The sequence below is a fragment of the Streptomyces luteoverticillatus genome (assembly GCF_003970715.1).
In the GTDB taxonomy this organism is placed as follows: domain Bacteria; phylum Actinomycetota; class Actinomycetes; order Streptomycetales; family Streptomycetaceae; genus Streptomyces; species Streptomyces abikoensis.
On record NZ_CP034587.1, the window covers coordinates 57,672 to 113,288 of the forward strand.

General features: G+C 71.5%; 52 protein-coding genes and 3 pseudogenes. 30 read left to right on the forward strand and 25 right to left on the reverse strand.

Translation table 11 applies throughout. From position 1 onward, the window contains the following. Positions 1 to 145: 145 nt before the first annotated feature. The 4 genes and pseudogenes from EKH77_RS34695 to EKH77_RS00285 form a co-directional block, all read right to left on the reverse strand. Positions 146 to 970, reverse strand: a pseudogene (locus EKH77_RS34695) (ABC transporter permease); the annotation flags it as partial. After that, the gene (locus tag EKH77_RS00275; RefSeq protein WP_126912426.1) at positions 967 to 2,043 is read right to left on the reverse strand and encodes an ABC transporter ATP-binding protein; all 1,077 of its coding nucleotides are present in this window, start codon (positions 2,041 to 2,043) and stop codon (positions 967 to 969) included. The pseudogene EKH77_RS34695 and the gene EKH77_RS00275, both read right to left, overlap by 4 nt. Beyond that, positions 2,043 to 2,492 (reverse strand): lasso peptide biosynthesis B2 protein, encoded by a 450-nt coding sequence (locus tag EKH77_RS00280; RefSeq protein ID WP_126912427.1) that lies wholly within the window; start codon positions 2,490 to 2,492, stop codon positions 2,043 to 2,045. Before EKH77_RS00280 ends, EKH77_RS00275 begins: the two co-directional genes overlap by 1 nt. Continuing rightward, positions 2,489 to 2,743, reverse strand: coding sequence for a lasso peptide biosynthesis PqqD family chaperone (locus EKH77_RS00285; protein ID WP_126912428.1), 255 nt, complete (start codon positions 2,741 to 2,743; stop codon positions 2,489 to 2,491). Before EKH77_RS00285 ends, EKH77_RS00280 begins: the two co-directional genes overlap by 4 nt. Before the next feature lie 439 nt (positions 2,744 to 3,182). On the opposite strand from EKH77_RS00285, the gene EKH77_RS00290 reads away from it, so the two are divergent. The 6 genes and pseudogenes from EKH77_RS00290 to EKH77_RS00315 all read left to right on the forward strand — a co-directional run. Further along, the gene (locus EKH77_RS00290; RefSeq protein WP_126912429.1) at positions 3,183 to 3,314 is read left to right on the forward strand and encodes a lasso RiPP family leader peptide-containing protein; all 132 of its coding nucleotides are present in this window, start codon (positions 3,183 to 3,185) and stop codon (positions 3,312 to 3,314) included. A gap of 31 nt (positions 3,315 to 3,345) precedes the next feature. Continuing rightward, positions 3,346 to 5,145, forward strand: a complete 1,800-nt coding sequence (locus EKH77_RS00295; RefSeq protein ID WP_126912430.1) for an asparagine synthase-related protein — start codon at positions 3,346 to 3,348, stop codon at positions 5,143 to 5,145. A gap of 365 nt (positions 5,146 to 5,510) precedes the next feature. Then, positions 5,511 to 5,864, forward strand: a complete 354-nt coding sequence (locus tag EKH77_RS00300; RefSeq protein WP_126912431.1) for a beta/gamma crystallin domain-containing protein — start codon at positions 5,511 to 5,513, stop codon at positions 5,862 to 5,864. Between the two features lie 698 nt (positions 5,865 to 6,562). Further along, positions 6,563 to 7,423: a leishmanolysin-related zinc metalloendopeptidase gene (locus EKH77_RS00305; RefSeq protein ID WP_126912432.1), complete on the forward strand. Its 861-nt coding sequence runs from the start codon at positions 6,563 to 6,565 to the stop codon at positions 7,421 to 7,423. Positions 7,424 to 7,573: 150 nt separating this feature from the next. Continuing rightward, entirely contained in the window at positions 7,574 to 7,801 is a 228-nt protein-coding gene (locus EKH77_RS00310) for a hypothetical protein (protein WP_126912433.1), read from the forward strand. Between the two features lie 309 nt (positions 7,802 to 8,110). Next, a pseudogene (locus EKH77_RS00315) lies at positions 8,111 to 8,257 on the forward strand (ABC transporter permease); the annotation flags it as partial. A gap of 260 nt (positions 8,258 to 8,517) precedes the next feature. Here the strand turns inward: EKH77_RS00315 and infA are convergent. Beyond that, positions 8,518 to 8,742, reverse strand: a complete 225-nt coding sequence (gene infA / locus EKH77_RS00320; RefSeq protein ID WP_126912434.1) for a translation initiation factor IF-1 — start codon at positions 8,740 to 8,742, stop codon at positions 8,518 to 8,520. 55 nt (positions 8,743 to 8,797) lie between these two features. After that, entirely contained in the window at positions 8,798 to 9,595 is a 798-nt protein-coding gene (locus tag EKH77_RS00325; RefSeq protein ID WP_126912435.1) for a GNAT family N-acetyltransferase, read from the reverse strand. 264 nt (positions 9,596 to 9,859) lie between these two features. On the opposite strand from EKH77_RS00325, the gene EKH77_RS00330 reads away from it, so the two are divergent. Together EKH77_RS00330 and EKH77_RS00335 are read left to right on the forward strand one after the other, a co-directional pair. After that, on the forward strand, positions 9,860 to 11,206 hold the full coding sequence (locus tag EKH77_RS00330) for a xylan 1,4-beta-xylosidase (RefSeq protein ID WP_126912436.1): 1,347 nt from the start codon (positions 9,860 to 9,862) through the stop codon (positions 11,204 to 11,206). A gap of 35 nt (positions 11,207 to 11,241) precedes the next feature. Beyond that, positions 11,242 to 12,348, forward strand: coding sequence for an alpha/beta hydrolase (locus tag EKH77_RS00335; protein ID WP_126912437.1), 1,107 nt, complete (start codon positions 11,242 to 11,244; stop codon positions 12,346 to 12,348). 22 nt (positions 12,349 to 12,370) lie between these two features. Here EKH77_RS00335 and EKH77_RS00340 read toward each other — a convergent pair. Both EKH77_RS00340 and EKH77_RS00345 read right to left on the reverse strand, forming a co-directional pair. Next, a pseudogene (locus EKH77_RS00340) lies at positions 12,371 to 12,556 on the reverse strand (hypothetical protein); the annotation flags it as partial. Between the two features lie 50 nt (positions 12,557 to 12,606). After that, a complete protein-coding gene (locus EKH77_RS00345) occupies positions 12,607 to 14,187 on the reverse strand; it encodes an MFS transporter (RefSeq protein WP_126912438.1) in 1,581 nt (526 codons plus the stop codon). A gap of 134 nt (positions 14,188 to 14,321) precedes the next feature. Between EKH77_RS00345 and EKH77_RS00350 the strand changes: the two genes are divergently transcribed. Both EKH77_RS00350 and EKH77_RS00355 read left to right on the forward strand, forming a co-directional pair. After that, positions 14,322 to 15,344: an Lrp/AsnC family transcriptional regulator gene (locus tag EKH77_RS00350; protein WP_276319212.1), complete on the forward strand. Its 1,023-nt coding sequence runs from the start codon at positions 14,322 to 14,324 to the stop codon at positions 15,342 to 15,344. A 132-nt stretch (positions 15,345 to 15,476) separates the two neighbouring features. Further along, positions 15,477 to 16,550: an alpha/beta hydrolase gene (locus EKH77_RS00355; protein WP_126912439.1), complete on the forward strand. Its 1,074-nt coding sequence runs from the start codon at positions 15,477 to 15,479 to the stop codon at positions 16,548 to 16,550. Positions 16,551 to 16,558: 8 nt separating this feature from the next. Here the strand turns inward: EKH77_RS00355 and EKH77_RS00360 are convergent, their stop codons facing one another. Then, positions 16,559 to 16,780: a hypothetical protein gene (locus EKH77_RS00360; protein WP_126912440.1), complete on the reverse strand. Its 222-nt coding sequence runs from the start codon at positions 16,778 to 16,780 to the stop codon at positions 16,559 to 16,561. A 126-nt stretch (positions 16,781 to 16,906) separates the two neighbouring features. Here EKH77_RS00360 and EKH77_RS00365 point away from each other — a divergent pair, with 126 nt between their 5' ends. Then, complete coding sequence (locus EKH77_RS00365; protein ID WP_126912441.1) at positions 16,907 to 17,692, forward strand: TetR/AcrR family transcriptional regulator; 786 nt, start codon at positions 16,907 to 16,909, stop codon at positions 17,690 to 17,692. Positions 17,693 to 17,883: 191 nt separating this feature from the next. Then, complete coding sequence (locus EKH77_RS00370) at positions 17,884 to 20,067, forward strand: AfsR family transcriptional regulator (protein ID WP_126912442.1); 2,184 nt, start codon at positions 17,884 to 17,886, stop codon at positions 20,065 to 20,067. Positions 20,068 to 20,125: 58 nt separating this feature from the next. Here EKH77_RS00370 and EKH77_RS00375 read toward each other — a convergent pair whose 3' ends face one another. From EKH77_RS00375 to EKH77_RS00385, 3 genes are read right to left on the reverse strand one after another with little or no spacing between them, the layout of a single operon-like run. Next, positions 20,126 to 20,770 (reverse strand): dihydrofolate reductase family protein, encoded by a 645-nt coding sequence (locus tag EKH77_RS00375; protein ID WP_126912443.1) that lies wholly within the window; start codon positions 20,768 to 20,770, stop codon positions 20,126 to 20,128. Positions 20,771 to 20,810: 40 nt separating this feature from the next. Next, positions 20,811 to 21,782 carry a GNAT family N-acetyltransferase gene (locus EKH77_RS00380; RefSeq protein ID WP_126912444.1) on the reverse strand — a complete coding sequence of 324 codons (972 nt, stop codon included), beginning with the start codon at positions 21,780 to 21,782 and terminating at the stop codon, positions 20,811 to 20,813. A 43-nt stretch (positions 21,783 to 21,825) separates the two neighbouring features. After that, complete coding sequence (locus EKH77_RS00385; RefSeq protein ID WP_126912445.1) at positions 21,826 to 22,677, reverse strand: chitosanase; 852 nt, start codon at positions 22,675 to 22,677, stop codon at positions 21,826 to 21,828. 277 nt (positions 22,678 to 22,954) lie between these two features. Here EKH77_RS00385 and EKH77_RS00390 point away from each other — a divergent pair, with 277 nt between their 5' ends. The 5 genes from EKH77_RS00390 (at position 22,955) to EKH77_RS00410 (ending at position 27,275) form a co-directional block, all read left to right on the forward strand. Next, positions 22,955 to 23,722, forward strand: coding sequence for an SDR family NAD(P)-dependent oxidoreductase (locus tag EKH77_RS00390; protein ID WP_126912446.1), 768 nt, complete (start codon positions 22,955 to 22,957; stop codon positions 23,720 to 23,722). Between the two features lie 173 nt (positions 23,723 to 23,895). Further along, positions 23,896 to 25,320 (forward strand): DHA2 family efflux MFS transporter permease subunit, encoded by a 1,425-nt coding sequence (locus EKH77_RS00395; protein ID WP_206279783.1) that lies wholly within the window; start codon positions 23,896 to 23,898, stop codon positions 25,318 to 25,320. Then, on the forward strand, positions 25,317 to 25,754 hold the full coding sequence (locus tag EKH77_RS00400) for a MarR family winged helix-turn-helix transcriptional regulator (protein ID WP_126912447.1): 438 nt from the start codon (positions 25,317 to 25,319) through the stop codon (positions 25,752 to 25,754). Before EKH77_RS00395 ends, EKH77_RS00400 begins: the two co-directional genes overlap by 4 nt. A gap of 54 nt (positions 25,755 to 25,808) precedes the next feature. Continuing rightward, positions 25,809 to 26,372, forward strand: a complete 564-nt coding sequence (locus EKH77_RS00405) for a hypothetical protein (RefSeq protein ID WP_126912448.1) — start codon at positions 25,809 to 25,811, stop codon at positions 26,370 to 26,372. 66 nt (positions 26,373 to 26,438) lie between these two features. Next, the gene (locus EKH77_RS00410) at positions 26,439 to 27,275 is read left to right on the forward strand and encodes a DUF4097 family beta strand repeat-containing protein (RefSeq protein ID WP_126912449.1); all 837 of its coding nucleotides are present in this window, start codon (positions 26,439 to 26,441) and stop codon (positions 27,273 to 27,275) included. Positions 27,276 to 27,296: 21 nt separating this feature from the next. Here EKH77_RS00410 and EKH77_RS00415 read toward each other — a convergent pair whose 3' ends face one another. From EKH77_RS00415 to lanL, 6 genes are all read right to left on the reverse strand, one after another. Beyond that, the gene (locus tag EKH77_RS00415; RefSeq protein ID WP_126912450.1) at positions 27,297 to 27,959 is read right to left on the reverse strand and encodes an HAD-IA family hydrolase; all 663 of its coding nucleotides are present in this window, start codon (positions 27,957 to 27,959) and stop codon (positions 27,297 to 27,299) included. A gap of 66 nt (positions 27,960 to 28,025) precedes the next feature. Continuing rightward, a complete protein-coding gene (locus tag EKH77_RS00420) occupies positions 28,026 to 30,749 on the reverse strand; it encodes an NACHT domain-containing protein (protein WP_126912451.1) in 2,724 nt (907 codons plus the stop codon). A 137-nt stretch (positions 30,750 to 30,886) separates the two neighbouring features. After that, entirely contained in the window at positions 30,887 to 32,206 is a 1,320-nt protein-coding gene (locus tag EKH77_RS00425) for a diacylglycerol/lipid kinase family protein (RefSeq protein ID WP_126912452.1), read from the reverse strand. Between the two features lie 150 nt (positions 32,207 to 32,356). After that, complete coding sequence (locus tag EKH77_RS00430; RefSeq protein WP_126912453.1) at positions 32,357 to 33,451, reverse strand: lanthionine synthetase LanC family protein; 1,095 nt, start codon at positions 33,449 to 33,451, stop codon at positions 32,357 to 32,359. Positions 33,452 to 33,539: 88 nt separating this feature from the next. Next, positions 33,540 to 33,671, reverse strand: coding sequence for a hypothetical protein (locus tag EKH77_RS34240; RefSeq protein ID WP_268248359.1), 132 nt, complete (start codon positions 33,669 to 33,671; stop codon positions 33,540 to 33,542). 5 nt (positions 33,672 to 33,676) lie between these two features. Further along, the gene (gene lanL, locus EKH77_RS00435; RefSeq protein ID WP_240667145.1) at positions 33,677 to 36,376 is read right to left on the reverse strand and encodes a class IV lanthionine synthetase LanL; all 2,700 of its coding nucleotides are present in this window, start codon (positions 36,374 to 36,376) and stop codon (positions 33,677 to 33,679) included. Between the two features lie 275 nt (positions 36,377 to 36,651). Here lanL and EKH77_RS00440 point away from each other — a divergent pair, with 275 nt between their 5' ends. After that, a complete protein-coding gene (locus EKH77_RS00440; protein WP_126917794.1) occupies positions 36,652 to 37,950 on the forward strand; it encodes a phosphatase PAP2 family protein in 1,299 nt (432 codons plus the stop codon). A gap of 75 nt (positions 37,951 to 38,025) precedes the next feature. Here EKH77_RS00440 and EKH77_RS00445 read toward each other — a convergent pair whose 3' ends face one another. Beyond that, positions 38,026 to 38,229 (reverse strand): hypothetical protein, encoded by a 204-nt coding sequence (locus tag EKH77_RS00445; RefSeq protein WP_126912454.1) that lies wholly within the window; start codon positions 38,227 to 38,229, stop codon positions 38,026 to 38,028. Positions 38,230 to 38,358: 129 nt separating this feature from the next. On the opposite strand from EKH77_RS00445, the gene EKH77_RS00450 reads away from it, so the two are divergent. Beyond that, positions 38,359 to 39,510 carry a PP2C family protein-serine/threonine phosphatase gene (locus EKH77_RS00450; protein WP_126912455.1) on the forward strand — a complete coding sequence of 384 codons (1,152 nt, stop codon included), beginning with the start codon at positions 38,359 to 38,361 and terminating at the stop codon, positions 39,508 to 39,510. Positions 39,511 to 39,519: 9 nt separating this feature from the next. Here EKH77_RS00450 and EKH77_RS00455 read toward each other — a convergent pair whose 3' ends face one another. Beyond that, positions 39,520 to 39,840 (reverse strand): tyrosine-protein phosphatase, encoded by a 321-nt coding sequence (locus EKH77_RS00455; protein WP_240667146.1) that lies wholly within the window; start codon positions 39,838 to 39,840, stop codon positions 39,520 to 39,522. A gap of 150 nt (positions 39,841 to 39,990) precedes the next feature. Between EKH77_RS00455 and EKH77_RS00460 the strand changes: the two genes are divergently transcribed. The 6 genes from EKH77_RS00460 to EKH77_RS00485 all read left to right on the forward strand — a co-directional run bounded on the left by EKH77_RS00460 (position 39,991) and on the right by EKH77_RS00485 (position 44,299). Next, a complete protein-coding gene (locus tag EKH77_RS00460; protein WP_126912456.1) occupies positions 39,991 to 40,401 on the forward strand; it encodes a DUF1992 domain-containing protein in 411 nt (136 codons plus the stop codon). 69 nt (positions 40,402 to 40,470) lie between these two features. Then, positions 40,471 to 40,935: a hypothetical protein gene (locus EKH77_RS00465; RefSeq protein WP_126912457.1), complete on the forward strand. Its 465-nt coding sequence runs from the start codon at positions 40,471 to 40,473 to the stop codon at positions 40,933 to 40,935. A 115-nt stretch (positions 40,936 to 41,050) separates the two neighbouring features. Continuing rightward, complete coding sequence (locus tag EKH77_RS00470; protein WP_126912458.1) at positions 41,051 to 41,977, forward strand: pseudouridine-5'-phosphate glycosidase; 927 nt, start codon at positions 41,051 to 41,053, stop codon at positions 41,975 to 41,977. Then, the gene (locus EKH77_RS00475; protein ID WP_126912459.1) at positions 41,974 to 42,906 is read left to right on the forward strand and encodes a carbohydrate kinase family protein; all 933 of its coding nucleotides are present in this window, start codon (positions 41,974 to 41,976) and stop codon (positions 42,904 to 42,906) included. The genes EKH77_RS00470 and EKH77_RS00475 overlap by 4 nt, the downstream gene beginning before the upstream one ends. A gap of 78 nt (positions 42,907 to 42,984) precedes the next feature. Beyond that, positions 42,985 to 43,761: an N-acetyltransferase gene (locus EKH77_RS00480; RefSeq protein ID WP_126912460.1), complete on the forward strand. Its 777-nt coding sequence runs from the start codon at positions 42,985 to 42,987 to the stop codon at positions 43,759 to 43,761. 130 nt (positions 43,762 to 43,891) lie between these two features. Further along, positions 43,892 to 44,299 (forward strand): ATP-binding protein, encoded by a 408-nt coding sequence (locus tag EKH77_RS00485; protein WP_126912461.1) that lies wholly within the window; start codon positions 43,892 to 43,894, stop codon positions 44,297 to 44,299. A gap of 73 nt (positions 44,300 to 44,372) precedes the next feature. On the opposite strand, the gene EKH77_RS00490 is transcribed toward EKH77_RS00485, so the two are convergent. The 4 genes from EKH77_RS00490 to EKH77_RS00505 all read right to left on the reverse strand — a co-directional run bounded on the left by EKH77_RS00490 (position 44,373) and on the right by EKH77_RS00505 (position 47,794). Next, entirely contained in the window at positions 44,373 to 44,582 is a 210-nt protein-coding gene (locus tag EKH77_RS00490; RefSeq protein ID WP_126912462.1) for a hypothetical protein, read from the reverse strand. Between the two features lie 99 nt (positions 44,583 to 44,681). Beyond that, the gene (locus EKH77_RS00495; protein WP_126912463.1) at positions 44,682 to 45,785 is read right to left on the reverse strand and encodes an alpha/beta hydrolase; all 1,104 of its coding nucleotides are present in this window, start codon (positions 45,783 to 45,785) and stop codon (positions 44,682 to 44,684) included. Positions 45,786 to 46,001: 216 nt separating this feature from the next. Beyond that, positions 46,002 to 46,517, reverse strand: coding sequence for a GNAT family N-acetyltransferase (locus tag EKH77_RS00500; RefSeq protein WP_126912464.1), 516 nt, complete (start codon positions 46,515 to 46,517; stop codon positions 46,002 to 46,004). A gap of 110 nt (positions 46,518 to 46,627) precedes the next feature. Continuing rightward, a complete protein-coding gene (locus EKH77_RS00505; RefSeq protein WP_164737678.1) occupies positions 46,628 to 47,794 on the reverse strand; it encodes a DUF3443 family protein in 1,167 nt (388 codons plus the stop codon). A 188-nt stretch (positions 47,795 to 47,982) separates the two neighbouring features. On the opposite strand from EKH77_RS00505, the gene EKH77_RS00510 reads away from it, so the two are divergent. Further along, complete coding sequence (locus EKH77_RS00510) at positions 47,983 to 49,302, forward strand: cytochrome P450 (RefSeq protein WP_126917795.1); 1,320 nt, start codon at positions 47,983 to 47,985, stop codon at positions 49,300 to 49,302. A 19-nt stretch (positions 49,303 to 49,321) separates the two neighbouring features. Here EKH77_RS00510 and EKH77_RS00515 read toward each other — a convergent pair whose 3' ends face one another. Beyond that, on the reverse strand, positions 49,322 to 50,356 hold the full coding sequence (locus EKH77_RS00515) for a zinc-binding dehydrogenase (protein WP_126912466.1): 1,035 nt from the start codon (positions 50,354 to 50,356) through the stop codon (positions 49,322 to 49,324). 648 nt (positions 50,357 to 51,004) lie between these two features. Between EKH77_RS00515 and EKH77_RS00520 the strand changes: the two genes are divergently transcribed. The 4 genes from EKH77_RS00520 to EKH77_RS32810 are packed head-to-tail and all read left to right on the forward strand — an operon-like array spanning position 51,005 to position 54,590. Next, on the forward strand, positions 51,005 to 52,324 hold the full coding sequence (locus EKH77_RS00520; RefSeq protein WP_126912467.1) for a Vgb family protein: 1,320 nt from the start codon (positions 51,005 to 51,007) through the stop codon (positions 52,322 to 52,324). 51 nt (positions 52,325 to 52,375) lie between these two features. Next, positions 52,376 to 53,935 (forward strand): Vgb family protein, encoded by a 1,560-nt coding sequence (locus EKH77_RS00525; protein WP_126912468.1) that lies wholly within the window; start codon positions 52,376 to 52,378, stop codon positions 53,933 to 53,935. Next, on the forward strand, positions 53,932 to 54,435 hold the full coding sequence (locus EKH77_RS00530) for a hypothetical protein (RefSeq protein WP_397614409.1): 504 nt from the start codon (positions 53,932 to 53,934) through the stop codon (positions 54,433 to 54,435). The genes EKH77_RS00525 and EKH77_RS00530 overlap by 4 nt, the downstream gene beginning before the upstream one ends. Next, a complete protein-coding gene (locus EKH77_RS32810; RefSeq protein ID WP_164737679.1) occupies positions 54,432 to 54,590 on the forward strand; it encodes a DUF6760 family protein in 159 nt (52 codons plus the stop codon). Before EKH77_RS00530 ends, EKH77_RS32810 begins: the two co-directional genes overlap by 4 nt. The last annotated feature ends 1,027 nt before the right edge of the window (positions 54,591 to 55,617 follow it).

Consider the following 55,617-nt stretch of genomic DNA (forward strand, 5'->3'; position numbering starts at 1 on the left):
GATCGACGACACCGTGTGTCGTCCTACCGGTGACCACGTCCCCCATCGTCCGCCCTCCCCCCACCCACCGCATCCGCACGCGACTCGGACGCGACGCCCACCGGCGATCAGCGGGGCGAGAGAAGCGACGGGCGGCAAGGGTAAGTGCTGCCAAGCCGATCGTGACGGTGATCGCGAGTTCCACGGCGGTGGACGGCTGCCAACCCGTCGGCCAGGTGATCGCTCCGGCGGCTGTCGGCCCTGAAACATGCGCCGCGACAGCGTGGCGGAGGAGGTCGACTGTGTAGGTCATGGGGTTGACCAGGCAGAGTGCCGCAAGCCAGGCAGGCAGGTCGGCCAAGGGGAACATGGCTCCGGAGAGGAAGACCATCGGTGTCAGGGCGAAGCTCATCACGGCCTGGAAGGTCTGTATGCGGGTGATACAGACGGCAGCAAGGCTACCGAGGGCTGTCAACGTCAGTGCAGTGACGGCCAGCTCGCCGATGAGGGTGGCGATCAGAGCCGGCCTGTAGGGCACGTGAGCGGTCCAGGCGAGGCTGAGGACGACGAGGCCCTGGCAGCTCGCCACGGTTGCTCCGCCCAGGCATTTGCCCAGGAGCAGGCTGCTGCGCCGGACGGGGGCGACGAGCATTTCGCGCAGGAAGCCGGTCTCGCAGTCCCAGATGATGGATGCGCCGGCGGCGACGGCGGGCATCTGCACGGTCATCACCAGCACGCCGGGGAAGAGGTATGCGCGGTAGTCACCCGTCCCGGTGGGGGTGGCGACGAGGGCGTTGAGGCCTGTCCCGAGTACCAGCAACGTGAGGGCCGGTTGCAGCAGGTTCATGGCCATCAGGCTCCGGTTGCGCAAGAAACGGATCATTTCGCGCTGCCAGACGACCTTTACGGCGCGCAGCTCTCCGGAGAGTCTCCGCTTGGCCGGGGGTGGCTCCGAGGTGGTGATGTGGGGAGCGTGAGCGGTCGTGGTCATGGTGCTTGGCTCCGTGTTTTTCGTGCTTTTCGTCGTCTCCAAGGTCTCCCTGGATGTCGTGACAGCCGGGTGCCGGGGGTGTCTGTCGACCGGGGTGCCGGGGGTGTCTGTCGACCGGAGCGCTTTTCGGCGTCGTGGATGGTGCGTCCGGTGTATCGCAGAAATACGTCGTCGAGGCTGGGGCTGGTCACAGTGATCGACAGGACCGGCACGCCGAGGTGGGCGCACAGTGCCGGTACGAAGGCCGCGCCGTCGGGCGCTTGGGTGCACAGTCCGTCGGGTCCGGCAGTGGCGTTGAGGCCGAATTGCCGGCGCAAAGCGGTCGCCGCCGCTCGGTCATCAGTGGTGTGGAGACGGATTCGGTCCGTGCCGATCGCGGCTTTGAGCGCGGCTGGTGTTCCCTCGGTGACGATACGGCCGTCGTCCATGATGGCGATCCTGTCGCAGTGCTCGGCCTCGTCCAGGTAATGGGTGGTCAGGAAGAGGGTGACGGCCTGCTCTTTGCGAACGTGGTGCAGGTGTTCCCACAGCTGTGCCCGGGACAGCGGGTCCAGGCCGATGGTGGGTTCGTCCAGGAACAGCACCTGTGGCGAGTGCAGCAGGCCCCGGGCGATCTCCAGTCGTCGTTTCATGCCGCCGGAGAAGGTACGGACAAGACTGTTCCGGCGATCGGCCAGGCCCACCAGATCGAGCATTTCAGTCGTCCTGGCTCGTGCGACGCGTTTCGATAGGCCGTAGAGATCGGCGTGGAACCGCAGGTTTTCGTTCGCTGTGAGCTCTCCGTCGACGGTGAGTTCCTGGAAGACCAGTCCCATGCGGCGGCGTACCGTGCCGGGATCCTCGGTGATGTCCGCTCCTGCCACTCTCGCCTGGCCGGCGGTGGGCCGGGTAAGAGTGCACAGCATGGCGATGGTGGTGGACTTGCCCGCACCGTTGGGACCGAGGAACCCGAAGGTTTCTCCCGGGTACACGGTGAGGTCGACCCCGCGCACCGCTTTCACCCCTGGGTACGACCTGCACAGGCCACGGGCGACAATCGTCGGCTGAGCCGTCGGCAAGGGGGCGGGAGGCATCAGGGGCGCTCCGCCGGGCTCGACGGAGGCGGTTGGCCTCCGGGCGGGACGGTGACCAGTGGCTGCATGTGGGTGGTGGAAAGCGGCTCGTCGACGGGGCGGTTTTCCGCCTCGACCCATGCGTGGGCCCGGAAAGGCATGGTCTGCACTCCCGCGTGCCAGGTAGGCCACGCACCACCGGCCCGGCAGAGCAAGGCGGTCGCGATGGACCTGGGCAGACAGCCCTCTCCGGCGCAGCGCACGCTGACGGCGACCACCCTCGCACGCGCCCTTCTCGCCTCCGCATAACCGGCCGGTCGGGCGCCGCGTGCGCAAACGGTGAGGACGTTGCGGACCGTGCGCGGTGACAGTCCCCCGATCAAGTGGCCCGCGACGACTGCGAGCAGTGGCAGCGGTCGACGGTGGATCGGGATGCGTGGCGGCTTGTCCACGGTGACGGCCACGCTCATGGTGTCATCAGTCCTGCGCCGCAGAGCCGGCGGACGATTCTGCCGATGTCGGCCAACGCCCGGTCTCTCGGGACGTCATAGTGCTCGGTGAGGGCATCAGCGGCTTCCTTCTCGCCACCGCCCTCGATCAGAATGCGGAGAACCAGGGCACCGCTGCCGTTGAGCTGGTAATAGCGGCCACTGCGTTCGTCCAGCAACACCATGCCGTCTTCGACGGTGGCCGCGGAAATATCCTGTCTCAGGCTGGGCATCCGTCCACCTCCTCCTCACCGAGGCTTTCGGGTCGATGCACCGAACCTACGTCTCGCCCCCGAACATCGTCTCCTGAAAGAGGAGAAAAGAAGGGGGCAGGATGGTGGGACAACCGAGAGTTCCCGGGATCAGAGCGTGCGGTTCGTCGAAGATTCTTTAAATAGCGCCGACGGAATGCCACCCGAATGGCTCAGCCTCCAGGTGCGCCGGTGAACTCAGGAGACGCGGGGTCCACGGAACCTGTTTGCGTTGGGAGCTGACGGTCTCAGTCGCATGCCGATCACGAAACAAAGCCCCCATCGGATCTCACCCTTCACATACCCGTAACCCTTTTGAGGGATTCCCAGGGCATGCTATGGCTTTCTCGCAAAAAAGGCGGACAGTGCGCTACAGGCAAGACGAGACAGTCTCGTGACGCCGAACCAGGAGGTGTTTTCCATGGACGAGCGCACCGAGGTTCTGTACGAGCCGCCGGCGCTGACGGAAGCCGGGGATTTCACAGAGAAGACCCGCGGGGGGACCGGCGAACTCCAGGAACCGATTTTCGGTCGTTTCAACCCCCAGCAGTAAGGCTGATCACCTTTTCCCACGTGAGGGCACCGTGCACTGGTTCGTGGTTCTCCCGGATTGCGTCGCGGCCCAGGCCGTTCCCAGGATGCTGAGTGGGGCGGCCTTGCTCGCCTCACACGCCTCCGGTCGTCCGTGGCTGATCGGGCGGATACCGGCGGAGCAGCGCACCGTTCTCACGGCCGGCGATCAACGGCTGGCGGTGCTCGGGCAGAGCCCGGGGACCGCCGGCCACCTCATGCGGCTGGCCCAGCGGGTGAGAGGGCCGAGGGGCTTGAGCTTCCCGACCGACGCGCTGCCGGGAAGTGCGCACCTGGTGCTGTCGGTCAACGGCCATGTGCGCGCCCAGGGCACGGCTTCCGGACTGCGCCGGGTCTACCGCACCACGTGGCAAGGGGTGACGGTGGCCGCCGACCGGGCCGATGTTCTCGCGGAGTTGACGGGAGCCGAACTGGACGATCGCTGGCTCGCGACTACATTGCTCACGTCCGAGCTGCCCCATCCGCTCAACGTCCGCTCCCCTTGGCGGCGGATCGAGGCCGTCCCGCCGGGCAGCGCCCTGCTGATCACACCGGATGGGCGGGCGCGACTACACAGGTGGTGGCAGCCGCCCGCTCCGGTGCGGTCGCTCGCCGAGGGGGCACCGGCGGTGCGAGAAGCTCTGTCGGCGGCCGTCAGCGCGAGGGTGAACACGCTCGGGGCCGGGCAACCACTCGGTTGCGACCTGTCCGGAGGGTTGGACTCCACCTCGCTGTGTTTCCTCGCTCATCGCTTCGGCGCCGCCCGCCTCGTGACGATGACGGTACAGCTGCGCGACCCGAGCAATGACGACGTCCTCTGGGCCGACCGTGCAGCGCTCAGTCTTCCGCTTGCCACCCGGCTCGTCCTCCACTCGCAGGCGCTGCCCGCCCAGTACGCCGCGCTCGAGCAGGCGCCTTCGGTGACCGATGCTCCCTCGCTGCTTCTGCGGAGCCGCGCTGTCCTCGACGTCTGTGCCCAGCGGTACGCCTGTCACCGTGTCACGGTTCACTTGGCCGGTCACGGCGGCGACGAAGTGCTCCAGGCGCCGCCCAGTTACCTCCGAGACCTACTGCGCCGTGATCCGCTGCTGGTTCTGCGGCACTCGCGGGGACACCGCGCCCACTACCGATGGCCGCTGTCCCGAATGCTGCACGGACTGGCCGACCGCCGTTCGTACGCTCGCTGGCTCGCCGACGAGACACATCTCCTCCAGGCGCCTGATACGGCCAGCCCACCTCTCGGCTGGGGTCCTCCGCTGCGCATGGCGCCCTGGGCGACGCCACGGGCGGTGAAGGCAGTCGCCTTCCTCCTGGAGGAAGCCGCTCACCGGGCCGAGCCCCTGGCCCCCGAACGCAGCCGGCATCAGGCACTCCACCGCATCCATACGGCGAGCCAGCTCTACCGTCTGATGCGGCAAGACCTGGCCGAACCGTGGATCGCCCTCCCTTACCTGGACGACCACGTGCTCGAAGCCTGCCTCGCGGTACGGCCGGACGAACGCGGCACGCCATGGCGCTACAAGCCTCTGCTCGCCGCAGCGCTCGACGGCATCGTGCCCACGGCCCTGCTGAACCGCACCACCAAGGCCGGCAGCGGATCCGACTTCTACCGGGGACTGCGTCAGCATCGTCGGCAGCTTCTTGATTTGGTGGACCAGTCCCAGCTCGCGCAACGCGGGCTGATCGACCCTGTCCCGCTGCGGGCAGCGCTGTTGACGCCCTGCTCCCGGACCGTCCAAGCCCTGGAGAACGCTCTGGCCGTCGAGCACTGGCTCGCGTACCTTCCTCCGCGCCCCTGCCCGACCCACGCGTAGGCCTGCGCGGCAGGAACACCCGACCGGCTGTATCGAAGCGAATGGCAGGGTGCTGACGTCGCCGTCCTCGTATCGCGCCGTTCAGCGTCTTGTGGCGACGGTAGTCACGGTCGCCCGACACACAAACATGAACCTGTCAATTCCCGCGTGGGGCCGATCTGGACATTCGGGGAAGAGTTTCAGCCGGGGGTCATGACGATGGTTGCCTCATACAGCAGTCTTCCAGGATCGTCGATTGAGCAAGCGCGAGACGAGGCAACGCGATGGCCGTATCACGCGGCCGTCGAGCTGCTTGTTCAGCACGTCGCGGCCCATAGCGGTTGCGACGTGAACTCCCGGTTCGACATTCGAATTAAGGAGGAATCGTGGTCTCGAAGACGAAGAAGGTCGTGCGTTCCGCTGCCGTGGCGTTCGCCGCAGCAGCCACGATCACCATGACCGTGCCGGCCGGCGATGCTTTCGCCATCGATCATATCCCCTGCCGTGGCGGGGAGAACTTTCTGAAGATCTGGTCGCACAACGGTGGAAGTCAGAGCGTGGACTGCTACGCCAACCGTGGAAGGACCGACTTCGGCGGGTGGTGGGTCGACAAGATCTCCACCGGGAACAACGACTTGATCTACTACGACGCCAATGGCGATTCGGTGAAAATCGAGCGCTGGCACGAGATCACTTTCCCGAACCGCCCGCCCAAGGTCAACTCCATCGAGATCCTGTGACGAGTTGAAGGGCCGGCTCTCCACGGGCCGACTCTCCAGGAATGGCAGACGCGCCAATTTCGCTGATTGTCCATTCTTGGGTACTGCCGTTTTCCGGGCGGGCATCAGGTATTCCGTAGCGTTTTCCGATGTGTGAATCCGCTCGCACCCGGCTCGCCAATGCCGGCCACGCCTCCGGACGTGGCCGGCATTGGCTCGGCTTGGCAGCCTCAGCAGAGACCTCGTCCTGCGGTACCAGCGACGTTACGACGGCCAGTCGCGCTCAGCATCGCCGTACATAGGCTCACACGGAGGACGGCGACCCGGCCTCGCCGAGGCGAGGGCTCGACAGTGTCGGGGCGGTCGGGGGCTCCTCGGAAGGCCTTCGTACCTCACCGTACTGCTCGGTCGGCGAGCCCGTCGTACCTCGTGGACGCGGATTGGCCGACGACCCGAACACGCGTAGCCTGGAAAGTAGTGGAGCACAGGGTCCGCTGCTCGGGCAGCAGACCACCAAGGCGCACACCATCTCAACAGTGCGCGTGGCGCCGGGAGCCCGCCGGACCTGCATGGGCTGACTCGGCTGCCTGGGCGGTTTCCTCGCTCCTTTATGAGCCTTGTGAGCCTGGGGCAGACACTCCGCAGACGGCTTCTCGACACGATCTCCTGTGGTTCTCCGGCGCAGCCGTAAACAACTCCTCCCCGGAGGAGGGAGACCCATGGTCGAGTACGAGACCCACTACGCGAGGGCCGATGCGGGGCGCGCGCGTGAACTCGCCGCCACAACCTCCCCGTACACGATCAAAGTGCAGTTCCTGGGCGGGCTGAACTCGACGCAGAAGGCCGCGTTCACCAAGGCCGCGGACCGCTGGGCGAAGGTCATCGTCGGAGACCTGCCGGATGTGAGCGTCGACGGCGAGGTCATCGACGACCTCCTGATTCTGGCGCAGGGCACATCGATCGACGGGCCCGGGAACATCCTGGGCGAAGCGGGACCGACGGTGCTGAGACCGGCCAACGGTCCCGGTGCGTTCCTGCCCGCGAAGGGCACGATGTCATTCGACACGGACGACTTGGAGGAAATGGCGGCCAACGGGACGTTGGTGGATGTGATCACCCATGAGATGGGGCACGTCTGCGGCATCGGTACCCGTCCTTGGACGGAGAAGAATCTGCTCCAGGGCGCGGGCGGCGACAACCCCGTCTTCCGTGGCACGAGCGCCATGGAGGAGTACGGGAAGCTGGTGGGCGCGGGTCAGCCCAGGCCCGTACCGGTCGAGAACCAGGGCGGGCCGGGGACACGCGACGGACATTGGCGTGAGACGGTGTTCGCCAACGAGCTGATGACCGGATTCGTGGGCGGAGCCCCCAATCCGCTCAGCCGTCTCACGGTGGGCAGCCTGAACGACCTCGGCTACGTCGTGGACATGGCGGCCGCCGACGAGTACGCGCTGCCCAACCACCTGGAGCTGGCCGAACGGGGCGAACTGCGCACCCACGCGGCACCCGTCGGCGCCGGCACGGTGCAGCGCACCATCCCGGTCATACTGCCCGAGGACAGTCTGCTCGCGTCGGCGTGAGGATCAGCGCTCATGAACGGTGAGCGAGAGCACCGGGCCCGGGGCGGGCGCGAAGACGCACGCGGAGCACGCGGAGAGGAGAAGCGTGCCGTCCTGAGGCCCGATACCACCGTCCTCAGATCCGAGGCGGTCATTCCACGGGACAACGTCGTGCGGCCGGCGCCCAACCGGTTCAGTCATGTCCTGGAGGAGATGCACCCGTACTGGTTCGAGCGGTCCGAGCAGGCTCCGCAGCCCGATGGGATGCTGCCCGCCGGGACCCCGGTGCTCCTCCTTCGGGAGGAGGGCGACCACTGCCGTGTGGTCACCGGAACCGGTCTCTACGTCACCGTCGCACGGGTGAACCTGCGGAAGCTGCCGGGCGACGGTGACGGGTGACGGCAGGTGTGATGCCACACCGCTCAACTACGCACCCCGTAGCACGGCGGCGCGGCGCCGACTGCCAGCCGCCAGACGACGCCCGTGGCGTCGCCGGCCCGGCCGCCCGGTCAGCCATGGTGCACGTCAACCGTCCCCGGTCTCCTGCTGCCGCGCCGGATGATTCACGCCCGCTGGTGGCCGGCTGGAACGACGGGGGCCGCTGCGGCCGACAGGGCGCATACGGCAGTAATCGTGACAGCCACGGGGCCCGTCGCGGCGTGCGCGTCCGCTGCCGTCTCTGCCCGGTGATCCTGAGCCGGACAGCCCGCACTCGTCGTCGCCCTGGGCCTTGCCCTCGGCATCGCGCTGGTGATCACGGTCACCTCGGTGTCCGCGGGCATGGCCAAGGCCCAGGACAAGGTGCTGCAGTCGCTGTACGGCCTGGGCACCGACATGACCGTGACGAAGGCCCAGCCGACCGTTCCGGCACCCTGACGAAGAGCCCTGGCAACCGTCCTTGACAGTCCGGAAGCTTAGGTTGGCGCGAGACAGGGTGCCTGGGGTCGAACGCCGCTTGCGCGATTCCGTCAGAAGGGCGCCGGATCGGGGACCCGCTGTCACGGGCTGACCGAGCGCCAGACGTAGAGCCGGCGACGGGCGTCTGCGACGACGGGTCCCAGGACGAGGGCCTCGAGCGGAGGCGGGCAGATCGGCAAGCCGACCGGCCCCTGCCGTCACGCCCTGTATCGGTAGAGGATCCGGCCACGGGTGAGGTCGTAGGGGCTGAGTTCCACGAGCACCCTGTCGTACGGCAGGATCTTGATGTAGTTCTTCCGGATCTTCCCGCTGATGTGGGCGAGCACCGTGTGCCCGTTCTTGAGCTCCACCTTGAAGGTGGCATTGCGCAGGCACTCGGTGACGGTGCCTTCGACTTCTATGCCCTTTGCTGTTTTCGTCATGGTCTCTCAACTCTTCCGTTCTGTGACGGTGAACGCGGTGTGGTGTGGCCGGGTGTCAGCGGCGGACGAGCTCCAGGGTGGCTGCCGCGCGCCGGGCGCCGATGCTCTCGAACAGGGCGGTGGCCGCCGCGTTGGACTCGCTCACCTCGGCCCATGCCGAGGCGGTTCCGGAGCGGTGCAGTGAGCCCAGTGCGTGGGCCAGCAGCGCCCGGGCGATGCCGCGGCGGTGGCTGTCGGTCCGGACGGCGATCAGCCCGATCCGTGGTTGCCGGGGCAGGGGCGCCACTCGGATCAGTCCCACGTACTGGTCGAAGTGCCGCGCCACCGTGTACTTCGACGGGTCGACCACGGTGGTCCCCGCCGGGCGGGGCAGCACCTCGGTCGGCATCGTCCGCCATCCGGCGGCGGCCTCGACCTCGTCGCGGATGACGCGGTCCAGGGCGCGCAGCGGGCCCTCCTCCGCCTCACCGGCGGGGACGATCGTCACGCCCGACGGGAGCCGCGGCGAGCCGAGCCCGGTGACCTGCGGGTCTGTGGGCACGAGATAGCCCCATTCGCGGCGTGCGGCGGCGAAGCCGGCCCGCTCCCAGGCGGACCTCGAGTCGTGGTCGGCTTCGTCGACGACGGTGTACAGCGGTGTCCGCAGGTCCGTCAGCATCGCGTCGGCGATGCGGTCGAAGACCGCGCTGTGCCACGCGTCGATACTGATGAAGAGCCGCCCGTCGGGTCGGCGCGAAGCGTCGCCGCGGCCGACCACCCGGTCGTCCTCCATGGCGTGCCATTGCGTGTCCGAAACCCGCGTGACCGCGACCGTGTGGTCGCCCGTGCCCGAAATGGAATGCGTAATGTTCATTGGTGTTGCCTCTCGGGAGTGCCTTGTGTGAGGCGCTCCCGGCGACACCTGCGTCAATCGCCGACCGTGACGAAAAGGGGGAGCACCCATAGGGATACAGCCTTCATGGGTCTCGCCTCCTCGCGTTCTTTCACGGCTGCCCAGACCGTACCAGCGGGGATCCGTCGGCCCAACCGATTTATCGCAGGGGCCCCGCGGACGGCCTGCCGTTCTCGTGGCCCGTACCCGTGGGAAATCCGGACGATCACGAATACTCTGGTCGTCGTGGGGCCAAACGACGGGGTGTGGAAGTCGGCGCTGTCCGGCTTGGAGCGGTGGGGGCTCGGGGCGCTGTTCGGTGGGCGCGGGGGCGAGCAGGGGCGGTCGTCCGGCGGGCTGGACGATCAGGGCGGGGCGCAGCTGGGCTGGGGGTTCACGCATACCCAGTACAGCGCGGACCACGGTGTTCCGGACGCCACGCGGCGGGCCGGCGCTCTGCTCTCCGGGCAGCCCATGCCGCAGAATCAGCATCTCATGGGCTGGGGCGCGGAGAATCCCGAACCCGCGCCAGGGCGGTACGACTTCGAGGCGCTCGACCAGCGCGTCGAGCTGATGCGGGCCACCGGCGCGGCCCCCGTCCTCACCCTGTGCGGCGCTCCCGACTGGATGAAGGGCGGGCGGAAGGGGCGTACCGACTGGTCGCGGCTGGAGGCGGCTCCCGATCCCCGGCACTTCGCCGACTTCGCGCGGCTGGCGGGCGTGGTCGCGCGCCGGTATCCGGACATCCGGCACTTCCTCGTGTGGAACGAGCTGAAGGGTTTCTACGACGAGGACAAGCGCCGCTGGGACTACGAGGGGTACACCGAGCTGTACAACCTCGTGCACGCCGAGCTGAAGCGGCAGAATCCGGAGTGTCTCGTCGGCGGCCCCTATGTGGTGGTCGACCATGAGCCGCCCGGTGACGAGGACGGTTCACCGGAGGTGCGCGGCGCGTGGGGTGCGCTCGACCGGCGCTCCGTCGATGTCATCCGCTACTGGAACAAGTACAAGGTGGGGGCGGACTTCGTCGTCGTGGACGGGGCCAGTTACACCCGTGAAGGGCATCGGACGATCCCCGACGAGTTCGCCGCCACCGAGAAGTTCACCGATGTCACGCGCTGGCTGAGGAACGTCACCGGGCTTCCGGTGTGGTGGGCCGAGTGGTACGTCGAACCGCCTGCCGAGGACGACCGGGCGGGCGGCCGGGACGGCTGGAGCGAGCAGCACCGCGCCGCCGTGCAGGCCACCGCGATGACGCGACTCGCCCTGGGTGGGGCCGCCACCGCTCTCTACTGGAACCCTCAGCGGATCGAGGGCGACTGTCCTGGTTGTCTGTGGCGGAGCACCCACTTGGACGACGGGGGCGGGGGGTTGCCCATGGCGCGGCTGCTGGGCTGGTTCGCCCGCGAATTCCCGCCGGGGACCGTCTTCCGCCGGGTCGCCGTCTCGGCCGAGGCCGGTGCCCGCATTCACGTCCTCGCCCACGAGAGTGTCGTGCTCGTCGTCAGCACCGAGCGGCGGCAGGTCATGGCGAGCGTGGATGGGCAGGAGCTGACGTTGGCTCCGTACGAGGTGCGCTGGCTGGACGGTTGAGTAAGCGGAGCCGGGCGGGTGGTTGACTACGTCGCATGGATTTCGCACATGCTCTCGCGCGGCGGGAGGAGCTTTCAGAGTCCGAGCCCGGCCCTTTGCCGGTGCCTTCGGGCGCGCCTCCTCTCGACCCCGAACTGGGCGCTGCCCTCGAGGCTTTGGGGCACGTGGTGAGGGAGCCGATCACCCCTGAGAACCTCGCGGCCCGGCAGGAGCGGGACGCCGCGGTCCGGCCGAGGCCGACAGTCCGGGATCTCCGGGACGACGGCCGCTTCGAGGTCGAGGAGCTGCGGGTGCCGGGAGCGTCGGGTGGGCCGGACGTCACGCTCGTGAGCGCGCGGCCCGCCGGGATCGACAGGGCGCGGCCGCTGCCGCTGCTGTACTACATGCACGGCGGCGGAATGATCAGCGGTAACGCGTGGTCCGTGCTTCCCCGGCTGCTTCGCGAATGGGCTTGCGCCCTGGAGTTGGTTGTCGTCTCTGTCGAGTACCGGCTGGCGCCGCAGGCACGGTATCCCGGACCGGTGGAGGATTGTTACGCCGGATTCGTCTGGGTGGCCGCGCACGCGGCCGAGCTGGGCATCGACGCGGGCCGTATCGTCATCGGAGGGAAGAGTGCCGGTGGTGGGCTCGCCGCGGCGCTCGCCCTGCTCGTCCGTGACCGGGGCGGGCCCGCGCCGATCGGGCAACTGCTTCTGTGCCCGATGCTCGACGACCGCAACGACACCTTCTCCAGTCACCAGATGGCAGGCGTCGACGTCTGGGACCGGACCTCCAACGCGACCGCGTGGCAGGCGCTGCTGGGTGACCGGTACGGTGCCGCCGACCTGTCGCCCTACGCGGCTCCCGCTCGGGCCACGGATCTGTCCGACCTACCCCCTGCCTATGTCGAGGTCGGGTCGGCCGAGACCTTCAGGGACGAGGGTGTGGCCTACGCCAACGCGATCTGGCAGGCCGGTGGCCAGGCCGAACTGCACGTATGGCCCGGAGCGTTCCACGGCTTCGACACCTTCGCACCGCAGGCGGCTCTCAGCCAGGACGCTCGCGATGCCCGGTTCCGCTGGCTCCGGCGCGTTCTCACGCAGTCCACGCAATCCACGCCGTCCACACAGTCCGGTGCGAGCAGCGGGCCTGGCAGCGTATGAGTGCCGGCCCATCGGGCTCGCGTCAGCTCACCGCCCGCTTCACGAGCGCGCTGATCCGCGCCTCCACTTCGGCCGTCACCTCGGTCAGGGCGAACCCGGCCGCCCACATCGGCCCGTCGTCCAGCTTCGCCTGGTCGCTGAAACCGAGCGTCGCGTAGCGTGCCTTGAACTTCTCCGCGCTCCGGAAGAAGCAGACGACCTTGCCGTGACGCACCGGGAGGGCGGCAGGGCACGCCCTGCCGCCCTCCCGGTGGACCACTACTGGCCGACGGTTGCCGGTTCCTCGGCCGGTTCGGCGCTTCCCGCAGGCCCCGCGGCTCCCGGCGTGCCCGGAGCGGGGTGCGTCGGCGTGGGGCGGACCAGGGCCAGGACGAGGAGGCCGCCCACGGCCGCTGCCGCCGCCGCGCAGAGGAAGACGTCCTGCATGCCGTCGGCGAACACCCGGTGGATCAGTTCCCGCGCCTCCGCCTGGCTGCCGTGCGGCGCGGCGGCGACGAGGCGCTGCGCCTGGCCGCCGGCCAGGGCGGACGCGGCTTCGTGCGCGTCCGGGACCAGGCCCGAGAGCCGCTTCTGGGCGGTGTGGGTGAACACGGCGCCCAGGACCGCGATGGCCAAGGTCATGCCGAGCTGCCGGAAGGTGTTGACCGCGCCCGCCGCCATGCCCATCCGCTGGGGCGGCACGCTGCCGGTGGCGGCGGAGACCAGGACGGGGGTGGCCAGGCCGACGCCCGCGCCGCTCACGGCGAGCCCGATGGCGAGGGAGGACGCGGTGGCGTCGGCGGACATGGCGTCGTACAGCAGGTACATGCCCGCGGCGATCAGGAGCAGGCCGATGCCGATCGGCAGCCGTGGCGCGAGCCGCTGGATGTGGCGGCCGGCGATCGCCGCGACGAGGAAGGAGACCACGGCCATGGGGGTCAGGGCCAGGCCGCCCTCGACGGGGCCGAGCCCGAGGACGGACTGCAGCCACAGCGAGACGAGCACCAGGCAGCCGAAGGCGCCGCCCTGGAGCAGCAGCGCACCTCCCATGAGCCCGGCGAAGGACGGGCGGCGCAGCAGCGCGAGGTCGAGCATGGGCTGGCCGCCACGGCGTCCCAGGCGGGTCTCCACGAGGACGAACGCGATGAGGGAGGCCGCCGCCACGGCGAACGAGATGATCACCGTCGGTGAGGTCCAGCCCGTCTCGGCGCTCCGGATCAGCCCGTAGGTCACGGCCGCCGCGGCGAGGGTGAAGGCGACGGCGCCCGGGATGTCGACACGGCCGGTCCGGGCCTGGGGCCGCGCGGTCCGGTCGGCGCGTACGACGCGCAGGGTCAGCAGGATGGCGACGGCGGCGATGGGCAGGTTGACGAGGAAGATCGCCTGCCATCCGATGTGCTCGGTGAGCAGTCCGCCCAGGATGGGGCCCGTCGCCGCGGCGGCGCCGTTGACGGCTCCCCAGATGCCGAACGCCGTGCCGCGGTCGCGGCCCTGGTACGTGGCGCCGAGCAGGGCCGCGGACGTGGCGAACATCGCGGCGCCGCCCGCGCCCTGCACCGCCCGCGCGGCCACCAGCACACCGGCGTTCGGGGCGAGGCCGCAGGCCAGGGAGGCCAGGGCGAAGAGTGCGAGCCCGGACACGTAGAGCTTGCGGTGCCCGAAGAGGTCGGCGATCGAGCCGGCGGCGAGGAGCAGCGCGGCCAGCGACAGCGCGTAGGCGTCGACGACCCATTGGAGGGAGGAGAAGGGGGCGTCCAGGGCCTCCGCCATCTGTGGCAGCGCCACATTGACGATGGTGACGTCCACCAGAAGGATGAAGGCGCCCAGGGATACCGCCACCAGGGGCCACCACTTGCGCATCGATGGAACTCCGTTCGATTCGGCCGCGTACTGGTGCGACGCGGTCGTGTCCGCTCAGGATGGGTGCGAGGCGCCCGAGCGCCCCAGCCAGAAGGCGGTCTCGCGCGAAATCCGACACAGCGTAAGCTCATGTGGTGAATCTCGACATCGAGCGCGGTGCCCTTCCGGCACTCGACGCGCAGGATCAGATGCTCGCCCACGCGCTCCAGGTCGACGGGCGTGCGTCGTTCCGCCGGATCGCCGAGGTGCTCGGGGTGTCCGACCAGACCGTCGCCCGCCGCTACACCCGGCTGCGGTCGGCCGGAGTCCTGCGCGTCCTCGGGCTGACCGATCCGCTGCGGCTCGGCGAGGTGCCCTGGTTCGTACGGATCCGCTGCGCGCCGAGCGCCGCCGCCCAGATCGGTGAGGCGCTGGTGCGGCGCAGGGACACCACCTGGGTCCATCTCGCGGGAGGCGGCACGGAGATCTTCTGCCTCGTGCGGGCGCGGGGGCCGCACGGGGACACGCTGCTGGAGAGGCTCCCGGGTACGCCCCGGGTCGTGGACGTCTCCGCGCACTGCCTTCTGCACGTCTTCTTCGGCCAGGACCGGAGCCTGATCACCAAGACGGGACCGTTGACGAGCGCGCAGGTCACCGCCCTGAAGGCGCAGGACGGACAGGACGCGCCCCCGGAGACCACACTCGACGGCCCGGCCCCGGCCTACCCCCTGGAGGAAGCGGACTGCCGGCTGCTGGACGCGCTGGCGCGGGATGGCCGTGCGAGTATCGGCGAGCTCGCCGTGGCGACCGGCTGGTCGCAGACCACGGTCCGCCGCCGGCTGGCGGAGCTGCGGTCGGCCGGGGTGCTCTACTTCGACGTCGAGTACGCCCCTCGGGTCATGGACCGGGACTTCCGCGCCTCGCTGTGGCTGAGCGTGGAGCCGTCCCACCTCGACGCGGTGGGAGAGGCGCTCGCCTCCCACCCGGAAGTGGCCTTCGCGGCCGCCACGACGGGCCCGACGAACGTCTTCGCCAGCATCACCACGCACGATGCCGGGTCCTTCTACCGCTACCTCACCGGCCCCGTCGCCGCTCTGCCCGGCATCCTGGGCACCAGCACGGCCCCCATCCACCGCACCATCAAGACAGCGGGGCCGTTCGTGCCGAGCGCGCCATGAGGTAGGGCGGGCGCTGTCCGTACGCATCGTCACCCGAACGGCCGCTGCATCACGGTAGGTGGCGGGTGTGTCGCATTAGGCTGTTGAGCGGCGGTTCTTCTCGGGATCAGTCGGCCCATCCGGAGCTCTGCGATGACGAATCGATTCGCCGGAACCCGGGCGGGCCGCGCCCGGCGCGGCCTCGTCGTGTTGGTGTCTTCGGTCGCCGTACTTGGGGCGGCCGCCTGGCCGGCGATGCGTTTCTTCGACATCCCGCCGTTCACGGACAAGGGCGAGCCAGTCAGCTACGGCCGGGTCGGCCGCGCGGTGAGCGGCAAGCCGGCGGACACCCGGACGCTGCTGCCCACCGGGCCCGAGGCCGCCTTCACGAACGCCGAGACCCTGGGCGACGGGTCGAAGATCGGCGTCGTGACCCTGGAAGGCGGGAAGTCCGGCTTCACGGGCAAGGTGTGGGTGTGGGCGCCCAAGGAGTACACGGACGACCCGAAGTACGCGAAGAGCGGCTTCCCCGTGCTGATCGCGCTTCCGGGCGGTTCGGGATACGGCAGCAATTACTGGATGGGCCGTCCCGGCGGGTTCTCGCTCCAGGAGAGCGTCTCCGAATGGTTCCACGCGGGTTCGTGCAAGCCGTTCCTGCTGGCCATGCCCGTGCTCAACCCGGGTCCAGGCGACAAGGGGATCTACTGGGACGGCAGTGACATCCCCGGTCAGCCGAAGATGGGTACGTGGCTGACCGAGGACGTCCCGGACCTGATGCGCGCCAACTTCCGTACGCTCAAGTCGCGCGACGGCTGGGCGTTCATGGGCTCCTCGACCGGCGGATTCGCCGGCCTGAAGGCCGTGCTGAAGCACCCGGACAAGTTCAAGGCCGTCATCGCCAACGGCCCCGACGTCGTGCCCGACTCGCCGCTGTGGAACGGCCACGAGAAGGAGAAGGCCGAGAACAACCCCGAGGTCCTGGCCAAGCGCCTGATCGACACCAAGGGACCGGACGTCTACCTCTCCTTCCAGGTCGGCACGAAGGAGAACGCCGCCACCATAAGGAGCGTCAAGGACTTCATGCGTTCCTATGGCAAGGGCCCTGTTCACACCCAGCTTTGGGAAATACCCGGCGGCATGCACAACGGCGCCACCTACGGCGCGAACATGGCCGCTCCCATGAAGTGGATCAGCGACCATCTGGAAGGTCCGCCGCCGTCCCCCTGACATGCGATTCACTCGCGGCGGCCGGCGGCCTTCGCCTGTGCGTAGGACCGGCTCGCGAGCATCACACCGGCGGTGACCAGGGCGGCGTGCGCGAGCAGGACCGGGACGAAGCCGCCGGGCAGCCACCCGAGCAGGCCCCGGTCGTCGGGGTGGATGACGAGCCGGACGAGGCCTTGCGCGAAGACCACCGTCACCGCCGCGCCGATGATCTGCAACACGTCGTACTTCACGCGTTTCCCTCCTCTTGTGCGTGCGGAATACGTTACAAACGTATCAGCCGAGAAACGCGTAAAGCGCCAAAATGCCTGCGTCCTTTTGTATTTCGTCACACTCTTTTCGGCGTTACGATGAAAAGCATGCGTGACGAAAAGGAACAGGCCGTGTGCCCGATATGCGGCACGCGCCTCGTGCTCGCGAAGCGCGGGCGCCCCGCCGTCTACTGCTCGCGAAGCTGCCAGGCCCGTGCGTACCGGCGGCGCAAGCAGCACCTCCCCTCCCCCGGCGCCCCGCCCGCGCCGGTGCCGGCACCGGCGCGGGCGTCCGGCACCCGGGAGCGTCAGCGGCGCCGGATCGCCGAGGCGCTGTGGCACATCGCGGCCGAGCACGGCCTGCACGCCGCCAGCATGCGCCGGATCGCGGACGGGGCCGGGGTCTCGCTGCGCGTGGTCCAGTACCACTTCGACAGCAAGCACGCCCTCCTTGTCGACGCGCTGCGCCTGCTGCACGAGGAGAACGAACGTCTTGCCAGAGCCCGCGTCCCCGCGGACACGACGGATCCGCGCGCGCTGTTGCGAGCTGTACTGCTCGAGTTCCTGCCGCTGGATGAGCAACGCGCCCACGCGCTGAAGGTGTTCGCGGCGTACTACGCGCGCAGCCTGACCGATCCCGCCCTCGCCGCGGTCTTCCTCACCGCCGACCAGCCGCTGGAACGATTCGTCGCCGACATCGTCGAGACGGGCCGGGCGGCCGGGATGACGGCGCAGGGCCTCGACCCGCAGCACGAAGCGGACCTGCTCGTCTCCGGCGTCACCGGCCTGGGCCTCGACGTCGTCCACGAGCGCCGTTCACTGGCGGATGTACGGGCGGTGCTCGACTACCACATCACGCGCGTCTTCCCTCCGAGATCCGTCGCGCCCGCGTGAGACGCCTCCCCGTGTGAGACGCCTCCCCGCGTGAGGTGCCCCCTCGCTCCCCGGCATGCGCCCCCCGCGTGCTCCCGTGCTCCCTTCTCACTCATACGAGCGGGGGCGCACCGGGGCGTGGCCCATGGTTGACTTTCAGCCAACTGCCCGCCAGATGCTGCTGGATACGACCGGCCGGGGAGGGGCTTGCGATGACAGCGGAGACAGGTGACGCCGGGCGTACCGAGAACGCGATGTCGGGTGGCCGGGTGCGCGGTTCGGTGATCCAGGCGAGGAACATCGGGAGGATCTCCTTCGCCGGTCAGCCGAAGGACGACTCCCGGGAGCGGCTGGAGGCCGCCAAGGCCAGGCTGGCGGAAGAGGTCCGGCGGCAGTGGGAGGGTGAGGTGGCCGCCCAGGGGCTGCGGCGCCCGGAGCCCATCCGTCTGCAGTGGGCGAACACGCGCCGGGCGGTGGCTGTACGCACGGCCACCGCGCCCCCGACGCCCGCCGGGCAGGCGGGCCCCACCCGCGCGACGACGAGTTCCGTCCCCTCAGACGCGCTGGGGCGCTGCGGCGATCTGGACGGCCTGGTGCAGGCGTTCCGTACGCTCCCCCAGGGGCATTTGGTGATGCTGGGAGAGCGGGGATCCGGCAAGACCGTCTGGGTGATGCTCCTGACGCTGGGGCTGCTCGGCTCGTACGAGCCGGGTGATCCGGTTCCGGTGCTGCTCACCGCGTCCTCGTGGGAGTCGGGGAACACCTGGGTCCCGGGGGTGGAGCATCTGCGGACCTGGCTGGCCCGCCGGCTGGTCGAGGAGTATCCGTTCCTGGCCGACAAGGAGGCCTACGGTGCCGGTGTCGCGCAGCGGCTGGTAACCGGAGGGCATGTCTTCCTGCTTCTGGACGGCCTGGACGAGATGTCCGAGGCCCTTCACGCGCCCGCCCTCGGCGAACTGGACGACAGCGGGCAGGAGCTGCTGGTCGTCACCTGCCGTGTCGCCGAGTACGAGCGGGCGGTCGAGCGGTCGGGGCGGGTGCTGAGCCGGGCGGTGGTGAAGGAGATGCTGCCGATCGGCGTACGCCAGGCCGAGGGCTTCCTGATCGCCGACAGACCGTGGGAGGACACCCGCTGGCAGTCCCTGCTCGCGGAGCTCCGCGACCGCCCGGACTTCCCGGACCTCCCTCTGTCGCGGGCCCTGACCAGTCCTCTCATGGTGGCGCTCGCCCGGGTGATCTACGCGCCGCCGGCGAAGGACCCGCGCGAGCTGCTGAGCCTCCCCGACCTGGCGAGCGTCGAGCGGCACCTGCTCACGGCCTTCCTCCCGGCCGTCTACCGGCCGCGTCCGGCGCCGCCCGGGGGCTCGGGCAGGGTTCCGGCGAGCTACGGGCTTCCGGAGGCGCGCGGCTGGCTGGGGTTCATCGCCCGCCACATGGCGCGGAACGGCACTCACGACCTGGAGTGGTGGCAGGTGGCGGGTGCCGTCCCGGGGTGGGTGGCGGGGCTGGTCTTCGGGGTCGTGTCGGGGCTGATGTTCGGCTTCATCGGAGCGGCGGCGGGCGGGCCGGTGATCGGGCTGGTCTTCGGCGTCTCCTTCGGCTCGGCCGGTTTCGTCGTCCAGGCCGTGCCGTCCCGGCGGCCGGCACCGGCCCGGGTGGAGATCCGGCTCCGGGGCACGGTCAGGGTGTTCGCCCTGAGATTCACGTTCGGGTGTGTGACGGGCATGGCGCTGGGGTTCGGGTTCGAGCTGCCGAGCTGGGCCCAGCTCGTGCTCGGCGCGCCGTTCGGGCTGGCCGTCGCCCTCCACGCGTGGTTACGGGCCCCGTCGGACGCGACGAAGGTGGCGAGCCCCGGGCTGGCTCTCGAACAGGACCGGGTGTCCACGCTCGTTCTGGGAGTCTCCTTCGCGCTCCCGTTCGGGCTCACGTTCGGGACGGTGTTCGCCTTCACGGATCCCCGGGTCTCCGCCTGGCCGACTCTGGGGCCGGTCGGAGAGCTGACGTTCAACACGGTCTTCGGCCTCGCCGGCGCGCTCGCCGGGTGGACCGTGGGCCATCTGTCGTACGGGAGGGTGGGCCGCTTCGCCTACAGCGCGGTGGGGGCGGTCGTCAGCGGCGTCGTCTTCCCGCCCGCCGACGACCCGGGGTTCGCCTTCGGCACGGGGATCGCCTTCGGGGTGGCGTGCGGTCTGGTGGTGATGCTCGGCCGTCCGTGGGGGGCCTTCGTGTTCGCCCACGCCCTGCTGGCCCTGACCGGGCGTCTGCCCTGGCGGCTGATGCGCTTCCTTCAGGACGCGCACCGGCGAGGCGTGCTGCGCCAGGCCGGCGCGGTGTTCCAGTTCCGGCACGCACGGGTGCGGGACCGCCTCACCTCCCACCGCGACGACGACCTGTAGCGCGCCGGTTCCGCTGATGGGCCCGGCGGGCTCGGTGGGCTGTGGCCTGGGCTACGGGCTACGGGCGGGAGAAGATCATGTGCGTGACTCCGCCGGGGGTGGTGACGGACTCGGTCCGGAAGCGCTCCTCGAGTCCTTCGCAGCCGTCCCACAGTCGCACGCCACGGCCCAGGACGATCGGGACGATGGCGACGTGCAGGTGGTCGATCAGGTCGGCGGCCAGGAACTCGCGGACCGTGCTCGGTCCGCCGCCGATCCGCACGTCCAGGCCCCCCGCGGCCTCGCGCGCCCGGCGCAGGGCCTCGTGCGGCGAGGCGTCGATGAAGTGGAAGGTCGTGCCCCCTTCCATCTCCAGGCTGGGGCGGGGGTGGTGGGTCAGGACGAACACCGGCGTGCGGAACGGCGGCTCGGCGCCCCACCATCCGGTCCACTCGTGGTCCTCCCACGGGCCGCGCTGCGGACCGAACTTGTTGCGGCCCATGATCTCGGCCCCGATGCCGGGGCCCCAGGCCCGCGCGATGGCGTCGTCGACCCCGGTCTCACCACCGGACTCTCCGTGCACGTCGCGGAAGGCGCGCGTCCGGAGGAACCAGTCGAGGAGCCGGGTACCGGCGTGACCGAAGGGCGCGTCGAGGCTCTGCCCTTCGCCGGTGGCGTAGCCGTCGAGGGAGACGGAGAGGTTGTGGACCCTCACACGGGACATGGCGTGGTTTCCAGACTCTCGAAAGGGTGAACGAGGCGGCTCAGTCCAGCGGTTGAGCGTACGTGATGAACTCCCGTTCCGTCACGAAACCCGTCCGCCGGTAGAGCCCCAGCGCTCCCGTGGGGTTGGCGGCGTCGACGACCAGTTCCGCCCGGTCGTAACCCTGGCGTGCGGCCTGGGCCAGCGTGTACGCCAGCAGGGCGCGTGCCGCGCCCCGGCCCCGGTGGGCCGGCCGGGTGCCCAGGTGGCCGATCGCGCAGGCGCGAAGCCCGGTGGCCGCTCCGTCGGCGACGTACTCGTCGGCGAGGAGGTAGGCGGCCACGCGGTCGTCGGCGTCGAGCAGGAGGGCGGAGAGCCCGGAGCGGAAGGAACGGTCGCCCGTGAACCAGGTCTCCCAGTCGGTGCGGTCCGTCTCGGTGAAGCTCCAGTGGTCGCGGAAGGCGTCGTTGTGCGCGTCCCGGGTGGCCTCGTCCAGGGCCTGGTGGAAGGGCACCAGGCGCAGCCCGTCGGGTGTGCCCGGCGTGGGCAGGTCACGCGCGCGCAGCTCGTGTCCCATGCTGAACCAGTAGCGGCAGGGCTTGAACCCGGTGCGCTCAGCCAGGGCGGCGAGCCCCTCGTTCGTGGCCACCCCGTCGATCAGCAGCTCTCCCGGCACGCCGGCGCCCTGGTGGTACTCGGCCCAGATGTCCCGGGCCCGGGTGCGCATCCAGCCGGTGAGGTGCTCGCCGATGCCTCGGCGGCGGCGGGCGGGGTGGACGGCGGCCGCGGTGCCGAAGCGGGCGATGTCCCGTACGTTCTCGGGCTCGTACACCATCGCGTACGCCACCAGCCGCCCGTCCTGCCAGACGCCTGTGGTGTTGCGGGCCAGGTTCAGCTTGGGGTCGGTGAGCTCATGCAGGACGTCCGCCTCGTCCTCGTGCGTGCCGGTCATGTCGACCTGCTCGATCTCTCGCCGCAGCCGCGTGAGGTCACGGGCGTCGGCGGCGCCGAGCGGCTTGAGGGTGACATTCATAGGGGAAAACGTATATAGGGATAAAGCGCGCGTCGAAGGGTTTTCACGTGGCGTGGCGGTTTTCCGGACTCGGCCAGCTCTGAATCTCATAGGGGTCGCCGTAGGTCTTCCAGCGCAGCGGCGGTTGGAGAGTGAAGTTCCGCTCGTTGAGGAAGACGCGCTGCTCGGTGTCGACGCGGCTGGTGTCGCCGTGGACCGTGGCGCGTTTGATGGCGGCCTTGCGGGCGTCGAGGAAGGCGTTGAGGTAGGCCGTCTCGTCCCCGCCCAGGGCCGGCGGCTTCGCCTTGGCCATGGCGTTCTTGCGGATGGAGCCGAAGCCGTTGCGGTCGTCACCACCGCCGTGCATGACGGTGGCGTCGAAGTAGATGAACTGGCCGAGTGTGCGCAGTCCGTCCGCCTTGGCCCGGCGCACCGAGGGGTCGAAGTAGATGTGGTCGCGTTCCTCCTCCTGTGCGGCCTGGAACGCCTTGTCGGTGGCGGCCGTCTTCCATGCCTTGACGAACGGGTCGCCGAGCCCGGCGTGGGAGGAGGTGCCGTTGACCTTGCGCAGGGCGGGGAGGAACGCGGCGAGCGGGTTGGCGGGCTTGTTCCGGGTGTAGAGGGTGACGACCTCGAGCATGTCCCCGGTGCCCGAGCAGAAGCCGATGATGCCGCCGGTGTAGCCCTGTCCGTCGCCGATGTCCTCGATGTACTGGTACTGGCTCCTCCAGTCCAGGGTGGAGTTCTCGGCGCTGGCGACCAGTTCCATCGCCACTTCCTTGGCGGGCGGGCAGTCGAGGCCGGGTTCGGGAGTCCGTGCGGCGCCCACGGTGAGGGCGACCGCCAGGCCGGCGCAGGCGATCCGAAGATTTCTTCGAGCGATCCGAGGGGGTCTTCGGGCTGGCCGGTCACGCATGGGCTTCTCCCGGGGCGGGGCTCAAGGGCCGGAGGGGGCTGTGGTGGTCCTTGGATAACCGTGGGGCGGCAGTGGCCACAAGCGTCCGGGCCGGGCCCCGGACTTTCCGACCCGCTTGGCTGAACGCCCGGCGCCCGGCGCGGACGGGGTGGGGATGCGGGGGTGGGATGCGGATGCGTGCTATCCCCGCGCGGGCACGGGGTACCCGTTACTCATCGGCCATCGCCATTGGTGAGTCATAGGTGAGCCATAGGTGAGTCATGTGTGAGGAGGCAGGGTGAGTGACACGTCCGGCGCGCCGCTGTCGGGGTGCGCCGCGCTGGTGACCGGCGCGTCGAGCGGGATCGGGGCGGCCATCGCTCTCGCCCTGGCCCGGGAGGGCGCGGGAGTCGCCCTCGTGGCCCGGCGCGCCGAGCGGCTGGAGCGGGTGGCCGCCGCGATTCGCCGCGAGGGAGGCACGTGCGCCGTGCTCCCCGCCGACCTGAGCGAGGGTGCGCGGGCACGCGGTGTCGTCGAGGACGGGGTGCGGCACCTGGGCCGGCTGGATGTGGTCGTCAACAGCGCCGGTTACGTGGCCCGGGGCGCGGTCGAGGCGGGCGATCCGGAGGAGTGGCAGCGGATGGTGGACCTCAACTTCACCGCCGTCCTGAACGTCTCGCGGGCGGCCCTGCCCCACCTGGTGGGCGCGGCCATGGACGGGCGGCGCGGGGTCGCCGATCTCGTCACCATCAGCTCGGTGGCCGGCCGTATCGTCCGCAAGAACAACAGCGTCTACTCGGCGACCAAACACGCGGTCGGTGTCTTCAGCGAGGCGCTGCGCCAGGAGTTGACCGGCCGGGCCGTCAGGGTGGGCCTGGTGGAGCCCGGCCTGACCACCACGGAGATGACGGCCGGGGACGGCTGGGAACCGGTCGCGCCCGGCATGCCCCGGGAGGCGTGGCTGCGGGCCGACGACATCGCCCGGGCCGTCGTCTTCATGGTGACCCAGCCGCCGCACGCCGCCGTCAACGAGATCATGGTGCGGCCCACGGCGCAGGAGCCCTGACCGCCGGGGCCGTCCCGGAAAGCGCCGTCGAGGGGCGCGCCCGGAAGGGCGCGCCCCTCGACGGCGTTCTTGCTTCAGTGAGCCCCGGCGGAAAACCAGTGCGCCGGACCCCGCATTGGTTGTACTCTTTAAATGATTGGACTTATTAAACTAACCTGACCCGGGAGGTCGGTGTGACCTCGGAGTTGCCCTCCAGCCGCCGTTGGCTCGTCCTCGGCATCTGCTGCTCGGCCCTGTTGCTGGTCAGCCTGGACAACACGATCCTCAATGTGGCCCTGCCCTCCCTGCGGAAGGATCTGGGTGCCTCGGTCTCGGGGCTCCAGTGGACCATCGACGCCTACGTCGTCGTCCTGGCCTCGCTGTTCATGCTCGCGGGCTCGACGGCCGACCGGTTCGGCCGGCGGCGCGTCTTCGTCACCGGTCTGGCGCTGTTCACCGCCGGATCGGCACTGTGCAGTCTCGCGCCCGGCCTCGGCTGGCTGATCGCCTTCCGGGCCGTTCAGGCCGTCGGCGGCTCCATGCTCAACCCCGTCGCGATGTCGATCATCACCAACGCCTTCACCCGCCCCGCGGAACGGGCCCGGGCCATCGGGGTCTGGGGCGGGGTCGTGGGCATCAGCATGGCGGCCGGGCCCATCATCGGCGGCACCCTGGTGGAGTCGGTCGGCTGGCGCTCGATCTTCTGGATCAACGTGCCCGTCGGGCTGGCGGCGCTGGTGATGACCCTGCGCTACGTACCGGAGTCCCGGGCCCCGCGGCCGCGCCGCTTCGACCCGGCCGGGCAGCTGCTGATGATCGTGCTGCTCGCCTCGCTGACCTACGGGATCATCGAGGGCCGTGCGGCGGGCTGGGGCTCCCCGGAGATCGTCGGGTGCTTCACCCTCTCCGTAGCCGCCCTCGCCGCGCTGATCGTCCATGAGAACCGGCGCTTCGAGCCCCTCATCGAACCCCGCCTCTTCCGCAGCGCGCCGCTGGCGGGAGCCACCGCCACGGCGGTCTGCGCCTTCGCGGCGCTGTCCGGCTTCCTGTTCCTCAACATGCTGCACCTCCAGGAACGGCGCGGTCTGTCCGCTCTGGACGCGGGTGTGCACATGCTGCCCATGGCCGCCATGTGCCTGGTCTTCGCGCCGCTGTCCGGACGGCTGGTGGGGGCGCGCGGACCCCGGCTGCCGCTCGTCCTGGCCGGGGTGACGCTCACCGCCAGCGGCGTGCTCTTCGCGGCGTTCGAGGCGGAGTCGTCGGACCCGCTGCTGTTCACCGCCTATGTGCTCTTCGGGATCGGGTTCGGGCTGGTGAACGCGCCCATCACCAACACCGCGGTCTCCGGCCTCCCGCACTCGCGGGCCGGGGTGGCCGCCGCGCTGGCGTCCACCAGCCGGCAGGTCGGCACGTCGCTCGGTGTCGCGGTCATCGGCGCCACGGCCGCCGCCGGTACCGGGGTCACCGGCTGGTGGATCGTCACGGGGTGCGGACTGGCCGTCCTCACCCTCGGTACGATCACCACCGGCCGCTGGGCCGCTCGGACCGCCGAGCGCGCCGCGACCGGCCTCGACCGCAACAGCCCCGACCGGACCAGGACCTCGGTGACGACCCCATGAGCACGCAGGACGAGACAGCACGACGGGCCTGGGACAACCTCCGGGAGATCGTCCTCGGCGGCAACGAGCGCCGCAAGGAGGTCGTCGAGGCGCTCGGCATGAGCTTCATCCGCATCAAGGCGCTGCGCCGGATCGCCAAACGCCCCATGACGCTGCGGGAGCTGGCGGAGGAGCTGCTGACGGACCGGCCGTACACGACGCTCGTCGTGGACGACCTGGCACGGCAGGGGCTGGTCGAGCGCTCGGAGAACCCCTCGGACCGGCGCTCCAAGATCGTCTCCCTGACGCCGGAAGGGCGCGCCGCCGCGGAACGGGCCGACGCCATCATCGGCAAGCCGCCCGCGGCCCTGCTGGCCCTGCCGGACGAGGACCTGGCGGCGCTGGAACGGATCGCCGGGCGGGTGGCGAAGCTGACGGCCGATCAGCGGCGCTGATCGCCCGACGGGGGGGCTTTGCGCATGGCGCCATCCTGGCGCCATAATGACGTCATGGACTTGACGCCCTATGTCGACGATCTTCATCGCCAGCTCGCGGTCGCCGCGGAAGCGGGTGGTGAGGAAACCCGGGCCCTGGCCGAGCGGCTCACCGCGCCTCTCGAGTCCGCGGCCCGGCTCACGCTGCTGAACGCGCTCTCCGCCGCCATGGACGAGGTCACCCGTGACCTCGCGCCCGGTTCGGTCGACGTACGGCTGCGCGGGCTCGACCCCGAGTTCGTCGTGACACCGCCGCCCGTTCCGGAGGCCTTCGAGGACGGCCTCGCGCGCGGCGGCGACATGGGCGGCGGCCATGGCCCCGCCCCGCTGCCCCCGGCGCCCGCCGCGGCCACGATGTCCGCCGAGGGCGACGAAGGCGGCACCGCCCGTATCAACTTCCGCCTTCCCGCGCCCCTCAAGGCCCGGGTCGAGGACGCCGCCGGCCGGGAGGGCCTGTCGGTCAACGCCTGGCTGGTACGGGCCGTCGCCGCGGCCCTCGAGCCGGCCGGCGGCCATGCCCGCCCCGCCGGGCGGACGCGCCACGGGAACTCGCAGGGCTTCACCGGCTGGGTGCGCTGACCACGCCGCGCCCCGGTCGTTCCCCGTTCTTCCCTCATCCACCACAGCCATGAGGACGGCACAGCCATGCCTGTTTTCGACACTCCCGAACCGATCGCCGTGACCGTCGAGTTCGAGGTCGGCACCACTCGGGTCAGCGCGAGCGAGCGGACGGACACCGTCGTGGAGATCCGGCCGGCCAACAGTGCCAGCGACACCGACGTACGCGCCGCGCAGCAGACCGACGTGACCTACGCCAACGGTAAGCTCTCGGTCAAAGGTCCCCGGAAGCGCTCGCCCTTCGGCCGGCCCGGCTCGCTGGAGGTGAGCATCGAGCTTCCCTCGGGCTCACAGCTGCAGGCCGCCTCTCCCCTGGGCGACTTCCTCTGCGAGGGGCCGCTCGGCGACTGCCGGCTGAAGACCTCGGCGGGCGACATCCGCGTCGAGGAGGCGGCCACCGTCGTCCTCAAGACCTCCCACGGGGACATCCACCTCGGCCGTGCCACGGGGGACGCCGAGATCATCGGGGCCGGGCGCGTCGAGGCCGGCCGGCTCGGCGGCGCCGCGACGGTGAAGAACGTCAACGGCGGGACGACGATCGACGAGGCCGTCGGCCATGTGAAGGCCCACGCCTCCAACGGACGCATCAGCATCGGCGTCGCGCACACGTCGGTCGACGCGCGCTCGGCCAACGGCGCCATCCGGATCGACGAGGTGGTCAGCGGCCGGGTCACCCTGGCGACCTCCGCCGGGGACCTGGAGGTCGGCGTCCGCGAGTCCACCGCCGCCTGGCTCGACGTCAAGACCAACCTCGGCGCGGTGCGCAACGACCTCACCCCCTCCGACAGTCCCGAAGGGGCCGCGGAGACGGTCGAGGTCCGCGCCCGCACCGCCATGGGCGACATCACCATCCGCCGCCCCTGACCACCCGTCGGCCCTTCGCACTCAGACTCGTACGGCGATCTCGACCTCGAGCCGGCCGTCGTGCGTGACATGGGCGGAGAGGGCGGTGAGGTCCTCGACGATCACATCCGCTTCGAGCTCTTCCGCCGTGTGCGTGGTGGTCAGGGCGATGGTCGTCATGCCTGCCGCGCGCCCCGCGGCCAGCCCGGCCGGCGCGTCCTCGACGACGGCGCAGCGGGACGGGTCGACGCCCAGGCGCGCGGCTGCCAGGAGGAAGGGTTCCGGGTGGGGCTTGTGGCGGGTGGTGTCGTCGGAGGTGACGAGCACCTCGGGCAGCATGCCCAGGTGCCCGAGCCGGGCCCGGGCCACGCGGCGGGCGCCGGAGGTCACCACGGCCCAGCGGTGCGCGGGCAGCGAGGCCGTGAGCTCGGGCGCTCCGGGGACCGCGGTGACGTTGCCGGCTCGGGCGTGGGCCACCTCGGCGTCCTCCAGGCGCCGGACCGCCTCGGCCACCTGGTCGGCGGGCAGCAGGTCCGCGATGATCGCCTTGGCAGGACGCCCGTGCACCGGGACCCGTGCCATCACCTCCTCAAGGTTCATGCCGTGGGACTCCGCCCATTGCCTCCATACACTGCGGGCCACCGAGCGCGTGGAGACGACCGTGTCATCGCTGTCGAATAAAAGGGCGTCAATCGGAAATCGCATGATCCGGAGCGTACCGGTGCCGTTCCGGCGCGCAGGACGCGTCAGTCAGGGGCCGGTGAAGAGGATTCAGCTGCCGGACGGGCCGAATTCCTTTTCCCATTGGGTGAAGTCGTTCCTCGTGTCGTCGGCGTTCGTCGCGCGTGGGCGGGGGCCGTCGCCGGGGACGGACGGGAAGGCGGGCGGTACCCAGCGTTCCGCCGCGCAGTCCCGCAGGGCCTCCTCGACCGCCGGGGGCAGGACGGGCCGGCGTCCGATGTCGCAGACGAGGCGCCAGGCGCCCTTGTCCTTCGGGCTGCGGAGGCCGTGCGGCGCGTCGGGGTGGAGGCGGACGTGGATGCCGTACGTGCCGGTCTCCGCGTTTCTGCCGCGGGATCTGCGGACGGTGACTTCCGCGACGTGGGTCCAGTCGAAGCGGACTTCTCGCTTCGGGGGTGTGAGGCAGGAGATCCGGTGGGGTGATATCCGCAGGTCGGCGACGCGGCGGGGCAGGAGCCAGGACAGTCCGGAGAGGATGCCGCCGATGCCGAGGAACAGGGCTGCGGGGGCGCAGAGCCGGGCGGGCTCGCTCGCGCCGTTGCGCAGCGCGACGCTCAGGGTGAACAGGGCCGCCGGTGGCAGAGCCGCCTTGATGGGGGCGAGGGTGCCCCTGCGGACGTTGAGCCGGAAGGCCCAGCCGCCGTCGGATGTGGCGGTGATGCCGTCCTCCGCCAGGAGCCGCTCGTCGTACAGGGAGGTGGAACGGTTCCGGAGGCCGGTGGAGGTGCTGATCGCGAGCCGCTCCTGGAGCCAGGCGTTCCGGAACTGGTAGGTTCCCGCGACCTGGCGCAGGACGCCCTGGCGGTGGGCGTCCTGGAGGAAGCGCATCAGCGCCCAGGGGGCCTGGCCGGTCAGTGCCAGGGTGGTCCGGGCGAGCGCCCAGCGACTCCACGGGCTGATCAGGATCAGCATTCCGGCCGCGCCGAGCCATGTCACCAGCCCGGCCGCGTAGGCCATGGACATGTCGTCCGGCCCGTAGTGGAGCACGCCGGACGCGACGCCGAACAGCGGGCCGATGACGAACAGGGCCCGGGTGACGGCTGCGTGTTCGGCCCGCAGCAGGGCGCGTGGGGTGGTCGCGTTCTCGTCGGCGTCGGAGGGCGCGGTGAAGAGCACGGCGACGGCGAACGCCGCCGCGACGCAGCCGGCGCCCAGCCAGTACAGGCCCGGTGTGGCGGTGTGGAGCACCGGTGCTTCGAAGCCGGCCGCGATGGGGACGGCGAGCAGGGCGGCGGACAGGGCCCGGAGCCGTGTCGTGTGCCGCCAGGCGGAACGCGCCGCCGCCACGGGCCGCCGCAGGCTCACCGTCCGTCTCGGCTCGCCGAAGCGGTGATCGGTGTACCAGGTCCGTACGAGCATTTGTGTCGCCATGCCGGTCACCACGCCCGCGAACAGCGCCGTCGAGAGCTGCATCGACGTCAGGGCCCCCCATGGCCCCGTGCCGCCGCCCGACGCCTCGCGGACGCGCCGTCCGAGGCCGGTGGCCAGGGCGGACAGCACCACCCCGAGGAGCACGAGGGCGGGGAAGGCGGCGAGGCGGGCGGCGGGGGTGCGGTGCAGGCGCCACCAGGCGAGTTCGGTGGTCTCCTGGGCCTGCAAGTGGCGGGCGAGGGCGCCGAGATAGCGTCGCGCGTGGGAGGGGGACCATCGGCGCGGCGGGTCCAGGCGGTCGTCGGAGGGGATCTCCCCCGTGAACACCGACGGGACGAACTGGTCCAGCAGGTGGTCCTCCACGGACCGCCGGGAGGGGAAGCGGACCCGGTCGGTCAGTTCGACGGGCTCCGACCAGGGGCGTGCGTAGACCGTCCGGGCCAGGGACAGCATGAGGGGCGTCGACAGCGCCCCGGCCAGTGGCCCGTCGGGCCGCTCGCGCACCTCCGCGAACACCGGCTCCCAGCGCGGGGACGCGTTGGGGGCGGCGCTGTTGAGGTAGGCGACGGCGGCGGTGGCCGTGACGGGGCGCGCCTCGATGACGGCCGTGTGCCCGAGCACGGTCTCCGGGGAGAGGGCGTCGAACTCGGCGGTGCGGGAGGTGATGATCAGGGGTCTGTCGTACAGGGCGCGGTTCAGTGCCTTCACGGCCGCCGAGCGGCGGGCGCCGGGCATCTCGTCGAGGCCGTCGAGCACGGGCAGCAGCACGGACCCGCTGGTGCTCCACAGCTCGCGGGCGGGGTGCCGGCCGCCGATCCGGGGCAGTCCGGGGTGGTCCTCGGCCAGCCGGCGGGTGAACCACGCGCCGAACTCCTCGCGGTCCGGGTCCCAGGAGGTCAGCGAGAGGAGGACCGGCACGGGGAGGCTCTCGGTGCTCGCGTCGCCGACTCGTCCCGCCAGCCGCCGTCTCAGCAGCTCCATGGTGAGCAGGACGGCGAGCGTGGTCTTGCCGGAACCCGCGGCTCCGAGGAGGGCGAGACGGCGCTTCGGCAGCGCGAGGAACCCGGTGAGCAGGTCCGTGAGTTGGTCGGCCCGGCCTCGTACGTCCCCGCCGGTGTGCGCGGCGTGGTCGGCCCGGCGCCTTCGGGGAGCCCAGCGGACCGCCATCGCCGCCCGGTCCCCGCCCACGTCCCAGGCCTTGGCCTCCTCCCGCCACTGCCGGTAGACGGCCTCGGCGAGGGCGTGCGCCGACTTCTCCGACGGTGTGGCGGACGGCGGCGCGTGGACGTGGATCTCGCCGAAGTTGTCGCGGAACTGGATGACGATGTCGGCGGTGCCCTGGAAGATGTTGTTCACGTCGCCGCCCGGCTGGCCGTCGGCCATGGCTGCCACCTCGAGTCAATGCGGTGCCCGGCGTTGGCCTGAGGGGAGGGGGCCGGGCGAATGCGGTCACTCTACAACTCTCCTGTTCGGACGAAGGGTTGAATAGGTCAACAGCTCGATAGGGCGGAATGGCCTGTTCAGGGTCGTCCTGTCGTCGTGGCCATGGCGTACAGCCGCCGCCAGTCCAGGCGGGGCTTGGCCCGGGGCACGCCCGGGCGTCGGCGCGGCACGCGTACGCGCAGCGCGCCGGGTTCGATCGCGCAGCGTACGGGGGCCGGGAGGGCGAGGGCCTCCCCGTCGACGCCGACGCTCACTTCGGGCGTGTCGGCCTCGATGACCGCCTCGTGGGTGGTGAGGAGCGTGAGGCCCGGCGAGTCGGGGGCGAGGAGCAGGTCGGCGGCCTGCGCGGCGGTGTCGACCTTGACGCCCAGCAGGCCCAGGACTCCGCCGTCGAGCCGGTCGCGCCGTCCGAGGCCCGCGCTGTCGCCGACGCGGTAGGGGTTGTTGCTCACGAGCACGGCCTGCGGGGCGTCGATCGTGTCGCCCCCGGCGTGGACGCGCAGGTGTGGGCCGGTGTGCCGGGACAGGGCGTCCGGCAGCAGCCGGAGAATGGTACGGATCTTGTCGTCGCGGTAGGCGCGGCTGCGGACGATGGTCGCGTAGGCGCCGAACGAGGCGTTGTTGACGAAGGCGCGGTCGCCGACGCGGCCGAGGTCCACGCGCAGTTCGACGCCGTCGGTGAGGGCGTTCAGGCACGCGACGGGGTCGTCGCGGTCGAGGCCGAGGTCGAGGGCGAAGTGGTTGCGGGTTCCGGCCGGGAGGACCATGAACGGCAGGCCGTGCGCCGCCGCGACATCGGCCACGAGTGCCTGGGTGCCGTCGCCGCCGGCCACGCCGAGGAGGTCCGCGCCGTCGGCGGCGGCCCGGCGGGCGAGAGCGGCGACGTCCTGGCCGCCGTCCGGGTCGAGCAGCACGACTCGTGCGCCCAGGGCCTCCGCTTTCTCCCGCAGCCCGAACTCCTCGACCTTTCCGCCGCCCGATCGCGGGTTCATGATGAGGTACGGGCGCGAAGGCGGTGCGGCGGGGTGTTCCCGGGCCGTGGTCGAGGGACTGCCGGCGCCCAGCGCGGTCCAGCCGGCGGAGGCCGCGCCGGCCCACAGCACGAGGCACAACAGGACGAGCCACAGCAGTCCGGCGGCGGTGTAGAGGACGATCGCGGCGACGGGGGCGGCGACGGCCAGCCCGGCGGCCAGGATCCTTACCGGGCCGCGCCGGGCGGCGGTCCACCACAGGCCCATGACGAAGGCGAGGAGCGCGGCGGCCCCGACGCCGAGCAGCAGGAGGCTTCTCGGTCCCGCGATGACGAGCAGCAGGATGCCCGTGCCGGCGGCCGCGATCGCCAGGCGCGCGAAGCGGCGCCGCCTGATGGTCTCGTGGGGGTCCGGAGCACCGTCCATCGTCTCTCCCGTCCACGTCGGTGTCGGTACCACTGTCGGTGTCGTCCAGGGTGTGGGGCCCTGTCGCCATTGGACGACGTCGGCCCTCGCCACGCCAACCACCACGGGGAGCGGGAGCCCGCCGACGGGGGCGTACGGGAGCGGAATGCGCTACGCGAGCAGCAGGGCGCGGTCCCACGTGGGCTCGGTGTCCGTGGCCGCCGCCAGCAGGGCGAGGGCCACACCGGCCGCCCCGTCGAGGAAGCCGGGGTCGTCGGCCCGTGGGAAGCGCGCGGTCGCCAGCCCTTCGACTGCCGTGGTGAGTTCGGGGTCGCCGGTGTCGTGGGCGAAGCGCGCGGTGATGTGGAGCAGGCCGGCCAGGCCGTGGCACAGGCCAGGGTCGACGTCGATACGGCGTGCCGCGGCGGGGCGCCGGTGGACGGCCTTGAGCGCCCGTACCGCGAGCTCGCGCGGGGCCGTGTCGCCGAGTGCCGTCCCCGCCAGCCAGAGGGCGCGGGCGATGCCGGGGCTCCCCCGGCACCACGAGGCGCGTACGGGCGTGCCCGTGGCCGGGCCGGTCCAGTTGGGGCCCCACGGATCGTCGGCGCGCCGTTCGGTGAGCAGCGCGGTGTACCCGGCGACGGCTTCGCGCTGGCCGGGTACGGTGACGCCCTCGCCGAGGGCCAGTGCCAGCAGGGCGAGCGGTCCGGACACTCCGTGGGCGACGCCGCAGTCGGGTGGGGGCCGGCGGCTTGCGGCGGTGGTGAGGGCGGTGAGGACGTCGCGCAGGGCGGCCAGTGAGGCGGGCTCGTGGTGCCGGCCGAGGAGGTGGGCGCCCGCTCCGGTCAGCCCGGAGACGAGGTCGAGGGCGCGCTCCGGAGGGTCGTCGCCGAGCTCCTTGGCCCGTCGGGACGCTTCGGTGACGACGTGGGTGTGCGCGGTCGGCAGGTCGTGTCCGAGCACCCGCGCGGCGAGGGCCAGGCCGGCCGCGCCTCCGAAGAGGCCGGCCGAGGCGCCGGTCCGCTCGTACTCCCGTGCCACCGCGGCCAGGTAGTCCTCGGCGAGCGTCTTCCAGCCCCGGCCGGGCAGGCAGCGGTCCAGCTGGTGGTAGGCGAGGGCCAGGCCGGCGGCGCCGGCGGCGAGGTGGGGTCGTACGCGGCGGGGCACGCGGTGCGGGCGGGCGGCGGACAGGACACGGGCGAGCGTGGTGGCGGCCGTGGCCGGGGACAGCAGGGGGCGCCATGGCCGACCGGGCGCGCCGGTCATGTGCCCTCTCCTCTGCCTGGTCGTCCGGGAGTTCTGTGCGGCCTCCGCCGCCGGTGGGTGGCCGCCGCACAGAACGGTCGGGCGGGCGTCAGCCCTTGCAGCGCGGCCCGATTTCGGTGCACTGGCCGCTCGTGTGGTCGGTGTCGCAGCACATCGCGGGTTCCAGTGCCTGCTCGTCGGTCTCCGGCAGTTCCTGGAGCTCCAGGACCATGTCCTCCATGGGTATCACCTCCTCTCGGGTCGGTCCGGGGCGGGTGACGTGTGGTCGGTCCGGTCGGCCGTCCAGGGCCGGCCGCCGCCGTGTTTGAGGCGCAGCAGGAGGTCCAGGGCTCCGGCCAGGCCGACGTGGTAGCTCACGCAGAAGTCGCGGAGGGTGTCGTCGGGGACGACCAGCCGGCCGTCGCGCCGGGCGGCCCGTGCGTGGAGGCAGTAGGCGGCCTCGGCGGCCCGGGTCCGGTAGGTGTCGTCGCCGGTGGCGTCGGCCAGGTCGAGGAGCAGCTGGGCGTTGCCCGCCACGCCGTGGCAGGTGCCGGTGCCGAGCCGCCAGCGGTCCCGGTGGGCGGCGCGCGCCGCCAGTTCGGCGTGCTCGCGGAAGCGCGGCTCGCCGGTGGCCTGCCACAGCCGGATGAGGGTGGTGCCGATGCCGGAGGCGCCGTTGCACCAGAAGTCGAGGCCCATCCGCTCGGTGCGGCCCGGTCCCTTGGGCCAGACGGCGATGTCGCCCCGGCGCTCGGCGAGCGCGCACAGCGCGTGTCCGCCGCCGATCGCGATGTCGGCGAGTTCCGGGCGGTCGAGCTCACTGCCTGCGGCGAGCAGGAACGCGGCGTGGCCCGCGACACCGTGGCCGAAGCCGTACGAACCGGAGCCCGCGAGTTCGCGGCGGTGCGGCGGGCCGAGCGGCCAGTCCACTCCCCCGCCGGCCCGGTCGGCCTCGGCGGTGAGGCGGATCACGCTGTCCGCGCAGGCGGACGCCCGTTCGGCGAAGCGCTCGTCGCCCGTGGTGCGCCACAGGCGCAGCTGGGCGAGCCCGGCGCCGGAGAGGCCGTGGCAGACGTCCGGGTCGGCACGGTCCAGGGGGATGTCGAGGGCGTACTGCCGGGCGCGGGCCGCGAGGCCGGGGTCGTCGAGGGTGCGTGCCGCGTCGTGCAGCGCCCAGACGGTGCCGGAGCGGCCGAAGTAGAGCCCGGGCAGGGTCCGGCCGGGCAGGGCGAGTCGTGCGTCGATCCAGTGGGTGGCCGTGCGGAGCAGGGGGGCGAGGGCGGGGGCCTCACCCGTGCGGACGGCTCTGTCGAGTACGGCGAGGACGCCCGCCGCTCCTTGCTGGAGGTTGCAGGGGTCGCCCTCGGGCAGGGAGGCGGGCCTGGGCCACAGGTGCTCGGCGGTCGGGTCGGGGTCGACGGTCGCGGCGATGTGGGCGAGGCCGTCGCCGAGCAGGCGGTCGAGGTCGGGGCCGGTGAGGGCGGGCGACGGGGTGGGCGGCGGGGTGGCCGGTTCGGCTCGTAGGAAGGTGGCCGCCGCCTCCAGTGGCCGGCGGGCCGGTGGGTCGGCGATGAGGCCGAGGACGAGTGGCGCCAGGGCGCGGAGGGCGGGGCAGTCCGGGGCGGCGGCCGCCACGAGCGTCGCGAGGCGTTCGCCGGGCGGGCGCGCGGGCGGTGTGTCCGGGGCGAGGACGGGGTTGATGCCGGCGGTGGCGTGCAGCAGGGTGACGCCCAGGCTGTAGCAGTCGGCTTCGGGGCCCGGTGCGGGACCGGCCTCCGTCCGGGAGAGGTATTCGGGCGCGGTGAAGCCCTGCGTGCCCAGTACGGGGGCCGTGTCCCCGGTGCGCACGGCCCCTTCCAGGTCGACGAGGACGGGCGTGCCGTCGGGCCGCACGAGGACGTTGGTCGGTTTGAGGTCGCGGAGTACGAATCCGGCCGCGTGCACCACGCCGATCAGGCGGGTGAGGTCGCGCGCGAGCCGCCGGGCGTCCGCGACCGGTAGCCGGCCGCCATGGCGCGAGGCCCTGTCGGCCGACCACTGCTGGAGGTTCTCGCCGTCGATCAGGTCCTCGGCGAGGAAGACGTGTCCCCCGGCCTCGAAGACGCCGTGCGGGGCGGGCGCGACACCGTGCGGGGCCAGCAGGGACAGCACCTCGGCCTCGTGCCGCAGCCGGTCCCGGGCGTCGGTCCCGCCGGGCTGGGCTCCGACGTGCGGCCGGGCCTCCTTCAGGAGGACGTCCCGGCCGGTGTGGCGGTCCCGGGCGCGGTAGACGCCGCCGCGGTTGGAGTGGCGGATCGCCTCGTGGACGAGGTAGCGGTCGGCGAGGAGGACGGGGCCGCCCCGGGAGCGGGGGCGTTCGGGGACGTCGTCGAAGGGCGGGCGGGCCCAGGCGGGCGGGGAGAACCAGGGGTTGCGTTCGTCGGTGACGTAGGTTCCGTCGGGTGCCTGGAGCCGCCCGCGGTAGAAACCCTCGTCGTCGAGCTCGCGCGGCGGGGAGAAGCAGCCGTAGCGGTAGTGGACCAGGCTGCCGGGGCGGTACCGCCGGTCCGAGAGGATCACGGGGCCGGCGAGTCCGAGGGTGGCTCGGTGCAGCTCCTCGGCGAGGGTGCGCAGCTGCTCGTCGTCGGCGGGGTAGGCGGTGAGGAACTTGCCGGAGTGCGGCCTCGGGGCCCGTACCGAGGTGAGGTCGGCGGTGACGCGCGGCGATACCGCGAACTTGAACGCGCAGCCGTGCGCCACGAGGACGCGAGCCGCGTGCTCCAGCACCTGGTGGGCCGAGGCGACGGTCGCCGACACATGGAGCTTCCACCCCTGTCGCCGAGGGCGGTACCCCGGTGGCGCGAGCGCGCACCACGTCTCGCCGTTCCTCATGCTCCACGCGGAGCGCTCGGCCCCGAGGATCCGCGTGGCGATCGACTGGTAGCTCGCCCGGGGGCCCACCGTCACGCCGTCAGAATGGCATGGGCCCCGGCCCCGGGCAACGGTCCGGTCGGTGGGCGCGGAGGGTTCCGCGGGGGGCGGTCATGACCGGCGAAGCCACCCGTATCGCACCAATGGCATGATCGGACTCTCGACGAGCGCCCCCTCGCCCGTCCCGCACCGGAAGGCCACGCTGTCCGGCACGAAGAGTGACCGCTTCAACAACGTCTAACAAATCGGCCAAACAATTGATATCTATAAACCACAGAATTGATTTCGCCGCGTGGCGTAGGCCACGGGTGATCCTGTGGGCCACGGCGGGTGTGGTGGCCCTTGGATTCCTCATCGCGCTGGAGATCGTCGCCCGTCGCTACGCCGGCGTACCGGGGCCGATCACCAACCAGGCGAAAGAGGTGATTTTCGCCCCCAAGCCGGGGCCGCTGTACGGCGGTCTGGCGTTGATGATGGTGGTGCTCACCTGGCGGCAGCGGTTCATCGCGGCCGGTGCCGCGGTCGGCATCGACGTCGTCTTCGTGCTGGTGCGGTGGGCGGTCGGCGCCGACATGTCCGACGGCCGTTACTTCGGCAACGGCGCGTTGTGGGTGATGCTGGGCTGCGCCGTCATCGCCGTCACGCGCCGCACCGGCCGGGAGCGCGTCCTGCTGCTGCAGGGCGTCGGGCTGGGCCTGCTGCTGGTGGCCGGTCGCAAGACCGGCGACACCTGGCTGCTCATCACCTCGAAGACCCGCCCGACGGTGCTCGACCAGTACGTGGCGACCGCCGATCACGCGCTGGGCAACCCCTCGTGGCTGGCGGGCCGGATCCTCAAGGCCACCGGCCCGGTCGGCATTCACGTCCTCGACCTGGTCTATGCCCAGCTCGCGGTGGCGGCGGTCGCCGTCGCGCTGTACCAGCTGCGCAATGTGGCGACGGAGCGCCGCTTTCCGAGCCACCATCTGGTGCGCACCTTCCTGGTGATCGGCCTCCTCGGGCCGGCCATCTACATGATCTTCCCGGTGGTCGGGCCGATCTTCGCCTACGGTCCGGGCACCTCCGGCACCGGCGGCCTGCAATGGGCGGTGGCCGACCTGTGGCCGCACACGCCGCCGGCGATCGGCGTCCCGCACCCGGTGCCGTACGACGGGATCACCCCGCGCAACTGCATGCCCAGCCTCCACACGGCGTGGGCCACCGCGATCTTCATCCATTCCCGCAAGGGACCGCGCGCCCTGCGGTACGCGGGAACGTTCTGGCTGGTCGCCACGCTCAGCGCGACCCTGGGATTCGGCTACCACTACGGCGCGGACCTGATCGCCGGTGTGGTGTTCTCGCTGACGATCGAGGCGGGCCTGCGCTCGCTCGACCGCGGCTGGGACCGGTCGGGAACCCGGCTGGTCGCCTACGGCGCGACGGTCTTCACCGTGCTCCTGCTGTCCTATCGCTATCTGCCGGTGGAGATGGCCGGGCATCCGTGGCTGTCCGGACCGCTTCTCGTCCTGGCGATGGGCTCGGTGATCTACGGCTACGTACGGACCACCAGGTCGTGGGAGCCGAAGGCCGCGCCGGCGCGGCGACCGGAACCGCAACTCGAACTCGTGTGAGTCATCGACGACGGGAGCCACCGGCCTGGCCAGGCCGGTGGCTCCCGTCGTTCGGGCAGATCACGTTCGGGTGGGTCACTGATGGGGGGACGACTCCCCGCGGTGGCCCCAGCCGAGGACGTCCTCCTCGGGCGCGGGCTTGTAACCACCCTCCGTCGTCTTCTCCGCTTCCTTCGCTTTTACCGCCGCCCTTTCCTTCTTCTCCTGCTTTTCCCGCTGCTTTCGCTCGTGTTCGGCTGCGCGGGATTCCTTGTTTCCCCATTTCGGCAGTCCGACCATGGCGGGCCCCCTCTCGCATCGGACTTCCGCGACAATTTCAGGTTCACACGGGGGCGCGGGGCACGCATCCGGCCACCGCGGCGCCGTCGGCGAGTGGACCGGCGAGGTCTCGCGGAGGAGCCTGGAGTCATGGGGTCGCTCTCGCGCTCGGATCCCCGGCCGGGGCCGGGCGTCCACGGGGGCCTCTTCCGGCTGGGGCAGTGCGTCCCGTTCGCGATCGCCCTGCTGGTGCTGGGCATCGAGTTCTCGCCCGCGCACTTTCTGTACACCGGCCCTCTGCTCACAGCGACACCGGCGCTGGCGGCGGTGACGATGGGACCTCGGGGCACCGTCGCGGCGGCGGCCGTCGCGATGGCCGTCAGCGCGACCACCGCGACCTACAACCACGCCTGGGGCAGCCTCCAGGTCCTCACCAACTTCCTGGCCCTCTTCCTGGTGTCCGGGGCGGGCTTCCTGACGAGCCGCGCCGTGCGGACCCGCCGGCGGAACGAGATCGACCAGGTGCGCCGGATCGCCACGGCGGCGCAGCAGGTCATCCTGCGCCCCGTGCCCGCCCGGCTGGGCCCGGTCGGGGCCGCCGGCATGTATCTCGCGGCGGAGGCGGGGGCGCAGATCGGCGGCGACCTGTACGAGATCACGGAGACCCGGTACGGGGTCCGGGTGATCATCGGGGACGTCAGGGGCAAGGGTCTGCCCGCGGTGCGCTCGGCGGCGGCCGTACTGGGCGCCTTCCGGGAGGCCTCGCACTACGAGGAGGATCTGGTGGAGGTGATGAACCACTGCACGGCCGCGCTGCGGCGGGAGTCCGCCGTACCGGGCGCGTACAGCGAGGACACCCTGCTGGAGGGGTTCGTCACGGCGCTCGTGGCCCAGGTGTCGGAGGGGCCGGCGGAGGAGCCGGTGGTCGAGGTGGTCAACCGGGGACATCCGCCGCCGCTGGTGCTGTCCCGGGGCGAGGTGCGGGCCCTGACCCCTTCCTCGCCTTTGCCACCGCTGTGGCTGGAGGACTTCATGACCGGTCCCCCGGCCGCGGCGGAGAGCCATCCGTTCGCGGTCGGTGACCGTCTCCTGCTGTACACCGACGGCGTGATCGAGGCCCGCGACGGGGACGACCGCTTCTTCCCCCTGGCCGAGGCCATGGAAAGGGTGGCGGAAGGAACCACTCCTGCCGACGCCCCGCGGGACTTCCTCGAACAGCTCCACCGGAGGCTCGTCCTGCACACCCGTGGTCGCTTGGCGGACGACGCGGCGATGCTCCTCGTCGACCGGCTGGAGAGATGAACCCCTCTCTCAGGGTGTCAGGAGCTGTCCGCGAAGCGTCGACACCAGCTCGTCGTCGACGCCGAGCCGCTGCGCGGCGTAGCCCCGCACCGACCCGTACCGCGCGGCGAGTTCGGCCATGAAGAGGCTCATGATCCCGGCTGGGGCGCGGCCGTAGGCGGGCCAACCGAGCGTCAGATGTGGGGGGTAGCGGGCTGGTTCGACGTCGGGGCCCAAGGCGGCCTGGTCGTACGGCCGGTGCTCGATGCTCAGGTTGTGGTAGGCGAGCGAGGGGTGGTGCGGGAGGCGTCCGCTGCGTTCGACCTCCCAGGGGTGTCTGAGGTCGATCACAGTGCGGACGCCCAGCGCGAGGAAGCGGTCCCAGTCCCGGGCGCGCGGGCGTCGAGGCCGGTTCCGCGTCGCGTCTGGGATCCTGGGAGTACAGGCGGTGTGCTGGGGACGGGTCGTGGGCGGGTGCGCCACGGCCGGGAGGAGCGGACTGTGACCGATCGTAAACCCCGTGTGTCGGACTTCGAGTCGTGGGCGGACAAGCAGATCCGGGAAGCCGAGGAGCGCGGCGACTTCCGCGACCTGCCGGGCTTCGGCCGCCCGCTGGCGGGCATCGACCGGCCCTATGACGCGGACTGGTGGGTCAAGGACAAGATGCGCCGCGAGAACCTCTCGTTCCTGCCGCCGACGCTGGCGTTGCGCAAGGAGGCGGAGGACGCCCTGGCGGCGGCGGTGGCGGCCCGGAGCGAGGAGGAGGCGCGCAGGATCGTCCACGAGATCAACGACAAGATCGCCGCGTCTCTCCGCAGGCCGCCGCCCGGGCCGCCGCTCGGTCTGGTCCCGTTCGTCATCGACGACGTCCTGGCCGCGCGGCGCGAGAAGCGCGGCGACGGCCGACCATGACGTACCGCTCCCGGTCGGACTCGACCTGGTGGACAGGGGCGACACCCGCACACCACTAAGATCGTTCACTTGTCCGACCAGGAGGAAACATTGCGCAAGATCATCACGGGTGTGGCTCTCGCCCTGACCGCGGCTCTTCTGACGGGATGCGGCAGCGGCGACAGCAGCCCGGCGGCCGCCGACAAGCCCGCGACGTCCGCGCAGCCGAAGGCGAAGGCGGAAGGCGGGAGCGGCGAGGTCAAGCACGAGGTGACGCTGGAAGTCCTCGGCAGCGAAACGACGTCGGTCTACTACAACCTGGACACCAACAAGATGGAACAGGTGCAGTTGCCCTGGAAGAAGACCTCCACCATCACCTTGACGACGGACGCCGAGAAGAAGGTGGGCCTGCTGGTGTCGGTCGTCCCCGGCTCCGTTCACGGCCCTGACGGCATGCTGCACGCGGCGCCCTGCGTCATCACCGTCGACGGGAAGAAGGTCGCGGACAACCAGGACGGCAAGTCCGACAAGATGTGCGAGTACAAGGTGAAGTGACGGTTCCGGTCTCCCTCCGCCTCGGGAGGCTTCCGGTGCCGCGAGGCTGGGAACGGTCTTTGCGACCAGGAAGCCGGTGCGCGATACCGCGCCGGGTGTGGCGGAAGGGGCTGCGATGGCGGAGGAATCGGCTCGGGAGCCGCTGATCGTCTCGGACGAGGTGCGGGAGGCGCTGGACCTCGGCCGGCCGGTGGTGGCCCTGGAGTCGACGATCATCGCGCACGGGCTGCCCCGGCCGCGGAACCTGCGGGTGGCGGAGGAGCTGGAGGAACTCGTACGGGCCGGTGGTGCCGTACCCGCGACCGTCGCGGTGCTGGACGGCCGGCCGCACGTCGGCCTGGACAAGGCGCGACTGGCGCGGGTGGCGGGCGAGGACGGGCTGCGCAAGCTGGGGAGCCGCGATCTGGCGCCGGCGGTGGCGGCGGGGGCGAGCGGGGCGACGACGGTGTCGGGGACGGCGTTCCTCGCGGAACGGGCCGGGATCCGCGTGTTCGCGACGGGCGGCCTGGGCGGCGTCCACCGCGAGTGGGCACAGACGCAGGACGAGTCCGCCGATCTGCGCCTGCTGGCGCGGACCCGGATCGCGGTGGTGTGCGCGGGGGTGAAGTCGGTCCTGGACGTCCCCGCGACATTGCAGCGCCTGGAGACGCTGGGCGTGGGGGTACTGGGTTTCCGGACGCGGGAATTCCCCGGCTTCTACCTCACCGGCTCCGGCGTGCCGGTCGACTGGACGGTCGGGACGGCGGCGGAGGTGGCGGACGTGCTGCGCGCCCAGGACGCGCTGGGTGGCCCGCCCTCGGCTCTCGTCGTCGCGAACCCCGTCCCCGTGGATCAGCAGCTGGACCCGGCGCTGCACGACCGGGTGCTGGCCGGGGCGCTGGCGGCGTGCGCGCGGGAGGGCGTCACCGGGCAGGCGGTCACACCGTTCCTCCTCGACCATCTCTTCCGGCACACCGACGGCGCGTCCTTGGAGGCCAACGTGGCGGCGGTGCGCGGCAACGTCCGGCTGGCGGCCGAGATCGCCAAGGCGTACGCCGCGTGACGGGCGGTGGGCCGGGCGGTGGGTCGGAAGGCGGGTCGAGAGGGCTGCTCGTCGTCGGCGACGTGGTGACCGACATCGTCGCCCGCCACCGCTCCCCGCTCGCGCCCGCGACCGACACGGCGGCCCGCATCGCCTCCCTGCCCGGCGGCGCCGGGGCCAACGTGGCCTGCTGGGCGGCCCGTTCGGGCGCCGAGGACGTCCGTATCCTGGCCCGGGTGGGCGCGGACGCGGTGGACGCGCACGAGCGCGTGCTCCGCGCGGCCGGTGTCCGGCCGCGTCTGGTGGCCGATCCCGCCGCGCCGACCGGCACGGTCATCTGTCTGGTCGGCGCCGACGGCGAGCGGACGTTCCTCACCGACAGCGGCGCGGTGCTGCGCCTGTCCACCGCCGACTGGGACGGCGAGCTGCTCGCCGGGGTCGGTCATCTGCATGTGTCCGGCTATCTCTTCTTCGCCGACGCCAGCCGCGCGGCGGCCCGGCTGGCGATGGAGGCGGCCCGCGCCCGTTCCATACCGGTGAGCGTCGACCCGGCGTCGGCGGGTTTCATCGCCGGCTTCGGTACGGACCGTTTCCTGGCGGCGCTCGCCGGAGTGGACGTCCTCCTGCCCAGTCACCACGAGGCGGCGCTGCTGACGGGGCGTTCCGAGCCGGCCGAGGCGGCGGCCGAGCTGAGCCGGCGCTTTCCGCTCGTGGTGTCGACGAGGGGCGCGCGGGGCGCGCTGGTGGCAGCGTCGGGCGCGATCGTCGCCCGGGTGCCGGCCCGCCCCGCGACGGCCGTGGACACAACAGGTGCGGGTGACGCCTTCACCGGCGGTTTCCTCGCGGCCCGTCTCGCGGGCCACGGCCCGGTCGAGGCCGCGCGGCACGGCTGCCGGACCGCCGCCGAGGCCGTCACCGTCATCGGCGGCCGGCCGCGCGACCCGGGATGACGGCCTTCACGACGTCCGGTGACGGAGGCGGCGAATTCGCTGGCACGGCGGGTTGTCCCTGTGACAGGGTGCGCTGCCGTGAGAGACATCGACAGCATCACGATCACGACACTCGCCGAGCGCCCGGCGCTGATTCCCAGGATCTACGAGATCGACGACACCTGGCCGTACTTCACCGCCCACGAGCCGGTGGTGGGTGCCCTGTTGGGCCGGGTGCCCGAGGACTTTCCCGACTACTGCGTCGTGGCGACGGACGCGACGGACGGCGACCGTGTCGTGGCGCGCGGGCTGAGCGTGCCCTTCAACGCCTCGCTCGACGGGCGCGAGGAGACGCCGGACCAGGGGTGGGACCGGGTCCTGGTGTGGGCGTCCGACGACCGGCTACGCGGCGTAGCCCCCACGACGGCGAGCGCGCTGGAGATAACCGTGGACAGGGAACACCTCGGCCGCGGCCTGTCCTCCCGCATGCTCACCGCGATGCGGGAGGCCGTCGGCCGGCAGGGCCACGACGTGCTCCTGGCTCCCGTGCGGCCCACGGCCAAGCACCTGGAGCCGCGCGTCCCCATGGCCGACTACGCGCTCCGGCGGCGCGACGACGGCCTGCCGGCCGACCCGTGGCTGCGGGTGCACGTCAGGGCCGGTGGTGTCATCGAGAAGGTCGCTCCGGCGTCGATGACGGTCAGCGGCTCCCTGGCCGAGTGGCGGCGGTGGACCGGGCTGCCCTTCGACCGCGACGGCGACGTCGAGGTGCCGGGCGCGCTCACCCCGGTGCGCTGCGACGTCGCGCACGACCGGGCGGTCTACGTCGAGCCCAACGTCTGGGTCCGGCACCGCGCCGGCGGCCGGCCGGGGTGATCGAATGACCGGACGCCGTTCTTTACTGTGGTGGAGGGAATGGGCTCGCGGCCTGCCCCTGTGACGTGTCCGGTGTCGTCTCCCGCTCGTTCTTGTCGTGGAGGCTCTTCCGTCGACGATCGAAGGAGTCATGATGCGACGAGTCCTTGCGACGGCCGCCCTGGCCATGGCCGCCCTGGGCGCGGGTGCCGTCGGGCCGGGGGCCACCGCGTACGCCGCCCCGCTGCCCAGCGGGCTCGACCTGAAGGGCGTCACCATGGATCCCGGTAATCTGGGGTCGGCGGTGGACGAGGCCGCCCAGAAGTCGACGAGGGTGATCGGCGACGCCGGGGGCGGTGCCGTCGGCAAGGTGGTCCCCGCGGCCGGCCGGACGGGCGGGACGGCCGTGAAGTCGTCGACGTCCGCCGTCCAGCAGACCATCGGCCGCGCGGCGGGGTCGGCGGGTGAGACTGTCGGCGAGACCGCGAAGGCGGCCACCAAGGACGGTCCGCCCTTCGGGAGGCTGGCGCCCGGAAGGTTGGGGCACCTGCCTTCCTGACGCCCCCTCCCTGGCAGGGGTGCCCGCCACCGGCCGGTCCGCGCCCGGGGCGCTCCGGACCGGCCGGATGGGGTTACGGAAGGTCGTCCAGGTCGTCGAGGCCGTCCCGGTCGTCGCTCAGGTTGTCGTTGAGGTCGTCGTTGAGCCGCCGGCGCCGCTCGTCCTGCTGCCCGCCCTGCATGCTCTGCCGGGACTGCTCGCGCTGCCCCAGCGTCTCCTCCGTCATGTCCTCGACGTAGTCGCCGTCGTCGCGGTACGGGTCGCGTTCCCTGCTGCTGTCCATGCCGTGCTCACTCCTCGACGAGACGGGCGGTGGGCGGCTTCGCCCCCAGCAGCCTCACACGCACCCGCTCGACGTGCATGTCGGCCGCCGGTGCGCGGGTCAGGTCGTGGGGCCCTGCATGTGTTCGCTGACCCACTGAATAAGACCCCCGGCCTCCATGTTGGGGACGTACGAGGCCGCGTTGTGCTCGCCGCCGACGTTGATCCGGTACTTCGTCTTGATCGGGCCCTTGTTGTTGCCGTACTTGGCGAGGAAGCGGTCGATGGGCGGCTTGACCGGTTCGTTGGAGCCGACCTGGAAGGCGAGGTAGACCTCGGGGCCCTTCTTGGCGATGAGGCGCTGGGCGAGGACGTCGGAGTTGTTGTCGGCCTTCTCCTTCTCGTGGCCGGCCCACAGGCGGGAGTCGGGCACGATGTCGGGGCCGGAGGCGATGACCGCCTTGAACTGGTCGGGCTTCTGGAGGACCGACTTCAGGCCCGCGGAGGCACCGGTGGAAGAGCCCATGAAGGCCCAGCCGTCACGCGACTTGATGGTGCGGAAGTTCTCCTTGACGAGCTGGGGAACGTCCTCGGTGAGCCAGGTGCCCATCTTGGGCTGGCCGGGGATGTCGCTGCCGTCCCAGTAGAGCCCGGCCTTGGGGTCCTTGGGGTCCTTGTCGTGGTTCTCGGGGTTGAGGACCGGCATGGCGATGATGAAGGGGAGGCTCTTGCCTTCCTGGGCCCACTTGGAGATGGACGCCTCGAGCTTGAGGTCGGTGCCCATCCAGTAGTTGTTGGGGTACCCGGCGCCGCCGGGGAGGGCGATGAGGACGGGGAAGCCGCTCTTGGCGTACTTCGGGTCGTCGTACTCCTTGGGGGCCCAGACCCAGACCTTGCCTTCGAAGCCGGACTTCTTGCCCTTGTAGGTGGTGACGGCGATCTTGGTGCCGTCCTCGGGGACGGTGCCGGAGATCTTGAAGCCGGCCTTGGGGCCGAGGGGCATCTGGGCCTTGGAGCCGGGTGCCTGGTCGCCGTTCTTGCCGTCGCCCGACCCGCCGAAGGAGATCGCGTCGCCCTTGTCCGTGAACGGGGGTATCTCGTAGTAGGACATCACCGGCCAGGCGATGAGACCGAGCGTGACGACGGACGCCCCAGCGATCACCCAGCGTTTGGCGCGGGAGGGACGGCGCCGGGCCTGGTAGGTCGTGGGCGACTGGTACGACATCGGAAATCCTTACTGCGGTGACGACAAGGGCGCGGATACTGCTGGATAGCTGTGACATCCGTAAGGAGTGGGCCCGTCCGGCAGCGGGTTCCGGCTGTCACAGAATGATGATGTTTCCCCGGGCCTGACGCGTGGCGCGGCCGTCACGGGGAGTGCGGGAACGGGACCGCGAGCGGAACCGGCCCCTGCTTCGAGGGTAGACGGCCGGCTGTGCCCTCAGATGCCGAAGGGCGCCGCGTAGCGGACCGTGCCTGCCGGCAGCGGGTGGGCGTCGTCCAGGGCGAGGGCCATCAGCGCCTCGTCGGGGACGTCGATGGTCACGCCGATGCCATGGGCCGAGGCGCGCCCGAAGCCGAAGCGCGGGTAGTACGCCGGGTGCCCGAGGACGACGACGTAGCGCTCGCCCATCTCCCCGGCCGCCCGCAGCGCGGCGCGGACGGCTGCCGATCCGGCGCCGCTCCTCTGCAGCCCGGGCCGCACGGCGACGGGGGCCAGGCACAGGGCGGGGGTGTCGCCGATGTGGCAGCGCGTCAGCAGCGCGTGACCGACGGGTTCGCCACCCTCGTCGGTGACGACGAGGGACAGGCCGTCGATCCATGACGGGTCGCCGCGCAGGGCGTCGACGAGGTCGGCCTCGTCCGGGGTGCCGAACGCGGTGAGGTTGATCTCACGGATGGCGGGAATGTCGGCGCCGGTCTCGGCGCGGGTGTGCCACTGGTCGTGGATACGCATGACGGAACGAGGATCCGTTTCGTGTGGGCCAGCGGAAACCCCTCGAAGCTAGCACGCGCCGGCCGGTTCGTCCTTCGATTCAGGGAGGGGTCCTGCCGGGCTCTGTCAGGTCAGCGGGGTGCCAGGCCGGTGCGGCCGCCGCGCAGGTCGTAGAGCACGTCGACCTTGGTGAAGGCGGGCAGCCCGGCGATGATCACCGCCTGTTCCTGTCTGCCGTAGCTGAGCAGGGGGGTGCTCAGGGCGTTCAGCGGCTGGCTGAGGGCCTCCTTGGTGGGCATCCGGTAGGTCCAGGTCCAGTCGGCCGACGTGACGGTGAGCGCGACCTGCCGGCCGTAGGTGTCCACGACGCCGCCCGGGAGCAGCGTGCCGAGGGCGGGCCCGGCCGGGCGGGGGGCCTCCAGGGCGAGGGTGGGGGTGCCGGTGTCGAAGACGACGGGTGCGCACTCGTGGTCCAGGACGCCGGTCACGGTCAGGCACGCCTTCATGGGGGCGGGGTCCCAGGAGGTCATCGCGGTCGGGGCGGCGCCAGGCCGGGGTCGTGCGGTGACCGTCCGTTTCAGGTCGGCCGTCCTGAACCGCGCCACGGTCCCGGGCGGCGGGTTGAGCCGGAGCTGGGGGTGTTCCTCGTCGAAGTGGACGATGAAGGATCCGTCGCCGGTGAGGCCGGACATGGGGTTGGCGCAGCAGCCCTTGACGCCCTGGTCGCGTTCGGCCATGCCGATGCCGAGGATGCCGTCGAAGACGCCGCCGAACTCCTCCGGTGTGCCGCCGTGCGCCGCCGCGCAGTCGGGGGCCTGGTCGACGCATCCGAGGGAGTCGACGAGCAGGATGGTCTGGTTGTCGGCGGTGGCGGCGCCGAGGCGGAGGGTGGCCCGGGCCTCCCTGCCGCTGATCTTCAGCCCGCTGAGGAAGCTGCTGCTTCCGGTGGCGCCGGTGGGGGTCGCGTCGTCCCCGACGGCGGAGGCGAGCACTTTCAGCCCGGTGGATCCCGTGTCCACCAGCAGATTCGCCGACCGTGAGCCGATGCGGACGGTGGCCTGGAGCCGGGGCACGCTCAGTCTGCCGCCCGCGCTGCCCGCCGACAGGTAGGTCAGGGGCACGCTCGACGCCCGGGAGGCGCCGCCGCTCGCCGTCGACGCGCCCGGTTCGAGGCCGCCGCCGCAGGCTGTCAGCAGCAGGGCGACGAGCGTCGCCGCCGCGGCGGTGGCCAGGTGCCGGAGCCGACGGCGCGGCGGGCGGGGCGGGGGCGTGGCGTGCGAGGGCGGGGAGAGCGGCACGGCGGCTCCGGCTTCTGGCTGGGGCGGGTGCTCCTGCCGCAAGGATCACCGGTGTCCCGGCCCCGCGCCCCGCGACGGCGTCCATTCAGGTACGACCGGCCACGCTTCGTGGCCGGTCGTGGTCTTGCGGATTCCGTGCGGCGCCCCGTGAATCGGTCTGTCGGAGGGAAGGAGAGGCAGCGATGGTCATGCGCATCCCCGGTCCCGAGCCCCGGGCGGACGGCGGCGTGGGCGCCGTGGCGGCGGCGGGCGGACTGCACATCTATCAGTTGCGGCTGCACGCCGAGTACGGGCCCGTCGTACGGTTCCAGCTGCCCGGCGCGGAGACGGCCGTTTCGGTCGCCGACCCCGTGCTGCTGGAGGCGACGGCTCACATCGACAAGCGCCCCGAGCGGCTGTTCGAGTTCCTCGCGCCGCTGTGCGAGGCGGGGAACCTTCAGGTGTTGCCGGCCGACGAGCACACGCCGTGGCGGCGTCTGCTCTTGTCGGTGCTGGCCGGGCGGCCTTCCCACGAGCGGCACTTCGCGCGGTTCACCACGCTGACGACGGAGGTCGCCGATCGCTGGGCCGAGCGGGCCGGCCGTGGGCCCGTCGAGCCGCAGAAGGACCTCACCGCGCTGTCGCTGCGGATGATCTGCGCGTACGCGCTGGGCGGCGACGTCGAGGATCCCGACCGGATCGTCACCGCCTTCGAGGAGGTGCTCACCGAATATCTGGGACGGCTCTACCGGGCGCCGGGCGCGGAGAGGGGCGACAACACGGAGGGCGCGGAGGAGGCTCTCGCCCATCTGCGCGCGGTGGTCGACCGGGTGGTCGCGGCGCGGCGCGCGGGCCGCCGGGTGGACCGGAGCGATCTGGTCGGGGCGCTCGTCGACGCCGGTGAGCGGCCCGCCCGGATCCGCGACACCGTCATGATGACGATGCTGGCGGCCCATCACACGACCGGGGTGGCCGTGTCGTGGACCCTGCATCTGCTGGGCCGGCACCCGGAGGTGGCCGAACGCGTCGCCGAGGAGCTCGACCGTGTCCTGGGCGACCTCGCGGCACCCGGGTACGCCGATCTGCGGCGGCTCACATACCTGGAGATGGTCCTCAAGGAGGCGATGCGGCTGTACCCACCGGGCCCGTACGGCGCGCGGGAGACGACCGAGGCGCTGGTCCTGGGCGAGTACGAGATACCGGCCGGGGCGACGGTCTTCTATCCGTTCTGGGCGGTCCACATGAACGCCGACTACTGGCCGGAGCCCGAGAAGTTCGTGCCCGAGCGGTTCACGCCGGAGGAGGTGGCCAAGCGGCCGCGGCTGGCCTACGTCCCCTTCGGGCTCGGGCCGCGCGGTTGCGAGGGCGCGGGGCTGGCCATGGTCGAGGCCGAGCTGGTCCTGGCCGTGCTGCTCAAGCGGTTCCGGTTCCGGCCCGTGCCAGGGCACGAGGTGACGCCGATCGAACGGTTCGTGCTCTGGGCGGCCGACGACATCCGTATGTTCGTGAGCCCCAGGGTTTCGGGGTAGACGGCGGCGCGGGGCCGGTTCAGGGGGCGATGAGCACCTTCAGGGCCTCGCGGTCCGCCATGGCGCGGTAGCCGCCCGGGACGCCGTCCAGGTCGACAGTGCGGTCGAAGACCCTGCCGGGTTCGATCGTGCCGTCGAGGACGTCGGGGAGCAGTTCCTCGATGTAGGCGCGGGCGGGCGCGACACCGCCGGTGAGGGTGACGTTGCGGCTGAACATCTCGTACCCGGCCGGTCCCTCCTCGTACTGCGGCACACCGACCCTGCTGACCACTCCGCCGTCGCGCACCACCGCGAGTGCCGTGGTGAGCGCGGGCTTGGTGCCGACGCACTCCAGTACGGCGTGGGTGCCCTCGCCGCCGGTCAACTCCCTTACGCGCGCGATGCCTTCGTCGCCGCGTTCGGGGATCACGTCGGTGGCCCCGAAGTCGCGTCCGAGGGCGGTGCGGGCCTCGTGGCGGCCCATCAGCAGGATCCGCTCGGCGCCGAGCCGCCTGGCCGCCAGCACCGCCGACAGGCCGACGGCGCCGTCGCCGATGACCGTCACCGTCGTCCGGGCGTCGACCCCGGCGGTGACGGCGCAGTGGTGGCCGGTGCAGAAGACGTCGGAGAGGGTGAGCAGCGAGGGCAGTAGGTCCGAGTCCTCACCGACGGGCAGTTTCACCAGGGTGCCCTGGGCCCAGGGGCTGCGTACGGCCTCGCCCTGGCCGCCGTCCACGCCGTTCTGGCCCCAGTACCCGCCGCGCGGGCAGGAGGTGTGGAGGCCCTCGGCGCAGAACCGGCAGGTGTTGTCGGCGTAGGCGAAGGGTGCGACCACGAGGTCGCCGGCCTTCGGTCCGGTGACCTCCGGGCCGGTCTCCTCCACGACGCCGAGGAATTCGTGGCCGATGCGTTCGCCCTCCTCCGTGGCCGGTCTGGAGCCGTAGGGCCACAGGTCGCTGCCGCAGACGCACGAGCGGACGACGCGCACCACGGCGTCCGTGGGGTCCTGGATACGGGGGTCGGGTACGTTCTCGACCCGGATGTCACCGGCGCCGTAGATCAGTGTCGCTCGCATGGGTCTTCCCGAGGGTGTCGTCCGGCCGATGGTGTCGTCCGGCCATGGGTCCGTCTCGCTATAGGTCTCTTTCCAGCGTGCGCCTCACTCCGAGGGCTGTCGCGCCGACCTGGGAGGCTGCCGCGCCGGCCTCCCGGCGCGAGTGCGGTCGGGAAACCCGGCCGACCCACCCGCCCCACAATCGACCGCAAAGTCCGGACCAATCATGGGATGTTCGTTTTCCGCCATCAAGTGATTCCCGTTCGGGCAGAAAAACGGTTCTCGGCTGAATTCCGGCCATACTGTCCCGTCGCTGTGACGGAGTGCGCGCGCTCTTGACAGCCATGAGTGCGCCGGGAGCCGCCGGGGCCGGAGTGCGGAACACCGGGCACCGGATGCCCCCGGTCCGCAGCTCGGATGCCGCTGCGGGGCAGGTGACCCCATCCCTTGTCCGGAAGCCGTGGGCACGGGCTCCGGGTGGCCGGTTCGCCCGGGTGTCGACGGTAGTGCTGACGGCATAGTCTCGACCAGCCGAACGCCGCCCCCGCGCGAGCCACCGGATCCTGCCGCTCTCACCGTCATGCGCTGTCGCGTTTCACCGTCATGCGCTGTCGCGCGGGCCCGGCACGTTCGGGCGACCATCACACGGACCGGAGGGGGAATACCACAGTGCCGGATCCCGGAACGATCCAGGAATACTCCATCGGGAACTACAAGCCCCACTCGCTGGCCCAGGGAAACGCGAGGTACCTCTGGGTGACCACCGAGAACAAAGCCGTCATCCGCGTCAATCCCAATGCCGGGAACAGTCAGATGGTGGTGAACCATTCGATGGTTCCCCAGCTCAGCGCCGGAATCATCAAGGACCCCGACGGTCTCCAGCGGGTCTGGTTCGCCGCTCCGGCACCGCCGGCGCAGGAAGACCCCATCGTGATCATGGAGACCACGGGGATCAACGCCATCCAGTTCTACCCCCTGGAGAACGACGCCAAGGCGGAGAGCATCAAGCTCCGGACCACCAACGTGGGATCGGGCGGCACCCCGATCCCCGAGTACAGCCTCATCTTCGCCGAGCCCCAGCACAGTTACATCGGCATCCTCACCCCCAGCCACGGCACCATCGACCGGATGCCGGTCAGCCAGAGCACCTGGCTCTGGGACGTGGCCGTCACCACGGACACCACCGGGAAGATCCACACCTACTGGGCCACGGGCCAAACCCGGACCACCACGCCCGTCAGGACCGAGAACGGCCTCTACCGCCGCTCCCCCGGCGCGATGGCATGGGAGCGGATCGAGGTGCTCCGGGGCGGCCAGAAGCCCTTCTACGTCATCGCGGACACGACCGCGGTCTGGCTGACCGCCACCAACCCCAACCAGGTCATCCGCTTCGACCTCGGCACCGGCACCGCGCGCACCGCGGACCTGGGGACGGCGATCCCCCAGCAGCTGACGCTCAGCCCGACGGGTGAGCTGTGGGTGGCCTCCAGCGAAGGGCTGCACGAGTTCGACGCGCGTCTGAACACGAACGGCTCCCTGGTGCGGCTGCCCAACGGTGGCGGTGCCAAGGGGATCTGCGTCGCGGCCGACGGCAAGCTCTGGTACACGAACCCGACCAGGAAGACCGTGGGCAGCTACTCGGTGCCCCCGCCCCCGTACGGGGCCCCCTCGCGCCTGGGCCGTACCCAGATCGTGGCCCAGGGCGAGACGGAGGCCCACATGAAGGACGAGGTCGCCCAGCCGCTCATCGCGGAGTACGTCGCCAACGGGCGCCCCGTGCCGGGCATCCCCCTCACCTGCCGGATCGACGCCGAGGGGGCGGCCTTCGAGGACGGCACCCACGAGCGTGTGATCATCACCGACCAGCGGGGCCGGGTCGCCCTGCCCACCGTGATCACGGGCGACGTCCAGGAGCAGGCCGTCATCAGCGTCGGCCTCGGCGACACCGAGCCGCACGCCGCCACGACCCTGACGATCACGCCGGCCTGACGGCGCGCCGCGCCACCCGGACCGTTCCAGTCCGCCGGAAGGAGAATCAGCATGCCATCCGCAGCGCCGCCGCCCCTCACCGACTCCGACACGTTCCCCATCGACGCCTCCGCCGTCGACGTGGCCTGGCACAACGACGACCAGAACGTATGGTTCGTCACCGCCCAGGGACTCATGGGTTACTTCGAGCCCCGCAGCCCCTGGGGCAACACCGTCTTCAGCCAGGGCTCGGGTGTCACCGGAACCGCCAACTCCCTCGTCAGCTGGACGGGCCACGGGGCATGGACGTTCATCACCGGGGAGCAGGGCTCGGCCTTCGTCAAGTGCATGAACGACGGCCAGTACCAGGTGTATCCGCTGAACGGCGCGACGGACTGCCGGTCGCTGGCCCTGGGCATGAACAAGCAGGGGCGCCCCCAGCTCGTCGCACCGCTGATCAGCTGGAACCAGCTGGCTTTCATCGAGGCCGGCGGCGCCGTCTCGTACTCGATGATGTACCCCGACGGCCTGTACGCGGTCTCGATCGCGTCTCAGCAGCGGGGCCGCTACTGGCTGACCTCCCCCAAGGGCAAGGCGCTGGTCGCCTACGACGCCAGCACCGGCACCTTCGGCTCCCCCGTCCTCCTCGGCGTCGAGCCCCGGGACGTCGCGGCCGCCCCGGCCGGCGACGTCGTGTGGGTGGCCACCAAGGACAAGGTCATCTTCAAGTACACCGTCGACGGCGGGACACTCACGCGCGTCGAGACGCCGTTCGCGGCCAACCGCATGCTGGCGACGGCGGACGGCACGCTCTGGTTCGTGAGCACCGCCGGTGACGCCGTCGGCTATGTGCTGCCGGACAAGGGCAGGGCGGCCACGATCCCCACGGGCCAGGGCTCACGGCCCTCGGGGCTCACCATGTCCGCCGACAGCAGGCTGTGGATCGCGCTGTCCGGACGGAAAGCCCTGCAGCGCGTGTCCCGGTACCGGCTCGCGGCGGTCTCCGGCGACGACCAGACGACGACCGTCGGGCAGCGCTTCCCCAAGCCGTTCGAGGTCAAGGCGACGCTGCTGGACGGCACTCCGGTGGGCGGGCAGAAGATCGAGTTCTCCGTCGAGGAGGGCGCCGGCGTCTTCGAGAACGGCGAGCACACCGAGATCAAGCACACCGGTTCCCAGAGCGAGCAACTCGGCTTCGCGACCAGTTCCCTGCTCACCCCGCTCAAGGAAGGCCCCTGCCCCGTCACCGCCCGCTGGACGGAGTCGGACGCCGTCGCCTCCTTCACCCACCTGACCGTCAACCCGAAGCCGGGGCAGGCGGACCGGGTGCGCTATGTCTCGGGAGCGGGACAGACCGTGCCCCCGGGCAAGTCCTTCGACAACCCGATGAAGGTGATCGTGGAGGACGCCAAGGGCAACACGGTCGAGGGCGCCCAGGTCACGTTCCGGATCCTCGAGGAGAACATGGCGTCCTTCCCCGGCGGCACGGACATCGTCCACGTGCCCAGCGGGCCCGACGGCTCCGCCGACTCCCCCGTGCTGACGGCCGGGGACAAGCAGGGCGACTTCTCGGTCCAGGTGTCGGTGGACGACACCTGGGTGAGTCTGCTCCTCCGGCAGAACATCACCTGACCGCCGCCGCACGCCCACCGTTCGACCGCACGTCCCCGGTCCCCGCGCCGGCGGGGGCCGGGGGCGGCGCGGCTCGGACGCCCGAGGGAGGACACCGCCCCGCCATGCCCGAGAACGGATCGCCGCTGCGCACGGAGTTCGACTTCGAGCTCCCCCACGGCTATGTGGACGGCTCAGGCACCGTCCACCGACAAGGCTCCATGCGGCTCGCCACCGCCCGTGACGAGCTGTCACCCCTGATCGACCAGCGCGTCCGGGAGAACCCCGCCTACCTCGGAGTCGTCCTCCTGAGCCTGGTCGTCACCCGGCTGGGGACCGTCACCGACATCCACGCGGGCGTGGTGGAACGGCTCTTCGCCCAGGACCTCGCCTACCTCCAGGACTTCTACCGGCGGATCAACGGCCTGGACTCCGGACACGGCGCCGTCGCCTGCCCCTCCTGCGGCACGGCTTTCGCGTTGCCCGCGTCGGCGCCCGGCGGCCGCCTGGGGGAAACATGACGCACCCGCCGCGCCGGCTCCGCGAGGAGACCGCCTACATCGCCTACCACTTCCACTGGGCGTACGGGGACATCCTCACCCTCCCCCACGAGGAGCGGCGCGCCTGGGTGCGTGAGATCGCCAGGATCAACAGCACGGCGGGGGAAGGCCGGTGAGCGTCGTGCGCGCGCGGGCTTGGCGCGAGCTCGCGCCCGTCGGGCTGCTGCGCCTGCCGGTGCTGTCCGCCGACGGGCCCCTGGCCTTCCGCCGGGACCTCGCGGCGTGGCGCCCGGCGCCGCTCGTCACGGCGGGCGGCCGGCTCCTACCGCGGGGCGTGCCGCTGGCACTGGGAGCGAGCATCCTCCGGGGCTTGCCCGTCGCGCCGCTCCCTCAGGCCGGTGACGGCTCGGGGGCTGTGGGGGTGCCGCCGGTGGCTGTGGCAGGGCCGCCTGTTCCTGTGGCGGTGCCGCCCGTGGCTGTGGCGGGGCCGCCCGTGGCTGTGGCGGGGCCTGGGGCTGTGCCAGTGCCCGCGCCCGTGCGCCTGCCCGTGGCGGAGGTGGTGGTGCCTGGTGGGCCTCGTGCCTCGGAGGGGCCGGGTGCGGTGAGCGAGCTCTTACGCGCCCGGCGTCAGCCCAGCCCCCGGCCTCGGGCTCGGTCCCAGGCCCGGGAAAGCGCCTCCGGGAGCGCGCCCGCTCCGGTCGCCGGGCCCGGCGTCGAACGCCCACGGGAGGCCGATGCGGTGGGCGAAGCCCCCACGAGCGTGTACGTGCGCGTCGGCGAGGAGACCGGACACGTCGCTCGTGCAGGCTCCGTCGAGGAGCGACGGAAGCCGGTCGCGCCGCCACCGCAGAGTCCGGCAGCGAGGTACGGCCCCCGGTCCGGCATGCGAGGGGCGGCCGACGCCCCCGTGCGGCCCCCGGGCCTTGCCGAGACCTCGCCGCCCGAGACGTCGCCGCCCGGGACGGTGTCGTACAGCCGGGCCGAGGCCCGCGATCCCGGCGGGCGCGAACGCCCCGCTCACGGGATCGCCCCGCATCCTCCCAGCGCGGGCCTCCCCCTGAAGCCGCCGGACAGCAAGGAACGCGCTGCCCAACGAACCGTCATCCGCCCGGGACCCGGGATCGCCCCCGCCCCACCCGGCCAAGGCGCGCCACCGCCAGGCGCCGCCGCCCGTTTCCACGTCGGGCGCCCGATCAGCCGTGT

Excerpts from the sequence above, each read along its gene's own strand:
- EKH77_RS00275 (WP_126912426.1), bottom strand. The coding sequence starts at position 2,043 with ATGCCTCCCGCCCCCTTGCCGACGGCTCAGCCGACGATTGTCGCCCGT.
- EKH77_RS00410 (WP_126912449.1), top strand. The coding sequence starts at position 26,439 with ATGCCTGTTTTCGACACTCCCGAACCGATCGCCGTGACCGTCGAGTTC.
- EKH77_RS00290 (WP_126912429.1), top strand. The coding sequence starts at position 3,183 with ATGGACGAGCGCACCGAGGTTCTGTACGAGCCGCCGGCGCTGACGGAA.
- EKH77_RS00415 (WP_126912450.1), bottom strand. The coding sequence starts at position 27,959 with ATGCGATTTCCGATTGACGCCCTTTTATTCGACAGCGATGACACGGTC.
- EKH77_RS00385 (WP_126912445.1), bottom strand. The coding sequence starts at position 22,677 with ATGCGTGACCGGCCAGCCCGAAGACCCCCTCGGATCGCTCGAAGAAAT.
- EKH77_RS34240 (WP_268248359.1), bottom strand. The coding sequence starts at position 33,671 with ATGGAGGACATGGTCCTGGAGCTCCAGGAACTGCCGGAGACCGACGAG.
- EKH77_RS00470 (WP_126912458.1), top strand. The coding sequence starts at position 41,051 with ATGGCGGAGGAATCGGCTCGGGAGCCGCTGATCGTCTCGGACGAGGTG.
- EKH77_RS00305 (WP_126912432.1), top strand. The coding sequence starts at position 6,563 with ATGGTCGAGTACGAGACCCACTACGCGAGGGCCGATGCGGGGCGCGCG.
- EKH77_RS00285 (WP_126912428.1), bottom strand. The coding sequence starts at position 2,743 with ATGCCCAGCCTGAGACAGGATATTTCCGCGGCCACCGTCGAAGACGGC.
- EKH77_RS00405 (WP_126912448.1), top strand. The coding sequence starts at position 25,809 with ATGGACTTGACGCCCTATGTCGACGATCTTCATCGCCAGCTCGCGGTC.
- EKH77_RS00365 (WP_126912441.1), top strand. The coding sequence starts at position 16,907 with ATGCGTGACGAAAAGGAACAGGCCGTGTGCCCGATATGCGGCACGCGC.
- EKH77_RS00420 (WP_126912451.1), bottom strand. The coding sequence starts at position 30,749 with ATGGCCGACGGCCAGCCGGGCGGCGACGTGAACAACATCTTCCAGGGC.
- EKH77_RS00500 (WP_126912464.1), bottom strand. The coding sequence starts at position 46,517 with ATGCGTATCCACGACCAGTGGCACACCCGCGCCGAGACCGGCGCCGAC.
- EKH77_RS00495 (WP_126912463.1), bottom strand. The coding sequence starts at position 45,785 with ATGTCGTACCAGTCGCCCACGACCTACCAGGCCCGGCGCCGTCCCTCC.
- EKH77_RS00345 (WP_126912438.1), bottom strand. The coding sequence starts at position 14,187 with ATGCGCAAGTGGTGGCCCCTGGTGGCGGTATCCCTGGGCGCCTTCATC.
- EKH77_RS00400 (WP_126912447.1), top strand. The coding sequence starts at position 25,317 with ATGAGCACGCAGGACGAGACAGCACGACGGGCCTGGGACAACCTCCGG.
- EKH77_RS00325 (WP_126912435.1), bottom strand. The coding sequence starts at position 9,595 with ATGAACATTACGCATTCCATTTCGGGCACGGGCGACCACACGGTCGCG.
- EKH77_RS00355 (WP_126912439.1), top strand. The coding sequence starts at position 15,477 with ATGACGAATCGATTCGCCGGAACCCGGGCGGGCCGCGCCCGGCGCGGC.
- EKH77_RS00450 (WP_126912455.1), top strand. The coding sequence starts at position 38,359 with ATGGGGTCGCTCTCGCGCTCGGATCCCCGGCCGGGGCCGGGCGTCCAC.
- EKH77_RS00430 (WP_126912453.1), bottom strand. The coding sequence starts at position 33,451 with ATGACCGGCGCGCCCGGTCGGCCATGGCGCCCCCTGCTGTCCCCGGCC.
- EKH77_RS00445 (WP_126912454.1), bottom strand. The coding sequence starts at position 38,229 with ATGGTCGGACTGCCGAAATGGGGAAACAAGGAATCCCGCGCAGCCGAA.
- EKH77_RS00370 (WP_126912442.1), top strand. The coding sequence starts at position 17,884 with ATGACAGCGGAGACAGGTGACGCCGGGCGTACCGAGAACGCGATGTCG.
- EKH77_RS00525 (WP_126912468.1), top strand. The coding sequence starts at position 52,376 with ATGCCATCCGCAGCGCCGCCGCCCCTCACCGACTCCGACACGTTCCCC.
- EKH77_RS00515 (WP_126912466.1), bottom strand. The coding sequence starts at position 50,356 with ATGCGAGCGACACTGATCTACGGCGCCGGTGACATCCGGGTCGAGAAC.
- EKH77_RS00380 (WP_126912444.1), bottom strand. The coding sequence starts at position 21,782 with ATGAATGTCACCCTCAAGCCGCTCGGCGCCGCCGACGCCCGTGACCTC.
- EKH77_RS00425 (WP_126912452.1), bottom strand. The coding sequence starts at position 32,206 with ATGGACGGTGCTCCGGACCCCCACGAGACCATCAGGCGGCGCCGCTTC.
- EKH77_RS32810 (WP_164737679.1), top strand. The coding sequence starts at position 54,432 with ATGACGCACCCGCCGCGCCGGCTCCGCGAGGAGACCGCCTACATCGCC.
- EKH77_RS00490 (WP_126912462.1), bottom strand. The coding sequence starts at position 44,582 with ATGGACAGCAGCAGGGAACGCGACCCGTACCGCGACGACGGCGACTAC.
- EKH77_RS00510 (WP_126917795.1), top strand. The coding sequence starts at position 47,983 with ATGCGCATCCCCGGTCCCGAGCCCCGGGCGGACGGCGGCGTGGGCGCC.
- infA (WP_126912434.1), bottom strand. The coding sequence starts at position 8,742 with ATGACGAAAACAGCAAAGGGCATAGAAGTCGAAGGCACCGTCACCGAG.
- EKH77_RS00280 (WP_126912427.1), bottom strand. The coding sequence starts at position 2,492 with ATGAGCGTGGCCGTCACCGTGGACAAGCCGCCACGCATCCCGATCCAC.
- EKH77_RS00485 (WP_126912461.1), top strand. The coding sequence starts at position 43,892 with ATGATGCGACGAGTCCTTGCGACGGCCGCCCTGGCCATGGCCGCCCTG.
- EKH77_RS00375 (WP_126912443.1), bottom strand. The coding sequence starts at position 20,770 with ATGTCCCGTGTGAGGGTCCACAACCTCTCCGTCTCCCTCGACGGCTAC.
- EKH77_RS00335 (WP_126912437.1), top strand. The coding sequence starts at position 11,242 with ATGGATTTCGCACATGCTCTCGCGCGGCGGGAGGAGCTTTCAGAGTCC.